This window comes from Sinomonas halotolerans (assembly GCF_039615075.1).
GTDB classification, from domain to species: Bacteria; Actinomycetota; Actinomycetes; order Actinomycetales; family Micrococcaceae; genus Sinomonas; species Sinomonas halotolerans.
In genome coordinates this window covers 1-56,754 of the sequence record NZ_JBDFRB010000004.1, presented here as the reverse complement: position 1 = coordinate 56,754, position 56,754 = coordinate 1, and the positions used below count along the sequence as shown (strand labels likewise).

The window sequence follows — 56,754 nt, the reverse complement described above, 5'->3', positions numbered from 1 at the left end:
GGGAAGTCCAGTTCCCGCACGGCGAACAGCGGCAGGTACACGTTCGTGGCCTGCATGCCGAGCCCCGAGAAGAAGGCGAAGCCGGCGAAGAGCCACACCGGGAAGGGGAGGCGGCCGCGGGAGGAGCGGGACGCCGTCGTGCGCGGGCGAGGCGCCTCAGCCGGGACCTGCGCGAGGGCGAACACGAGAAGGCCCGCCGCGACCACGGCCGCGAGCCCGAACGCTCCCTGCCACCCCAGCCACAGCGCCACAGCGGGGAAGAACAGGCCGGAGAACAGCTGGCTCGCCTGCACGCCCGACTGCTTGATCCCGATCCAGCCTCCCCGCCGGCGCTGCGGGACCGACGTCACGATCACGCGGTTGGTGGTCGGGTTGGAGATGGACTGCGCGGGGCCCGCGAGCAGCGCCGCCGCGAGCAGCACCCAGAAGCTGCCCGCCACCGCCGCCACGAGCAGGGCCACCACCGTGCCGCCGAAGATGATGAGGAGCTGCTGGCGGGTCGTGGCCCGGTCGCTGAGACGGCCGAGCGAGAGGCTGCTCACCGCGGCCGAGGCGAACACTGCGCCCGCGAGCAGGCCGAACTGCGACTGCGAGATGCCCAGGCCCTCGATGATGAGCGGGCTCACCGCGCTCAGGCCGTAGTTGAGGATGGGCCCCACGCCCATCGCGGCGACGAGGACGACGAGGAGCGCCGTCCGCGGAACCGGGGATGACGACGGGGCGGCGGGCCGGGAGCTCATGAGGCGCTGGCGAGGGCCTCGTCGTAGCGGGCCAGGGCGATCTCCGCGATCTCGGGCGCCGGGAGGATCGGGGCGGCGACGGCGTCGGCCCCCGCCGTGGCGAGCTGGTCGTGGAAGTACCCGGGTGCGAGCAGGTACGAGGCGACGACCACGCGCGCGTCCCGGCCGTCGTCGTCGGCCTCCTCCGCGCGCAGCTCGGCGACCGCCTCCGGCACGGACGGGCGCGCGCTCGCGCCGTACCCGGGGAGGATGCGGTTCGGGATGAGGTGGCGGAGCATGTCCGCGAGCCGCTCGACGTCCGCGGCCGCCTCGGGGTTGGAGGAGCCGGCGGCGGCGAGCACGACGGCGTCGTCCGCTCCCAGCCCCGCCTCGCCGAGGCGTGCGGCGAGCACGCGCGCGAGCCTCTCATCCGGGCCCAGGGGGCGGGCGGTGAGAGTCCCGGGCCGGGACTTCGCGGCCTTCGCGATGTCCACGCGCACGTGGTAGCCCACGCTCAGCAGGAGGGGCACGACGACGGCCCGCGCCCCCGCTGGAAGCCCTGCCACGACCTCCGGCAGCTCGGGGCCGTGGACGTCCACGTACGCGTCCACCACCGTGAGGCCGGGCCGGGCCGCGCGGATCTCCTCGACGACCTGGAGGATGGCGGCGCGGCCCTCGGGGCTGCGGGTGCCGTGGGCGCACGCGACGAGGATGTCTTCGGTCATGGTGCGAGCGTACTCCCGGGCCGTTCACGCGCCCGAAATGCGTCCCCTCTCCCGCGCGGACCGTGGCCCCGGCGCTGGACGCGGCGCGACTAGGATGAAGGGCATGAGCGAAATGTTCCTGGAGAAGTTCCGCGCGCTTGTCCCCCAGTACCTCGAGGATCCGTGGCAGCCGGGCGACGGCATCTCCGCAGAGGAGCTGGACGACGCCCTCGAGGAGCACGCCTTCACCATCCCGCTCGTGCTGCGCGAGTTCTATCTGGCCGTGGGCGGGTCCGAGCTCATGGAGGCGTATCACTTCTTCTGGGACCCCGAGGAACTCGAGGTGGACGACGAGGGCTTCCTCATGTTCCTCGAGGACGAGGATGAGCAGTTCACGTGGGGCTTCCGCGCCGGGGACCTCCGCGTCCCGGACCCGATCGTGTACCGGAAGAACAACGCCCGCGGCGAGTGGGTGTCCGAGGACGGGACCTTCTCTGAGTTCGTGTTCGACATGTTCGACTGGGTGTTCACGGAGGACGAGGACTGAGATTCAGCTCTTAGGAACATCATTTACGTCTGTCACTGGACTTTTTACAGATTCGTCATAGACTTATCCCGGGTTCACTTCCTAGCCTCCAGTGGACCCGGGTGCGAACGGAAAACGACCCCGGGAAGCGGCACAACCGCTCCCCGGGGTCATCCGTTTAAGCGACCAGTTGACGGGCCCCGAGCAGCACCTGCATCAGGTGCGGCGCGAAGTCCTGGGAGAGGCCGAGGACCACACGGCAGTGGGCGCCCGGCTGTTCCGGGTAGCCGAGGTAGCGGCCGCGGAGGTCGCAGAGCGTCTGGCCACGGCCGGGGCCGTCACCGGCATCCACCTCGACCGCCACGACCGGGGCGCAGGCGAGATCGATGGCGCCGAGCGCCACCGCGGCCGCCAGCGGATCATGCATGGCCGAGCACGGACGCCCGTACTGCCCCTCGTAGAAGCCGAAGTAGTGGCCCAGCATCTCTCCGAGGGCCCGCGGCAGCGGGGCGGGGGCGGCCAGGAGCTCCTGCCGGTGCCTCTCCTCGAGGACGTTCTCCATGGTCACGTCCAGGGGCACGAGCGTGATCCGCCAGGGCGCCGCGAACACCGCCCGGGCCGCCTCCGGGTCATTGCCGATGTTCGCCTCGGCCACCGGGCTGATATTCCCCGGGACGAGTGCCGCACCGCCCATGACCGTGACCTCCGCGACGAGGTCCGGCAGGCGCGGCTCGAGCCGCAGTGCCTCGGCGAGGTTGGTGAGGGGCCCGATGGCGAGCACCCTGAGGGAGCCGGCATGGGCGTGGGCGAGGCGGACGAGCAGCTCGGCCGCGCTTCCCTCGACGGCCGAAGCCCGGGCCGGCGGCAGGCTGACGCCGCCCACGCCGTTCTCGCCGTGGACGTGGGGAGCGCCCCCATGGAATGCCCCGGCGAGCGGGTGGTGGGAGCCGACGGCCACGGGGACGTCCGCGCGTCCGGCCATCTCGAGCAGGTCCAGGGTGTTGCGCGCCCCGACGGCGGCGCCGACGTTCCCGCTGACGGTGCCGATGCCCAGCAGCTCGGCGGAGGGCGAGGCCAGCAGGTACGCGAGGGCGAGGGCGTCGTCGATCCCGGTGTCGCAGTCGAGGTAGAGGGGGATGCGGTCATTCATGGGGCGTGTCGCTTTCGTCGGGGTGCGGGAGTTCGTCGGGATGCGGGAGTTCGTCGGGGCGCGGACAGCCGGGACGCGGTCAGCGGTCGTCCTGCTGCGGCGCGGGGACCAGCAGGCTGACGAGGAATGCCGCGGCCGTGATGGCCACGGAGATCCAGAGTGCCGTGGAGTAGCCGGCCTCGGTCCCCTGCCCCGCGAAGGGGGCGACGAGGACGACGCCGAGGCTGGCCCCGATGCCGAACGAGGCCCCGTTGATGCCGGGCAGCGCCCCGGGCGCCTCCCGCGGTGAGAGCAGGACCGAGAGTCCGTTGATCGCGGTCAGGAAGAAGCCGTTGTAGAAGACCCCGAGGGCGGCGACGCACACGAGGACCGCCCACTGGTGCTGGGCGAAGAGAGCCGCTCCGGCGGCGCATGCGAGGCTGAGGCCCGTTCCGAGGCGCAGCGCCATGACCCAGCCCCGGCGCCCGGCCAGCCAGCCGGCCAGCGGCGCGGCGAAGACGCCGATCAGGGCCGCAGGGGTGAGGAACAGCAGGGCCGAGAGGGACGCGCTGAGCCCGAACCCGGTGGCGGAGTCCTGGCTCAGCAGCACCACCGTGAAGTTCATGATCGCGAACAGGCCCGCGAGCGCGAGCACGGTGGTGGCGATGACGGGCCAGACCTGCCGCGAGCGCAGCTGGTGCACGGCGATGAGCGGGGAGCTGCGCCGCTTCTCGAGCGCCCAGAACGCGGCGAAGGAGGCGGCGGTCGCCCCGAGCAGCGCAAGGGAGCCGGGCGATCCCCAGCCCGAGGCGGACCCGGCGGAGACGAAGCTGCTGAGGCAGACGAAGAACACCGAGAGGGCCGCGGCGCCCCACCAGTCCATGCGCTCCCCCGCCCCTGTGGGCCTGCCTGCCGGGACCGTCTTGAGGATGCAGAGCACCGCCACGGCCGCGAGGAGGAGGACGACGACGAAGATCGACCGGAATCCGAGCGTCTCGGTCATGAGCCCCCCGGCATAGCCGTCCAGGCCGGCAACCCCGCCGTTCACGGCGGCGACGACGCCGACGGAGGTCCCGAAGGAGCGCGGATGGAGGTTCTCCTTCAGCACCATGTAGGACAGGGCGAACACCGCGCTCGAGGCGCCCTGGAGGAATCGCCCGGCGACCAGCACCGGCAGCGTCGGGGCGGCGAGGCACAGGAGGGTCCCGGCTGCCATGACGGCGAGCACGAGCAGCAGGGCGGTCCGGCGGCCGATGAAGTCGCTCCAGCGTCCGACCACAGGCCCGGCAATGGCGCCGGCCAGGAAGAACATGGACTGCACGTGGGCGACGTCGGCGGGGACTGCGCCGAAGTGCTCGCCGATGCGCGGCAGTGCCGGGGTGACCATGCTCGCGTTGAGCTGGAAGGACAGCACGCCCAGCAGAAGCGATGTGATGAGGATTCCGGCCGGGCGGCCGCTGAGGCCGGCGGCTGGCGGCTGGTCCGACTGGGTGTGCCCGGTTGTCGGGGGGGCAGGTGTAATCACAGCAGAAACTCCCTTGTTCGTTCGGAGCCCGCTCGGGCCCGGCTGGATGACGAGATGTTATACAAGCATGTATGACAAACAAGTACAACCTTCCTGCCCGGTCCGTCTACACTGGCGGTACCGACGCGAACTGAGGCCTTCATGAATGACGACACCGCCCGGGACTGGACCGGACCCATCACCCCGCAGCCGGGCCTGCCCCTCCGGGTGGCCGCCTACTCGCGGATCGCAGAGGCGATCCGCCGAGGCGCCCTCCCCGGCGGGTCCCTCCTCCCGACCGAGACCGAGCTCGGGACGCTGCTGAAGGTCAGCAGGACGGTGATCCGCGAAGCGCTCATGCTGCTGGAGGAGGACGGTCTCGTGCGCACTCGCCGGGGCGTGGGGCGCTTTGTCGCGGAGTCCCTGCCGCGGCTCGGCATCGAGCGCATCCAGCCGTTCGAGGAGGTCTTCGCGGCCCCGGGGGCCCAGCTGGCCCTCGAGCGGGTCCAGACCGTCCTGCAGCCGGCTTCGGAGTTCGTCGCCCCGGGAGTGGGCATTGCGCCGGACGCCGAGTGCCTGCTGTGGGAGACGGTGGTCTCCCGGGACGGCGAGGCGATCGCGCACCTGCAGGAGCACGTGGGAGCCGAGCCCGGGAGCCCCGGCGGGCACCCGGACGTCCTCGCGGCCCTCGACGCAGCGGGGCCGGCCAGCACGATGCTGGCCGCCCTCGCCGGCGTGCCGGGGGGCGCGCTCGGCCCCGGCACGTGCGAGATCAGCCTGAGCACGGTCGGGCCCAGCCGCGCCAAGCTGCTGGACCTCCGCGCCTCAGACCCGGTGTTGGTGCTCACCCAGCATGTCCGCCGCCAGGGCCGCCCGCTCTACCTGGCCAAGTGCCTCGTGGCGGCCCGCGCCGGCCATCTCTCCCTGCGGCAGTCCTGACTGCCCGCGCAACCCCGACGATCGGCGGCACCGAGGCCGCCGGAGCAAGGATTCCCATGAACGAGTCATCCCGCCGCGCCCTCACGGTGCTCGGCAGCATCAATATGGACCTCATCGCCACCGCGGATCGCCTTCCCGCCGCAGGGGAGACCGTCGGCGGGGGCGTGCTCAGCCGGCAGCCCGGCGGCAAGGGTGCGAACCAGGCGGTCGCCGCCGCACGGCTCGGGGGAAGCGTCCGGATGGTCGGCGCGGTCGGAGACGACGACGCCGGGAGGCAGCTGATCGCCGCCCTCGCCGAGGCCGGGGTGGACGTGGCCGGCGTGGCGGTGCGGGAGGAGCCGACGGGGACCGCCCTGATCGCCGTCGACCGCCGCGGGGAGAACCAGATCGTGGTGTGCCCCGGCGCCAACGCGGGCGTCACCATGGACGGGGTCAGCCTTGGCGAGGACGAGGCGCTTCTCTGCCAGCTCGAGATCGGCGTCGAGGCAGTCCTCGAGGCGGCGCGGCGCCACCCGGGCTACTTCGCCCTCAACGCGGCCCCGGCGGAGAGGCTCCCCGCCGAGCTCGTGCGCCGCTGCGATCTCGTGATCGTCAACGAGACCGAGTACGCCCTGCTCCCGGAGCTCTCCGAGGCACGCCTCGTGGCCGTCACCTACGGCGAGCAGGGCTCCGCCCTGTACGAGGACGGGAGGCTGGCCGCCCGGGCCGCCGCCCAGTCGGCCCGTGTGGTGAACACGATCGGCGCGGGCGACGCCTTCTGCGCCGCCCTGGTGCTGGCCCTGCGCGCGGGGCTGGCCCATGAGGAGGCTCTCGCTGCCGCCAACGCCGTCGGCGCCCACGCGGTCGGCGACCCTTCATCCCAGCCGAAGCTCTCCCCGCTCGAGCACTACCTCGAGCCCCGGTCCGCAGTCATCGGCTCCCGCGACGCGAGCGCGGACGGCGGGTCGTGAGCGGACTTCGGGTCGTGAGCGGACTCCGCGTCCGGGCGGCCGAGCCCCGGGACTACGCCCACGTCGCCCGCATCACGCAGGCGGCCTACATGGCGGCGGGCCACTTCCCGGAGGGCCACCCCTACCTCAGGGTGCTCGGCGACGTCGCCCACCGGGCGGAGCACGCCATCGTCTGGCTCGGGGAGTCGGCGGGCCGGCCCGTCGCCGCGGTCACGCTCGCCGAATCCGGCCAGCCCTACAGCGAAGTGGCCCGGGAGGGAGAGATCGAGTTCCGGATGCTTGCCGTCGACCCAGCAGCCCAAGGGGCCGGGGTGGGGCGGGCCATGGTGCACCGCATCCTCGAGGACGCCCGCTCCCGCCCGGGCATCGAGGCCGTGGTCCTCACCAGCGCCTCGCACATGGCCTCCGCCCACCGGCTCTACGGATCGCTCGGCTTCCGCCGGCTCCCGGACCGGGACTGGAGCTTCGAGGGCACAGGCGAGAAGAACCTCTGGGTGTTCCGGAAGGACCTGGATCCCGCTGGCTGAAGCCGCGGGACACGGATCCCGCGGTCTAGACCGTGCGGTCCACCACCGCGTCGGCGAACGCCGCGAGGGAGGCCTTCACAACGCCCTCGGGCAGCGGCGCGAGCGCGGCCTTCGCCGCATCGGCCCATGCGCGAGCCTCGGCCCAGGCCTCCTGGGTCGCCGGGTGCGCGGCAAGCGCCTCGACCGCGCGGGCGAGGGCGGCGTCGTCCGTCAGGTCACCGTCCACGAGGGCGATGACGCCCGCGGCGGAGGCATCGCCGTCGGCCGCGGCCTTGCGCGCGAGGAGCACGGGGAGCGTCGGCACGCCCTCGCGGAGGTCGGTGCCCGCCGACTTGCCCGAGGAGGCCTTGCCGCCGGTGACGTCGATGACGTCGTCGGCGAGCTGGAAGGCCACGCCCACCTTCTCGCCATACTCGACGAGCAGGTCCTCGTACTCGGCCGGGGCTCCCGAGAAGATCGCCCCGAGCTGGCCCGAGGCCGCGATGAGCGAGCCGGTCTTGTCGGCGAGCACGGACAGGTAGTGCTCCACGGGGTCCTCGCCCTCGCGCGGGCCGACGGTCTCGTGCAACTGGCCGAGGCACAGCCGCTCGAACGTGCGCGCCTGGATGGCCAGCGCCCGTCCGCCGAGCTCGGAGACGAGGATCGAGGCGCGGGCGAAGATGAGGTCGCCCGTGAGGATGGCGACCGTGTTGCCCCACACCTCGTGCGCCGTGGGGGCGCCGCGGCGGTACGGGGCGGAGTCCATGACGTCGTCGTGGTAGAGCGTCGCGAGGTGCGTGAGCTCCACGACGGCGGCCGCCTGCAGGACCTCAGGCCGCTGGGCATCGCCCAGGTGCGCGCAGAGGAGGGTGAGGAGCGGGCGGATCCGCTTGCCGCCGGCCTCCACGAGGTGCCGGCTCGTCGCGTCCGCGAGCGGATCCGAGTTCGCGATGGCCTCGCGCAGCCGCTTCTCCACCCGCGCCATGCTCGTGGTGATGGCGGGCCCCAGCACGGCGTCCCCGGCGATGGCCGCGAACCCGGCCGGCAGGCTCAGGCCGGCGGCGATCGAGGTCGTGGTGGGGGCCGGCTCGGAGACTGGGCTGCCATGCCCGGCCTGCGTCCAGCTGTGGTCTGGAGAAGTCGTCACGGGTCAAGCCTAGCTTTCGGGTGCCGTGCGGGCGCCGCGGCACGGGGTGGGGCGGTGTTCGACGTCGCGGGCACGAGCGCCTCGAGGATCCGGATGGCCGCATCCGGCACGCTCGTGCCGGGCCGGTCGGTGAGGTTCGCGAGGAGCCGCACCACGAGGCGCATGAGCGGCGGCACGGGCATCCCTGTCGCGAGCGCGGCGCGCATGACGGCGGGGTGCCCGATGAGCGCGGCGAACATGCGCCCGAGGGTGAAGTGGCTCCCCCACTCGCGGCGCACGTGGTCCGCATAGGCGGCAAGGCGACGGTCGACGTCGTCCTCCGCCGGCCGCGCACGGCCCGCCGCGCGCTGGGCTGCTGCAGCGTCCACGACGTACTGCGCCGCGTAGCGCCCGGATTCCATCGCGTACGAGATGCCCTCGCCGTTGAACGGGCTCACCATGCCGCCGGCGTCGCCGAGCAGCGCCATGCCGGGGACCACGTGCGGGGTCCGGTTGAAGCCCATCGGCAGCGCCGCGCCGCGCACGGGCCCCACCTGGTTCTCCTCGGTGAAGCCCCACTCGCCGGGCATGCCCGCGGTCCAGTCCCGCAGCACCTGCCGGTAGTCCAGCTTCCCGAACTCCTTGGAGGAGTTGAGGATGCCCAGGCCCACGTTGGACGTGCCGTCGCCCACGCCGAACACCCAGCCGTAGCCCGGGAGCGGCTTCCCATCCCGGCCGGGCAGCTCGAGCCAGCCCTCCATCCAGTCGTCCTCGTGGCGGGGGCTCGTGAAGTACGTGCGGTAGGCGACGCCGAGCGGGCGGTCGTCCCGCTTGGCCAGGCCCCGGGACACCGCGGCACGGGTCGAGTTGCCGTCGGCGGCGAGCACGAGGTCGGCCCGGAACTCGCGGGTCTCCCCCGTCTTCTTCCCCTCGCCGTCCATGAGGTGCGCCCGCGCGCCCACGACCCGGCCGGCGTCGTCCGTGACGACCTCGCTGACCGCGTGCCCCTCGAGGATGCGCGCACCCGCGGACCGGGCATGCTCGGCGAGCTCGGCGTCGAAGCCGAGGCGCGTGCGGATGAGGCCGTAGTCCGGGAAGCCCTCGAGCGCGGGCCACGGCAGCTCGAGCGTGCGGCCGCCGGCGATGAGCCGCAGGCCGCGGTTGCGCCGCCAGCCGTCCGCCTCGGCGTGCGGGAGCCCGAGGAGCTGGATCTCGCGGACAGCGCGCGGGGTCAGGCCGTCGCCGCAGACCTTCTCGCGGGGGAAGCGCGTCTTCTCGAGCACCGTGACGGGCACGCCGGAGCGGGCGAGATAGTGGGCAGCGGTCGAGCCGGCGGGGCCGGCCCCGATCACGAGGACTTCCACGGACACCCGGGCCTAGCGGCTGCGGCCGCGCGCGCGGCGGACCTTCGCGAGGGGGCCGGCCGCCGGGGCGGGCTCCGCCTCAGGCTTGAACGCGCGGTGCACGGCCACGATCCCGCCGGCGAGGTTGCGGTAGGCGACCTGGGCCCAGCCTGCCTCCGCGAGCCAGGCCGCGAGGTGGTCCTGGTCCGGCCAGGCGCGGATGGACTCGGCGAGGTACACGTACGCGTCCGGGTTCGAGGACGCGCGGCGGGCGATCTCCGGGAGCGCGCGCATGAGGTACTCGAGGTACATGGTGCGCCAGAGGTGGTTCACGGGCGAGGAGAACTCGGCGATGACCAGACGGCCGCCGGGCTTGGTCACGCGGTACATCTCGCGCAGGGCCTGCTGGGGGTCGTTGACGTTGCGCAGGCCGAAACTGATGGTCACGGCGTCGAAGGCGTGGTCCGTGAAGGGCAGGTTGGTCGCGTCCCCGGCGATGAAGTCGATGTCCGGGCGGCGGCGCTTGCCCACCTTGAGCATGCCGAGGGAGAAGTCGCAGGCGACGACGTCGATCCCCGCGTCCGCGTACGGCTCGGCGGAGGTGCCGGTCCCCGCGGCGAGGTCCAGGACGCGCTGGCCGGGGGTCGCGCCGACCGCGTCCACCACCACCTTGCGCCACCGGCGGGCCTGGCCGAGGGACAGGAGGTCGTTGACCACGTCGTACCGAGGGGCGACCTCGTCGAACATCGTCTGGACCTCGTCGGGACGCTTCTCGAGGGATGCCCTGCTGCCTGCGCTGCTCACCCGGTCCATTGTGCCAAACAAGTACTCTTGATCCATCATGACCACCCCGTTGCGCGCCCTCACCGTCGATCTGGGCACCGCAGGCCCCGGCGAGGGCCACTTCCTCCCCACTGACGACCTCGCCTCCTGCCTCACCGATCCGCGCGCCCAGTGCTGGATCCGCCGCGGCGAGGGGCACATCGGGTTCGGCGAGGCGGCGCGCTTCACCGTCACGGGCCCGGAACGCTTCATCGAGGCCGAGGCGTGGTGGAAGCACCTTGTGCTCGAGGCCGAGGTGGAGGACCCCCTCCGGCACCCGGGCACCGGGCCGCTCGCATTCGGCTCGTTCGCCTTCTCGAAGACGTCGCACCATCTCTCCCGGCTCGTGGTGCCCGAGCTCGTCCTCGGCATCCGCGACGGGCGGGCCTGGGCCACCCTCCTCAACGCCGACGGCACCCGGCCCTCCGAGCGCGCGGTGCGGGACGCCGTCGTGCGCGTCCTCTCCTCCCCCGCCCCCCGCCAGCCCGGCGGCGGGGCGGTGCGCACGACGGCGGGATCCCCGACAGGTGCCGTGGCGGACGGGCAGGTGCGGCTCGGCCCGGGTTCGCTCGGCGAGCAGCGGTGGATGGACGCCGTGGCGGCGGGGGTCTCGCGGATCGCCGCCGGGGAGCTCGAGAAGCTCGTGCTCGCGCGGGACGTCCTCGTGGAGCGGCCCGGCGGGATCGCGCGGGACGCAGTGCTGCGCCGGCTCGCGGACGCGTACCGGGACACGTGGGTGTACGGGGTGGACGGGCTCGTGGGCGCCACGCCGGAGATGCTCATCCAGGTCGAGGGGCGCACGGCGCAGGCGCGCGTGCTCGCCGGGACGCTGGACCGGAGGGACGCCGTGGGGCAAGGGCTCGACTACCCGGAGCGGGTGCTCGCGGGGTCCGCGAAGCAGCGGCACGAGCACGAGATAGCCATCCAGTCGCTCACGGTGGCGCTCGCGCCGTTCTCCGAGGCGATGAGCGCGCACGAGGAGCCGTTCATCCTCGAGCTGCCCAACGTGTTCCACCTGGCCTCTGACGTCAAGGCGGAGCTCGCCGAGATCGAGGGGCATGTGCCCACCTCGCTCGCGCTCGTCAACGCCCTGCACCCGACCGCTGCCGTGTGCGGGACGCCTACCACCGTGGCGGGGGCGCTCATCCGGGAGCTCGAGGAGCTGGACCGGGGGCCCTACGCGGGGCCGGTCGGCTGGCTCGACGCCGCGGGCAACGGCGAATGGGGCATTGCGCTGCGCGGCGGCGTGATCGAGTCGGAGACGGCGATCCGGCTCTACGCCGGCTGCGGGATCGTGGAGGCCTCGCAGCCGACCGCCGAGCTCGCCGAGACCTGGGCCAAGTTCCGCCCGATGCTCGAGGCGCTGGGCCTCGAGCGCTGACGCCCTCACGGGACTCAACAACGGGCGGGACAGGACCCCACAACGCGCGGGACGGGACCCCACAGCGCGCGGGAGGCGGCCACTCAACCGCTGGGGTCGAGTGGCCGCCTCCCATCGCTCGCGTGGCCATGTCCCGCGTGACGCGTGGCCACGTCTTGCCTAATGCGTGGCCGCCTCAGAGGACCTTGCTGAGGAAGGCCTGGGTGCGCTCGTGCTGCGGGTTGGCGATGATCTCGCGGGGATTGCCCGACTCGACCACCACGCCGCCGTCCATGAAGGTCAGCGTCTCCCCGACCTCGCGGGCGAACCCGATCTCATGCGTCACCACGACCATCGTCATGCCGGACGCTGCAAGGTCCTTCATGACCTGGAGGACATCCCCGACGAGCTCCGGGTCGAGAGCCGAGGTCGGCTCGTCGAAGAGCATGAGCTCGGGGTCCATTGCGAGCGCCCGGGCAATCGCCACGCGCTGCTGCTGTCCGCCGGAGAGCTGGGCCGGGTAGTGGTTGGCCCGGTCCGAGAGGCCCACGCGCTCGAGCAGCTCGAGTGCACGGCGCTTCGCCGCCGCCTTACCCTGGCCCTTGACCTGGACAGGCGCCTCCATCACGTTCTCCAGGGCCGTCTTGTGGCCGAAGAGGTTGAACCGCTGGAACACCATGCCGATGTTGCGGCGCTGGAGGGCAATCTCCTTGGCGGGGAGCTCGTGGAGCTTCCCGCCGCGCTCCCTGTAGCCGATGAGGTGGTCATCGACGAAGATGCGGCCGGCGCTGATCGACTCGAGGTGGTTCACGCAGCGCAGGAGCGTGGACTTGCCGGACCCGGAGGGCCCGATGAGGACGGCGACCTCGCCCTGCCGGACCGTCATGTCGATCCCGCGCAGCACGTGGTGCGACCCGTAGAACTTGTGGACGCCCTCGATGCGGACGAGCTCCTTCGCGTGTCCCTGCACCGTCGCGGTGTCCGTCTGCGGCTGAGTGCTCATCGTCCGCTCTCCTCGATGTCCTTGCCGGCCACGGTGGGTCCGCCGGGGATGCTGTCCCCTCCGGTTCCGAGGCCCGCGGCCGCGGCCTTCGCTGCGGCGGGGTTGACGGCCACGGGAGCCGCGCTGTCGATTCCCCTGCCGTAGTGCTTCTCGATGAAGTGCTGGCCCACCATGAGGATGCTCGTGATGACGAGGTACCACGTGGCAGCGACGATGAGCAGCGGGATGGGCAGGTACGTGCGGTTGGCGAGCGAGTTCGTGACGAACGTGAGGTCCAGCGTGAACGGCACGGCCAGCACCAGCGAGGTGGTCTTGAGCATGCCGATCGTCTCGTTGCCGGTCGGCGGGACGATGACGCGCATGGCCTGCGGCAGCACGATCCGCCACATGATCTTGCCCTTGCCCATGCCGAGGGCCTCGGCTGCCTCGGCCTGGCCCTTGTCCACGGACTTGAGGCCGGCCCGGAAGATCTCCGCGAGGTACGCGGACTCGTTGAGGCCGAGGCCGAGCACGGCGGGGATGAAGCCGCGCGTCGGGTCCTCGAGGACCCAGGTCACGAGTGCCGGCCCGAACGGGATCCCGAGGGACATGGTCGGGTACAGCACCGTCACGAGGCCCCAGAACAGGAGCTGGGTGTAGACGGGGGTGCCGCGGAAGAACCAGACCCAGGTCCAGCTCGACCACCGCAGCACGGGGTTGTCCGACTGCCGCATGACGGCGAGGAGGACGGCGAGGACGATCGCCAGGATCATGGACAGTGCGGTCAGGAGCAGCGTCCAGCCGACGCCGCGGACCACGTTGACGTCCAGGATGTAGAGCGCCACGGTGTCCCAGTGGAACTGGGGGTTGGTGGCGAGGCTCTGGATGCCCAGAGCCGCGAGGAGGAGGATGACGGCCGCAGCGGCCCACCGGCCGGGGTGGCGCACCGGAACCGCCTTGATCAGTTCCGGTGCACCGCCCTGGGTGGCCGTCTCGGCCTTGTGTGCAGTCATGGTCATCAGACTGCCGGGTTCAGCTCAGCCTTGGAGATCGCGCCGTCCTCGTTGCCCCAGGCCTTGAGGATCTGCTCGTAGGTGCCGTCCTCCATGAGGCTCGTGAGCGTCTTCTGGATGAGCTCGGCGAACTCGGTGTCCTTCTTCGCCACGGCGATGCCCTGGACGGCCGAGTCGTACGGCTCGCCGATCTTCTCGACGGCGCCGTTGGTCTGGGTGATCGCGTAGCCGATGATCGGAGAGTCGGCGAGCATCGCGTCCACCGAGCCGTTGACGAGGCGGGTGTTGATGTCCGTCTGGGTCTTGAGGCTCACGACCTCGATGGCCGGCTTGCCGGCGTCCTTGCACTCCTTGTTGCGCGCGGTGAGGTCTTCCTCCTCCTGGACCGTGCCGGTCTGGACGCCGACCTTCTTGCCGCACACGTCGTCCAGCGAGAAGCCCTTCGGGTTGCCCTTCTGGACGGCCCACGAGGTGCCGGCCTCGAAGTAGCTCACGAAGTTCACGGCCTTGAGGCGCTCGGGGTTGATCGTGAAGGAGGAGATGCCCAGGTCGTACTTCGGGCCGAGCGCGGGGAGGATGCCCGTGAACTCTGCGGTCTGCACCTCGGCCTCGAGGCCGAGCTTCGCGCCGATGGCCTTGGCGATGTCGACGTCGTAGCCCATCGGTGTCTGGCCGTCCGACCCGCCGAGGAACTCGGCCGGGGCGTAGGAGGTGTCCGAGCCGACGAGGATCTTGCCCTTGGACTTGATCGAGTCCGGGACCGCGGCCGCGAGCGTGTCGTCCTTCTTCACGGCGCTCGGGTCGAACGCAGCTGCGGACTCGGTCCCGCCGGGCTGGCCCGCCCCGCCCGTCTCGGAGGCGTTGGTGCAGGCCGTGAGCGCGAGTGCGCCGATCGCGAGGACGGCTGCGCTCTTGGCGGCGAGCTTCGCGGAGAAAGTCATATCTCTACCTTTACTTGGCTGTATATGTCGAAGGTGCTAATGCGACGGTCCATCCTACCCTGCTCCCCGGGCTGGTGAGATGTGCATCACATGCAACTTATGTTTCACCATTGGACAACATGGGCGGCCGCAGATCAAGTCCACCCCGCCATGGGACGTCCGGAATCGCGGACACAGCGCGACGTCCGGCGCCGGAGCGCGCGGTCCGACGTCCCACGGTAGCGGGCGGGACCCCACAACGGACGGGACAGGACCCCACAGCGGACGGGACAGGACCCCACAGCGGACGGGACGGGACCCCGCAACGTCAGTGTCCGGAGTGGCGCACTGCGGCGGCGACCGCCTCGCGCACGCGAGCATGCAGGGCCCGCAGGCCGGAGCGGTCGATCCGCGCCTCGATGAGCTCTCGGCCCTCCGGCTGCGGCGCCGCGAGCGACTCGGCGGCTTCGGCCGGCGTGCGCACCACGCGGTGCCGCACGCCGTAGGCGGCGGCGAGCGCGCGGAGGTCGGCGCGGTGCGGCGTGCCGAAGAGGCGCTCGACGGCGGAGGCCGCGCCCGGGCGGGCGGCGGGGTCTCCCCCGACCTCACCGTGCTCGAGGAGCCCGAAGATGGCCCCCCCGGAGTCGTTGAGCACCACGATCCGCAGCCGTGGCTCCGCCTCGCCGAACCCGAGGAGCAGGCCGCCTGCATCGTGCAGGAGCGTGAGGTCGCCGAGGAAGAGCGTGGTCTGGACGCGGTGGCCGAGCCACACGCCGGTCGCGGTGGCCACCGTCCCGTCGATCCCGGAGAGGCCGCGGTTCGCGAAGACGCGGGCGCCGGGCCCGGGGTGCGGGGCTGCAGCGAGGTCCACGTCCCGGATGCCGTTGGAGGAACCGAGCACGAGCTGCCCGCGCGTGTGCGCCCACACGAGCTGCGCGAGGCGCGGCCCGGAGAGCGGGGCGCCGGGGGCGGTGAGGGCCCGGTCCACGGCCTCCTGCGCGGCGGCGCCTGCGAGGAGCCACGCATCGAGCCAGCCCTCGGCCCCGCGCCCGGCGAAGTCCGAGAGCCCGTCCAGGTCCGCCACGAGGCGCTCGCGCCGCTTGCCCTCGGTGAACCACGCGGCGGGTCGCGGGTGGTAGAGCGCTGTCTGGACGCCTTCGCGCGCGAGGAGCGCGGTCACAGGCCGGGAGAGCGTGGGCCGGCCGAAGAGCACCACGCGCTCGATCCGGTCTCCGGGGTGGCCGTCCAGCAGGAGCCGGTAGGGCCCCACCGCGTGCGAGCCGTAGCGGGCGTTGGACGACGGCTCGGCCAGCAGCGGGAGTCCGTGGGCGGCCGCGAAGGCCTCCGCGAGCGGCCCCGCGCCGTGACCGGCCAGGACCACCGTGCGCCGCGGCGGCAGTCCCCCGAGGGCCGCGACCACGGGGCGGTCGGACCACGGTCGCGTCTCGCGCGCGGGCGCCGCGCCCGTGGGCGGCTCCCAGCCGGGCTCAGGCACGAGCGGGTCGCGGAAGCACAGGTTGAGCTGCACGGGCCCGGCGGGCACGCCGTCGAGGAAGCCAGAGGCGGCATTGAGGGCGGTGCTGACTGCCGACGCCGGGGAGTCGCCTGCCGCGACAGAGGCGGCGAAGCGCACGTGGTCACCGAAGAGGTCGAGCTGCTCGGTGGTCTGGTTGGCACCCGTCCCGTGGAGCTCCTCGGGACGGTCGGCCGTGAGGACGACGAGGGGGACCTCGGCGTGGTTGGCCTCCATGACGGCGGGAAGGAGGTTGCCCGTGGCTGTGCCGCTCGTGGTGAGCACCGCCGTCGGGCGTCCCGAGGACAGGGCCGCGCCGAGGGCCGTGTAGGCGCCGTCCCGCTCGTCGATGCGGACCGCGAGTTCGAGGAGGCCCCGGCCCTCCGCCTCGGCGAGCGCGTACGCGAGCGGGGCGCTGCGCGAACCGGGGCTGACGGCGACGAAACGGACGCCGCCCGCGAGGAGTCCGGAGACTGCCTCACGGGCGGCGTCGAGGGAACTGAGGGAGCTCACTCCCCCATCCTAGGCGGGGCTGCTGGCCCGCCCGGGCGGGCGGCCAGCAGCCCCGCGTGCACTGCTACTTGGCGTGCGCCGTCGGGAGCACCTGGACCACGGACGGGCGCGGGCCGGCGAACTGGCCGCGGCCGGCCGGCGTGCCGGCGGGGACGTAGTCCGGGAAGTAGGAGTTCGGCGCCGCGAAGGTGCCGTCCTCGCCCGGGTGCTGGACCGAGACGAACACGTGGCGCTCCTCGTCGCGGACGATCGGGCCGCAGGTCTCGGCGTCGCGCGGGACGGACAGGAACTGCTCGACCTTGCCGCGCTCGGCGCCCTCGAGGGTGACCTTGAAGAGGCCGTCGTTGTAGCCGATGCCGCTCGGGGCGCCGTCGGTCGAGATCCACAGGTTGCCCTGGGAGTCGAACGCGACGTTGTCCGGGCAGGAGATCGGCGAGACCTGCTCCTTCGGGAAGCCCGAGAAGTAGACCGCGTCGCCCTGCTTGTAGTCACCGCAGAGCATGAGGAGGTTCCACGTGAACGTGGTGGCGGTCTGGTCGCCGCCGTCCTCGGTGATCTCCACGATGTGGCCGTCGCGGTTGAGCGAGCGCGGGTTGACCTCGTCGGGGCCGGCGTAGCCGGTCTTGCCGCGGTTGGAGTTGTTGGTGCAGGCCACGTAGACCTTGCCCGTGATGGGGTTCGGCTCAACGTCCTCGCAGCGGTCCATCTTCGTGGCGCCCGCGATGTCCGCCGCGAGGCGCGTGTAGACGAGGACCTGCTCGGTGCTCATGCCGGCGATGGCGGACTTGCCGTCCACGACGAGCGGGAGCCACTGGCCCACGCCGTCGAACGCCCCGTCCGAGGGGACCTTGCCCGTACCGTCGATCTCGGCAGCGGAGTCGCCCTCGAACTTGGCGACGTAGAGGCTGCCCGCGGAGAGGAGCGTCTTGTTGTGCTCGCGGTCCGCGGTGGTGCCGCCGTCGCGGTAGGTGTCACGCGAGACGAACTTGTACAGGTAGTCGAAGCGCTCGTCGTCGCCCGTGTAGGCCACGACCTTGCCGTTGGCGGCTACGTGGACGTTGGCGCCCTCGTGCTTGAGGCGGCCGAGCATCGTGTGCTTCTTGGGCGTGGACGTCGGGTCGAGCGGGTCGATCTCGACGACGTAGCCGAAGCGGTTGGCCTCGTTCGAGTAGCCGGGGTTGCGGGTGTCGAAGCGCGGGTCGTCGAGCTCCCAGCCCTGGCGGGTGGCCTTGTCCGAGAGGCCGTAGCGCTTGTCCTCGGCCGAGGTGCCCGCCGAGCGGAAGAAGCCGTTGAAGTTCTCCTCGCCGGAGAGGATGGTGCCCCACGGGGTGGTGCCGCCGGAGCAGTTGCCGAGCGTGCCGAGGACGCGGCGGCCCGAGGGGTCCGCGACAGTCTTCAGGAGCGCCGAGCCCGCAGCGGGGCCGGTGAGCTCGTACGGGGTGTCAAGCAGGTAGCGGCGGTTGCGCGGGGCGCCCTTGACGTAGCTCCAGGCGTCCGTCTTCGTCGCGCGCTCGAGCTCGACCACGGTGAGGCCGTGGGCAGCACGGGCGATCGCACGGATGCGGGCAGGATCGGCCGCCATCTCCTCGGCGGAGAACATGAGCTCGTTGTTCGTGTACTCGTGGTTCGCGAACATGACCGCGCGGCGGCCCTTGCTGCCCTCGAGCTCGATGATGGACGAGTAGTCGTTGTTGTAGCCGAACTGGCGGGCCTGCGCCTCGGGCGTCTGCTTGGCGGCGTCGAACTCGGGGGCGTCGTTGAAGAGCGGGTCGCCCCAGCGGATGATCGGCTTCCACGTGTAGCCGGCGGGGACGTTGAGCTCGTCCACGAGGTAGTCCACCGGAGCGATGGGCGTGAAGTCGAGCTTCGAGGGCGCCATGGTCTTGACGGCCTGGGAGAGGGTGCCCGCCTCGGCCTTCTGGCCGCCCGTGAGCGCGATCGTCAGGGCGCCGGCCAGGCCGAGGCCCAGAGCGGAGCGGCGCGAGATCGCACCTTCGGCGATGTCGCGGAAGTAGTTGTTCTTCGAGGTGTTGCAGACCTCGCCCGCGCAGGCGTTGTCGCACTTGAGCGCGCACGTGACAGCGCTGCGCTTGCCGCGCACGTGGCCGAGCATGGGGAGAAGGGTGCGCTGGTTCTCAGCGGGCATGGGGTTCCTCCAGGGAGTTAGGCACGAACGGGCCTACACCACCAGCCGCAGGAGAACTCGCCGGTGCCGTGAGGTTAACCGGAGGAAAACTAGCTTTTCTGCAAGACGAATATGTGCTAATCCCTCAGTGGCATGCGTCACGCTGCCCTGTCTCGGCGGCGGCCAGGACGGCGTGGCACCGCCGCAGCCGCTCGAGCCACCACTCCCTCCGCTCCTCGGGCGCGGCCCACCGCTGGACGAGCTCCGGGTCCGCCATGGCGCGCTGCGCGAGCCTCTCCGCGGAGAGGGCGCCGCGCACCGGCACGAGGGGCTCCGCCACGACGTCGTGCGCGAGGAGCGCGCCCGTGCCGAGGCCGCACGCGTACGGAAGGGACGGGAGAGCCGCGGCGAGGGCGACGCCGGCGGCAAGCCCCACCGAGGTGTCCAAGGCCGAGCTCACGACGGCGGGCAGCCCGGCCTTGCGGACGATCCCCAGCGCGCGCCGCACTCCCCCGAGCGGCGCTGCCTTGACGACGATGAGGTCGGCGGCACGGGCCCGCGCGACCCGCAGCGGGTCCTCCGCCTTGCGCACGGCCTCGTCTGCCGCGATCCGCACGGGGGTGCCGCGGGCCGCGAGGAGGGCCCGCACCTCCGCGAGCCCGTTGATCCCGGGCACGGGCTGCTCCGCGTACTCGAGGCCGTACGGCTCGAGCTGGCCGAGCGCCTCGACCGCCTCGGGGACGGACCACCCCGCGTTCGCGTCCACCCGCAGCGCCGCCTCGGGGAGCACCTCGCGGACGGCGGCGACCCGGCCGATGTCGTCCGCGAGGGACTGCCCCGCCTCGGCCACCTTGACCTTGACCGCGCTCACCGGCCCGAAGGCGGCCAGCACGTCGCGGACGCGGTCCGGGGCGACCGCGGGAACGGTCGCGTTCACCGGCACGCTCGTGCGCACCGGGGTGGGGAAGCCCTCCCAGGCCGCCTCGAGGGCGCTCGCGAGCCACCGCGACGCCTCGCCGTCGTCGTACTCGGGGAACGGCGCGAACTCGCCCCAGCCCGCCGGCCCGCGCACCAGGAGCGCCTCGCGCTCGGTGACCCCGCGGAAGCGCACCGTGAGCGGGAGGCGCACGACGGCGGCACCCGCCTCGATCGCGGACAGCGGAGGGAGGGCGGGGACAGGGTGGGCAGGGACGGGCCCCATGTGCGGGTGCTGATCCGGGGAAGGCTGGGGAGGGGTCGGGGCCATGGGCCCACTGTAGGCGCGGCGGGCGGCGCGCGCTCGGGCCCAGGCTCCGGAACGGAGGCCGTCCAGCCGGGCAGCGCGTCCAACCGGTGGCTGGCTCCAAGCGGGCGCACAGCGGAGTGTGGGACGCTGGATGCCATGCCCACGCAGACACGGGACGAGGCCGGGGCGGGGCCGTTCCTCGTCGCATCCCTCACAGCCTTCACCGGGCTCCTGGGGACGTACCTGTTCTTCGTGCGCACCACCACGGGGCAGTTCATCGACGAATCCGCGCTCGTCGAGGCCGTGGCCCTCTACGGGGCGGCCGGCAAGGCAGCCCTCCGCTTCCTGGACCTCCTTCCAGCGCTCTCGGCCGCCGCCGCGACGATCGCCCTGGGCTATGCCGCCCTCGCGAGGGGCCGCTGGGCCGCAGCCCTCATCGCCCTGCTCGCAGCAGCCGGCGCCAACGCGACCACCCAGATCCTCAAAGCGGAGGTGCTCACCCGGCCGTTCCGGGGCATCGAGACGCTCACCGAGAACTCGCTCCCCTCAGGCCACACGACCCTCGCCGCCTCCGCTGCCGCCGCGGTCTTCCTCGTCGCCTCGCCGCGCTGGCGGCCGTTCCTGGCGTTCGTGGGAGGGACGTTCGCGGTCGTCTCGGGAGGCTCCACCCTCGTGAACCAGTGGCACCGGCCGGCGGACGTGGTCGCGGCGTTCCTCGTGGTCGCGGCCTTCACCGCCCCGGCCGGCTGGGCGGTCCTCCGCACGGGCAGCGCGTGGAACGCCTGGGAGGGATACGGGGGCCACTGGGCGTCCTCGCGGTGGTGGCTCGCGCTGCCGGTCCTCGCGGGGCTCGCGGCCGCGGCGGCAGCGGCGGTGGCGCTCATCCGGATCGCCGGGCCGGAGGTCAGCACCACGCACTACTTCTGGGCTGGGTGCTCGCTCATCGTGATCACGGGCTACCTCCTCGCCGTGGCCGGGGCATGGCTCTTCGGCCGCTCCGCCCGGAGCCCGCATGAGACTCCCCACGTCTCAATGACGCCTGCGTGACGCCTGCGCCGCCGTGGCCTTGCAACGCGCGACGCGCGGCCGCTACGGTATTAAAACCAGTCGGTGGATGAAACCGCGCCTGCGGTGGCCCTGACGACTCCTCGAGAGGGGATCGCGGGGAACCGACCGGCTGGGGCGCCGCGTCACGGCTGCGAATGGGGGGCAGCCGTGACGCCCTGTGCCCGCCCGCTCTCGCGGTACCCGGACACGATCGCAGCCGCGATCTCCCGGTAGGCCCTGCTGGTCGCGGGGCGCAGGGACTCGAGGGACACGAGGTCGCCGTCCGCCATCGAGCGGTCATGCGGGACCGTCACCAGCGCACGGCACATGCCCGCGAGCGTCTCCTCGATGGCATCCCGGTCAACCCTTTCCGTGACGCCGTCCTTGTCCGTCACCACCACGGTGGCGCTCTCTGCGAGGTGCGCATACCCGTGGCCGGAGAGCCATGCGAGAGTGTCCCTGGCCCGTTTCGCCCCCGTGACCGCGTAGCCGGCCACCACCACGATGCTGTCCGCGTCCTGGAGGATCCCCTGCATGGCCGGGTGGCTCACCCCGGTCCCGCAGTCCGTGAGCGTGATGCCGAAGTAGCGGGACACGAGCTCGTGGACCCTGCGGTACTCCTCCGCAGTCAGGGATTCGGAGAGTTCCGGGTCCTGCTCGCCCGCCAGGAGGTGGAGGCCGCCGGCCTCGTGCAGGTAGCGCGCGAGCTCCGAGCGGGAGCCGATCCGGTCCACATCCCGCAGCAGGGCGGTGATCGAGTGGACGCGCTCGGACTCGTAGGCGCCCTCCCCGAGCGCCCGCTCCACGAGGTCCCCCGCATCCGGGTTGGCATCGATCGCGCACGGCGGGTCGGAGCGGAGGGCGGCGAGCGCAAGGCCCACCCCCACGGTCGTCGAAGTCTTCCCGATCCCGCCCTTGAGCGAGAGGAACGCGGTGTTCCAGCTGCCCTCGAGCGGCTGGCGGATCTGCTCCTCGAGCTCCCGCTCGCGCAGCTCGTCCTCGCTGGGGCCGAGGTTCACGGCCCCGCCCGTGAGCCGGTACACGAGGCCGCGCCAGCCCTTCGGCGCCGGCGCCGGCGCCGCGCGCACGAACCCGCTCGGCTGGCTGGCCACGGGCCGCGGTTCGGGAACAGCCGGCGCCCCGGGCGCCGGAATCGCCTCGGGTACAGCGGCCGACATCTCGGGTACAGCGTCGCGAGTTTCGGGTACGGCGTCGCGAGTTTCGGGTACGGCGTCGCGAGTTTCGGGTACAGCGTCGCGAGTTTCGGGTACAGCGTCGCGAGTTTCGGGTACAGCGTTGCGTGTTTCGGGTACGACGGCGTGCCCCACCCCCGCCTCGGAATCCACCGGCGTCACGGGCAGTGCGCTCGTCTCAACCTCAGGGCTCGACGCAGACGCAGGGATCGGCCATGCCGAGGGCTCCCTCTCCCGCCGCAGCGCAGGCACAGGCTCCGGTGCAGAGAAAGCGGGAGGCGCCATCCCGGCGTCGTCCGCGCTGCTGCCTGCCACGGCGCCACTGGCCTCCGTACGGTCCGCACCCACACGGCGGCGCTCCGCGCCGCTGGCCGCCGCCTCCTCCACGGAGGCGGGCCGGTCGAGCGCAGCCAGCCGCGCAGCCTCCTCGGCCTCGCGCAGGCGGCGCGCCTCGCGCCGCGTCATCGGAACCGGCTGCCCTTGCTCATCCGCCATGCTCGCCCTTCCGTTCCAGCTCCCCGACCACTCCCGGCGGGCTGTGCCTCGCCTGCCGTGACGCCTCCTACCGGAGGGCGCTCCCCTTGAGCCGCTGGATGAACAGCCTCGACTGCTCAGGGCCGTACGGCAGGATCGGGATCGCCTTGGTCGCATCGTCCGGGGTCTCCCGCGTGGCCTGCCGTGCGGAGCGCACCGCAGTCGCCATGGTATCCGCCATGGTCCGCACGGTGGCGTCACTGCACAGGCCCCCGTGTCCGGGCACGAGGTGCTCGTAGCGGTGGCGCAGCGCCGAGATGTGCCGCAGCACGTCGGCCCATTCCTCCGGGTAGGAGTCCTCGAACGCCGGCGGCGCCCCCTCCTCGACCAGGTCACCGGAGAAGAGGGTCGAGGACGTGCCCACGAGCAGGTCCCCGTCCGTGTGCCCGCGGCCCAGGTAGAAGAGGGTGACGGAGACGCCGCCGAGGTCCACGAGCACGGGCTGGTCCCGCACGATCGCAGTCGGGACGACGATCTCGGTGTTCTCCCCCTCGCCGGCGGCCATCTCCGGCTCGGTGTCCGCGACCGCCTCGCGCTCGCCCCCGGCGGCGGTGCCCGCATCGCGCACCTGGGCGATCGTGGCCGCCGCATTCTCGTGCGCGTAGAACTCTGTGACCCCGGCGGCGGCGAAGGCCGCGTTGCCGAAATAGTGGTCGTAGTGGGCGTGGGTGTTGACGACGACGAGCGGCAGCTCCGTCTTCTCGCGCACCGCGGCGAGGACCTCTGCGGCCTGGCGCGGGCCTTCGCCCGTGTCGACGACGAGCGCGCGCTCGGTTCCCACCACGAGACCGATGTTCAGCCGCAGCGGCTCCGTGGCCAGCACCGAGGTCCCCCCGCCGAGTTCCCGCCAATTAGCCATGCGCTGCCGTCCTTCCGCGGGCCCGCCCTCGGGCCCTTCTCGAGTTTCCGGTTGCCCCGATTCTGCCACGCCTTGCCGCCGCGGGGCCTGAGCCGGAGGGCGGACGCGCGGACAGCGGGGCCCCCGGCCGCGTGGCGGCAGGAGCCCCGCCCCGGCGCGTTCCGCCGCCGATGGGTCGGGTCAGAGGTCCGCGAGGACGCTCCCCGGCTGCTCCACCGCGTCCGCGACGTAGCGCAGGAACCCGCCGGCGGTGCCGCCGTCGCACACCCGGTGGTCGAACGTGAGCGTGAGCTGCACGACCTTGCGGACGGCGAGCTCGCCGTCCACCGCCCACGGGCGGTCCACGATGCGCCCGACGCCGAGGATCGCCGCCTCAGGGTGGTTGATGATCGCCGCGCTGCCGTCCACGCCGAACACCCCGTAGTTGTTGAGCGTGAACGTGCCGCCCGTGAGGTCCGCCGGCGAGGCCTTGCCCTCGCGGGCGAGGCCGGTGAGGCGGCGCAGCTGCGCGTCGATCTCCCGTGCGCTGAGCGCCTGCGCGCCGCGGATGACGGGGACCACGAGCCCGCGGTCGGTCTGGGCGGCGAAGCCGAGGTTCACGCCGTCGAACGCCACGATCTCCTGGCCGTCGCCCTCACCCGCGCCGCGCGCGCCCGTCTCGTCGATGCGCGTGGCCAGTTCGGGGTACTTGGCGAGGCCGGCGAGGACGAACCGGGCGATGAACGCGAGCAGGCTGGGCGTGTGCGGGTCGCGGCGCTTGAGCTCTGCACGCATCTCGACGAGGGCGGTCGCGTCCGCGTCCACCCAGACCGTGGCCTCGGGGATCTCGGACCGCGAGCGCACCATGGCCTGGGCGATCGCCTTGCGCACGCCCTTGACCGCGGTGCGGGACACGATCGGGAGCCCGGTACGCGCGTCCCTCTCGCCCGCCGAAATGGGGGCCTGAGCCGCCGAAGTGGGGGCCTGAGCCGCCGAGATGGGGGCCTGAGCCGCCGAGATGGGGGGCTGGGCCGCCGAAATGGGGGGCTGAGCCGCCGAAATGGGGGAGCCCGTACCCGAAACCGAGGCCGCGGACTCGACGTCGCGGCGCAGGATCAGCCCGTCAGGCCCGGTGCCGGCAACGGCCGCGAGCGCAACGCCCAGCTCCCGCGCCCTCCGCCGCACGATCGGGGAGACGACGCGCACGGCCTGGCCCGTCGTCGTCGTGCGTGCGGGCTCCTCTGCGGACGGCGAGGCGGAGAGGGAAGGAGCGGACAGCGCGGACGGCGCGGACGACGCCGCTGCCCCCTTGCGCCTGCGGGTGCGGCCGCCTGCCGCGTGCCCGGGCGTGCCGTACCCGATGAGGACGTTGCCCGAGCCGGAGCCCTGCTCGGCAGGGCTGGCTGCAGTCCCAGAGGCGGGCGCGGCGGATCCGGCGCGCTCCTCGGTCCGGTACGCGTCGCCGGCCGAGTCCCCCTTCTCGGCGGCCAGGGCCCCCATCTCGCCGGCCGAGTCCCCCTCCTCGGCGGTCAGGGCCCCCATTTCGGCGGGCTGGGCGACGGTGATGAGCGGTGCGCCGACGTCGAGGGTCTCCCCCGGCTCGCCGTGCAGCACGGCGACCGTGCCGCCGAACGGCGAGGGCACCTCGACGACGGCCTTGGCCGTCTCGACCTCGGCGATGGGCTGGTCCACGGCGATCTCCTCGCCGACCGCTACCAGCCAGCGCACGAGCTCTGCCTCGGTCAGGCCCTCGCCGAGGTCCGGGAGCCGGAAGACGCGGCCTGTCTGGGTGTGAGTGCTCACGGTCATCAGTCCTCCCACTGCAGGTCGTCGAGGGCGTCGAGGATGCGGTCCACGCTGGGCAGGTGCCAGTGCTCGAGCTTGGGCGGCGGGAACGGGATGTCGAACCCGGTCACCCGGCGCACCGGCGCGGCCAGCGAGTGGAAGCAGCGCTCCTGCACCCGAGCGACGATCTCCGAGGCCACGGACGCGAAGCCCGCTGCCTCGGCCACCACCACGGCGCGGCCCGTCTTCCGGACCGACGCGGCGACGGTCTCGTCGTCGAACGGCACGATCGAGCGCACGTCCACGACCTCGACCGAGCGCCCCTCCGCGGCGGCGGCCTCGGCGGCCGCGAGGGCGGTGGGCACCGAGGGCCCGTAGGCGATGAGGGTCGCGTCGGTGCCGGGGCGGGCGACGACGGCGGCGCCGTCCACCGTGAGCCGCCGCCCGCCGTCGTGCGCACCCCGCGCGCCCGCAGGGGTGGCAGCCGGGCCGGCGAACTCGGCGCGGAGCGCGGCCAGGTCCACGAGGTCCTTGGACCAGTAGAGCTTCTTGGGCTCGAGGAACACGACCGGGTCGTCGCTCGCGATGGCCTCGCGGAGCATGCGGTAGGCGTCCGCGACCGTGGCGGGCGTGAGGACCTTGAGGCCCGGGGTGTGGGCGTAGTAGGCCTCGGAGGAGTCGCAGTGGTGCTCCACCCCGCCGATCCCGCCCGCGTACGGGACGCGGATGACCATGGGCAGGCGCACCGCGCCGCGCGTGCGGTTGTGCATCTTCGCGACGTGGCTCAGGATCTGCTCGAAGGCGGGATACGCGAACGCGTCGAACTGCATCTCGACGACGGGGCGCATGCCGTTCATGGCCATGCCCACTGCCATGCCCACGATCCCGGACTCCGCGAGCGGGGTGTCGAAGCAGCGGTCCTCGCCGAGCTCCTTCTGGAGCCCGTCGGTGATGCGGAAGACCCCGCCGAGCGTTCCGACGTCCTCGCCGAAGACGACCACGGAGGCGTCCGCCTTCATCGCGTCCGCCATGGCGGTGGTGAGGGCCTTCGCGAACGTCAGGGGCTGGGGCCCTTCGCCTGCGGCGGCGCGGCGGGCCGCGCGTTCGGTGGCGGCCTCGGCGACAGTGCTCATGTCAGTGCCCCTTTCCGGAGGTCTCGTCGCCCTGCTCGCGGGCCTGCTCGTCGGCCAGCTGCGCCGCCTGCTCGCGCAGCTGGGGGGTCGGCTCGGTGTAGACGAACCGGAAGAGGTCGGCCGGGTCCACGGCCGCGTCCTCGCCCAGGCCGTCGCGCAGCTGCCGCGCGACCTCCTCGGCGTCGGCCGCGAAGGAGGCCTCGGCGTCGTCCGTCAGCACGCCCTCGGCGCGCAGGTAGGCGCGCATGCGGTTCAGCGGGTCCTTCGCCGCCCAGGCCTGGACCTCGGCGTCCTCGCGGTAGCGCGTCGCGTCGTCGGCGTTGGTGTGCGCCTGCATGCGGTAGGTGTACGCCTCGACGAGGAGGGGGCCCGAGCCCGAGCGGGCCAGGCGCACGGCGCGGTCGAGGACGGCGAGGAGGGCGACGGCGTCGTTCCCGTCCACGCGCTCGCCGGCCATGCCGTAGCCGATCGCCTTGTGGGCGAGCGACGGCGCCACGGACTGGTGCGCGAGCGGCACCGAGATCGCGTACTGGTTGTTCTGGACGAAGAACACGACCGGGAGCTTGAAGACCGCGGCGAAGTTGAGCGCCTCGTGGAAGTCGCCCTCGCTCGTGGCGCCGTCGCCGCACATGGCCAGCACCACGGTGTCCTCACCGCGCAATGCGGCCGCACGGGCGACGCCGACGGCGTGGAGGAGCTGGGTGGTGAGTGGCGTGCACTGGATGCCCACCTTGTGCTCGATCGGGCTGTAGCCGCCGTGCCAGTCGCCGCGGAACAGGGTCATCGTCTCGACCGGGTCGACGCCGCGGGTCATGACGGCGACCGAGTCGCGGTAGGTGGGGAACATCCAGTCGCCCTCGCACAGGCACAGGGCGGCCGCCACCTGGCAGGCCTCCTGGCCGTGGCTCGAGGGGTAGACGGCCATGCGCCCCTGGCGCACGAGCGCGGAGTTCTGGTCGTTGACCCGGCGTCCGATCACGAGGCGGCGGTAGGCCTCCAGGAGCTCGTCCGCGGACGGGATGGGGTATTCGTGCCCGGGGGCGGACCCGCGCTGCTCGGGCGGCAGCAGGGTTCCGTCGGCATCGAGGATCTGGATCTGGGCCACCGGTCCGTGGACGGGGAGCATGTAGTCCTCGAGGCTGATCCCGAAGCTGCGGATGGCCTCCTGGGCCTCTGCGGGGATGGTCATGTCTCCTCCTCGTGCAGCGCTGAACGGGTTGGGCGGCCGGTTCACGGCCGCACATGTTGCCTCCAGTATCCCCTCATCGGAGGCATTCGTATCCCCGATCCGCCCAAACCGTGGAAGACTGGTGGCGAGACTCTTCGATCCGTAGACGGATTGCTCATATGACCGGCATCACAGGAGGTCCCCGTGGACGATCTGCACGCCCTGCCGGGCGAGCCGCGGCCGCTCGACGACGTCGACCGCGCGATCCTGGCCCAACTCACCGAGGATGCACGCCGCTCCGTCACGACCATCGCGGAGAACGTCCACATCTCCCGGGCGCACGCGTACAACCGGATCGCGAAGCTCCAGGCGGACGGCGTGATCACCAAGTACACGGCGCTGCTCGACCCCCTCCGCGCCGGCCTGCGCTCGAGCGCCTACGTGACCCTCAAGGTGCGCCAGCACTCATGGCGCGAGCTGCGCGAGAGGCTCCGCGCCATCCCGGAGGTGCACCACATCGCCCTCGTGGGCGGGGACTTCGACGTCATCATCCTCGTGCGCGCCGTGGACAACACGGACCTGCGCCGCGTGGTGTTCGACCAGCTCCAGTCCATGCCCGGCGTCCTGGACACCCAGACCTTCCTCGTCTTCGAGGACCTGGACACGCGCTGACCCCAGCCGCCGCCTCAGCCGTCCCCGTGCTCGTGGTCCGCGGTGAACGAGGCGAGGAGTCCGTCCGCGTCCGTGCCCTCGAGGCGGAAGGCGTGCCCGATGAACACGAGCAGGTCGTCCACCGCGGTCCGCAGGCCCGCAGCGCTCGGGGCGAGCCCGTTCTCCTGGGTGGCGTCGGCGGCCTCGGCCGCCGCCGCGATCTCCAGCGCGTACGGCAGGGACATCGGGAGGGACATGTCCGGGTCTTCCTCCCTGAAGTAATAGGTCTCAAGGTTCTGGGCCAGGTCCACCCGGATCTGGACGACGTTGCGGGCCAGGTCGTCGAGCATGCGGCAGGCGGCCGCGGGGAGGACCTCGTGGACCCGCTGCGCGTAGTCGGACCGGCGCAGGATGGCGAGGTGCAGGGCCAGCTCGCGGCGGCGGGACAGTGCCGGGTAGAGCTCGAGCACCCACGACACCGCCGCGGTGAGGAGCGCGAATCCCGCCACAGCCTGGACGGGGGCCACCGCCCGGATGAACCGGTCCTCCGGCACCACGTCCCCGAAGCCGAGCGTGGACAGGGTGACGAGGGAGAGGTAGACCGCCTCCCCGAAGTCCGAGTAGGCCGACTCGTCGAGGCCCGGGGCGTAGACCAGCCCCTCGGGGACGTGCGGGAGGTACACGAGGGCCCAGCCGAAGGCCTGCAGCAGGAACCACACGACCACGACCGTGACGACGACGAAGGGCCCCGCGAGCCGCTGGCCGGGGCGGGTCTTCTTGGCGAGCGCCCACACACCCGAGGCGAGGTACCGGCCGAGCCTCCCGCGCCCCATGGGATGCAGCAGTGTGTGGAACATGTCGTTGAACCCGAGGAGGATCAGGACGGCGCCTGCCGCCGCGAACAGCCATTCCACCGGCCTCTCCTCCCCCCGCGGGCTCCACGCCCGCCCTGCCCGGGCGGTCCGCGCCGCCTGCCACCTCCGAGCCTAGCCCGCGTGACCTCCCGGGCGGGGCATGGGAAGGTAGGGAGGACTCGACCTTCGCCCGAGGAGAACCATGAGCAGCGACGCCGGCCCCGGGGGCCTTCCCGAACGGGCGTCGCCTGCACGTCGACTGCACCGGTGGCCGGTCTGGATGTGGGCGCTGGGCGGGGTGTACCTCGTGGTCGGCATCGCACTCGTCGTGGCAGTTGCGGGCCTTCTGACCCCATCGGGGCCGGCGCGGATGGCCTCCCCCGAGCCGAGCCCGGCGTCGTCGTCCTCCCCCGCACCAGGCCCCACCCTCGACGCCTACGGGCTCGGCGACCCGCTCACGCTCGCCGCCACACCCTCCTGGCACGCCGAGCCGAGCGCGCGGTACCGGCTCACCGCGGCGCCGGACGAGCTGCGGTTCGTCTCCGACGCCGGCTGCAGGCTCTCCTTCCGCGTGGGCCCGCTCGCGCCGGAGCGCACGACGGCGAGCCCCGCCGCCCCGGCCGGCTCGCCATCGTCCCCACTCGCCTCACCCGGCTCCAGCCCGTCCCCGTCAGATGACCGGGCCTCGGCCGAGCAGTCCGCGACCGCGCGCGCGCTCGAGGCCGAGATCGGGCGCGTGCGCGGCTCCGCTGCGGAGGCGAGCGTGACGCACGAGGGCTTCACGGTCGTGACGACGCTCGGTGCCTACGACGGACCGCTCGTTGACCTGGCCGGCGCGGACCTCCGCGTGAGCGCCGACGACGGCTCTGACAGCTACGTCCGCCTCGGCGTGCGCGCAGTGCCGGCGTCCCAGGCCGCGGTGGCGATCGTCGTCGAGTGCCCCTCCGCCGAGGAGGCGGCCACGGCGATGAACCACGCGAGCGTGCGCGCCTACCTCGCGGCGGGCTGAGCGGGACGGGACCCCACAACAAGCGGGACGGGACCCCACAACGGTTGCGGGGTCCCGTCCCCACCGTTGCGGGGTCCCGTCCCCACTGTTGCGGGGTCCCTGGCGCGCTCAGCGGCCGGCGAAGACCGGCCTGCGCTTCTCCTGGAAGGCCTTGAAGCCCTCGGCGTAGTCCTGGGAGGCGCACAGGGCGGCCTGTGCCTTGTTCTCGGCCTCCATGGACTCCCACAGGCCGAGGCGGCGGTCGCGGATCTGCGCCACGAGCTCCTTGGACGCGACGAACGCGCCGGTGGCGCCCTCCGCCACGCGGGCCACGATCTCCCGCGTCCTCGGCAGGAGCTCCTCGGCACCGAAGGCGCGCGAGAACATGCCCGAGCGGACAGCGTCCGCGCCGCTCATGAGCTCGGCCGTGTAGACGAGGTCGAGCGCGCGGTGCATGCCGAGCCGCTCGGTGAAGTACCAGTGCCCCCCGGAGTCGAGGGTCGCACCGAGGTTGGCGAACGGCGAACCGATCTTTGCGCTGTCCGCCACATAGACAACGTCCGTCGCGAGGAGCAGCCCGAGCCCCACGCCGAGCGTGGCGCCCTGGGCGGCGGCGAACGTCGGCGCAGGGAACGCGGCCATCTTCTCGAGCAGCGGCTGGACGAGCCCGCCGAGGTACCCGAGCACGTCGTCGTCCGCCGGGGTGACACCGGAGATGTCGCGGCCCGCGCAGAAGGCCCGGCCCTCGCCGCGCAGGAGCAGCGCCCGCACCTCGCCGCGGGAGGCGGCGTCAGCGGCGTCGTCGTACGCCTTCGAGAGCTCCGCGAGCGCGGCCTCGTCGAGCGAGTTGAGCTTGGCGGGGGCGTCCAGCACGACCTCGGCGACGCCGTCCGCAATGGTCAGGGTGATCATGGGGGTTCTCCTCGGATCAGGGGCCGCTGGATCAGGCGTCGAAGTCCACGGACACGCACTCGGAGGTCGGGCGGGACTGGCACGTGAGGACGTACCCGCGCTCCACCTCGTCCGCCTCGAGGGCGTAGTTCTCGGCCATCTCGACCGTGCCGGAGACGACCTTCGCGCGGCACGTGCCGCACACGCCGCCGGCGCACGCGAACGGGACGTCCGGGCGCACACGCAGGGCCGCGTTGAGGACCGTCTCGTTGGCCGAGACCGGGGACTTCACGGTGCCCGAGAGCCCGTCAAGGCGGAACTCGATCTCGAAGTTCGCCCCGGAGGCGTCCTCGGCCACGGGCCGGCCGATGTTGCCCTCGAGGCTCGTGGGCGTGCCCGTCGTGAAGAGCTCGTAGCGGACCTTCTCGGCCTCGACCCCGCGCGCGGCGAGCGTGTCGCGCACGAGCTGGACGAGCTCGAACGGCCCGCACAGGAACCACTCGTCGACGTCATCGGCGTGGATCACCGTGCTGAGCAGCGTGGTGAGCTTCTCGGAGTCGACGCGCCCTGAGAGCAGCGGCGAGATGCGCTGCTCCCGCGAGAGCACGTGGTGCAGCGCGAACCGGGAAGGGTACTTGTCCTTGAGGTCCGCGAGCTCCTCGACGAACATGACGTCCATCGCTGCCCTGTTGGCGTAGACGAGGTCGAAGCGGACGTTCTCGTCCGCCGCGAGCACGGTCTTGGCGATCGCGAGGATGGGCGTGATCCCGGAGCCCGCCGCGACGGCGACGAAGGTGTGCTCGGCGTCGGTGTCGATGCTCGAGGGGTCGTTGAGGTCCGTCATGCGGTGCTTCGAGATGAACGCGCCGGCCGGGCTCATGACGTCGAGCGTGTCGCCTGCCGCGAGGCTCTCGTTGGCCCACGTGGAGAACAGGCCGCCGAGGTCCCGCTTGATCGCGACCCGGATCTCGCTGCTGCCGTCCTCGAAGCGCTGCGGTGCGGCGCAGATCGAGTAGGAGCGGCGCACCTCGCGCACCTCGCCGCCCTGGCTGGGGTCGGCGAGCTCCTTGCGCAGGGCCACGTACTGGCCGGGGATGTAGTCGTACTCGTCGGCGAGCTCGGCTGGGACGGCGAAGGTCACCTCGATCGCGTCATTGGTCAGGCGGCGCACCTCGCCCACGGTGAGAGGGTGGAAGGACGCACGACGGCGGGGGGCCGCCTCGGCGCCCGGGGCTGCGGCCGCCCCGGCCTGGGAGGGGTCGGCGGTGTCGGCAGCCGTCGTTTCGCTGATCTGGTCAGTCATCTAGAGCACCTTGAAGTAGTCGAAGGGTTCGTGGCAGTCCTGGCACACGTAGAGGGCCTTGCAGGAGGTGGACCCGAAGCGGGACATCTCGCGCGTGTTGAGCGAGTGGCACTGGGGGCACTTGACCGTGAGCCCGACCTTGACAGGACCGCCGGCGCGCGCTGCACCGTGACGGGCCGCGCCCGTCGGCGGGGCGATGCCGTACTCCTCGAGCTTGGCCTTGCCTTCCGCCGTCATCCAGTCCGTGGTCCAGGCGGGCGAGAGGACGAGGTCCACCTGGACCTTCTCGTGCCCTGCCCTCGCGAACACGGCGGTGAGGTCGTCCCGGATGGCGTCCATCGCGGGGCAGCCCGAGTAGGTCGGGGTGATCGTGAGGTGGACGGTGCCGTCCTCGTCGATCCGGCCGTCCCGGAGGATCCCGAGGTCCGCGATGCTGAGCACCGGGATCTCGGGGTCCGTGACGGTCGCTGCGAGGGCGAGGACGTCCGCGTCGGTCGTGATCACGGGTTCTCCTTGGCTACCAGGTGGCACCGGGGTGCTTGCGGGCCAGGACCTGCATCTCGGCGAGGATGTAGCCGAGGTGCTCGGTGTGCTCGCCGTGGCGGCCGCCGCCCGAGGCCCGCGGGACGTCGGGGACGGTCAGGGTGGCCTCCTCGAGCACCGAGGCGATCTGGCGCTCGAACTCGGCGCGCAGGCTCGAGGGGCGCACTGCGGCGTCGCCGAGCGCGTCGATGAGCGCGTCGTCGTCGAACATCTCGTCGACATAGGGCCAGACGAGCGTCAGCGCCGCCTGCATGCGTGCGTGCGACTCCTCGGTGCCGTCGCCGAGGCGGAGGGTCCACTGCACGGCGTGGTCGCGATGGTAGTCCACCTCCTTGATGGCCTTCTGGGCGATCGCCGCGAGGGTCGGGTCGCTCGAGGCGGTCAGGCCGCTGTAGAGGAGGTACTGGTAGACCGAGACGACGAGCTGGCGCGCGATCGTGGTGCCGAAGTCGCCGTTGGGCTGCTCGACGATCCAGAGCGAGCGGAACTCGTCCTCGTCGCGCCAATAGGCCAGGTCGTCCTCGGTCTTGCCCCACGCATGCCCGGCGTACGCCAGGAACGAGCGGGCATGTCCGAGCACGTCGAGGGCGATGTTGCCGAGGGCGATGTCCTCCTCGAGCTCGGGCGCGCGGGAGATCCAGTGGCTCAGCCGCTGCGCGAGGATGAGGGCATCGTCGCCCAGCCGCACGGCGTACTGCGCGACTTCCTCGGCCGGCACCTCCTTGGCGAGCGCGATGTCCTCGGGGCGCAGGGCGTTCCCGGGGGTGACCCGCGTGGCCGAGGCCGCGGCGTCGCCGAAGCTGTCGAGTGAGTGGTCGCCGTGCGGGGCTGCGGTGTGGGTCTCGTGGCTCACAGGTGCTTCACGCCCTCGCTCTTGGTGTAGTACGTCGCGTGGCGGTAGTCCTTGCCCTGCGGCGACTCGAAGTAGGCGCCCTTGGAGTCCGGGTCGGAGGAGGCGATGGCCTCGGACGGGACGACCCAGATGGACACGCCCTCGTTGCGGCGGGTGTAGAGGTCACGCGCATTGCGCAGCGCCATCGCCGCGTCCGGAGCGTGGAGGGAACCGGCGTGCACGTGGGAGAGGCCGCGGCTGGACCGCACGAAGACCTCCCACAGAGGCCAGATGTTGGTCTGCTCGCTCACTTATGCTGCTCCGATCTCGTTCTGCGCCGCCTTCGCGGCCTGCTTCTGGGCGTACGCCCGCGCTGCCTCGCGCACCCACGTGCCGTCTTCGTGCGCCTCGCGGCGCCGTGCCATCCGCTGGGCGTTGCACGGGCCGCGGCCCGCGATCACGTCCTTGAACTCCTGCCAGTCGAGCTCCATGTGGATCCACTGGCCGCTCTCCTCGTCGTAGCGGAGCTCGGGATCCGGGAGGGTGAGGCCCAGAACCTTGACCTGCTCGACGATCATGCCGACGAAGCGCTGGCGCAGCTCGTCATTGGAGAAGCGCTTGATGTTCCAGGCCATGGACTGCTTCGAGTTGGGCGAGTCGTCGTCCGGCGGACCGAACATCATGAGCGCGGGCGCGTAGAAGCGGTTGACGGCGTCCTGCGCCATCTGCTTCTGCTCGGGCGTGCCGTTGGAGAGCTCGAGGAGGATCTCGAACCCCTGCCGCTGGTGGAACGACTCCTCCTTGCAGATGCGGACCATCGCCCGGCCGTAGGGGCCGTAGCTGGCCCGGCAGAGCGGGACCTGGTTGGCGATCGCGGCCCCGTCCACGAGCCAGCCGATCGCGCCCATGTCCGCCCACGTGCGGGCGGGGTAGTTGAAGATCGAGGAGTACTTCGCCTTCCCGTCGAGCAGCTGCTGGTTGAGCACGTCGCGCGGGGTCCCGAGGGTCTCGGCGGCGGAGTAGAGGTAGAGGCCGTGTCCCGCCTCGTCCTGGACCTTCGCCATGAGGATCGCCTTGCGCTTGAGACTCGGGGCGCGCGTGATCCAGTTGGCCTCTGGCTGCATGCCGATGATCTCGGAATGGGCGTGCTGGGAGATCTGGCGGACCAGGGTCTTGCGGTATGCGGCGGGCATCCAGTCGCGCGGCTCGATCCGCGAGTCCTCGGCGATGATGCGCTCGAAATATGCCTGACCCGCCGCATCAGCAGCGGACAGGGCCTCGTCGTCCTGCCCGGGCTGGGGCTGGGGCACGGGCTGCAGGGTCGCAGCTGCCATGGCTCCTCCTCGAAATAATTACCGACCGTTCGTTCAGAATATGGGAGCGCGCGGACACGGTCAAGCGCAGCGGGGTGCACTCTCGGCTGCATGTGGCAGGATCGAGGCCTGCACGCAGCGCAGGCACGATCAGCACCGAATGACAGGAATCCCACCGAAGCACCCCCACCGGCACGAGCGAATGAGGCCAGCCATGGAAGACACTGTCAGCACCCCGTCCCGACTCGTCGTCCTCCGCGCACCCGGTGCCGTGCCGGATGCCACCAGAGGCCGGCACGCCCGCCCCGCCGAGGGCCGCGATGCCGGTCCCGGTGCAGGCCGGGAGGGCGCCCGCAACGCCGCCTCGGCTGTGGTCGAGGTCCAGGACGAGCCGACCCGGGCACAGCTGCGCGAGCTGCGGGAGGACCCGGGCGTCCTGGGATTCGCTGCCGCGATGCCGCTCAGGCTCATCGAGCCGCTGGCCGCCGAAGAGGCGGGGCCGCGGGCCACCACCTGGGGCGTCGACGCCGTCGGGGCTCCCGCCTCCCCCTTCACCGGGGACGGCGTGACCGTCGCGGTGCTGGACACGGGCATCGATGCCGGCCACCCTGCCTTTGCGGGCGTGGACCTCGTGCTGCGTGACTTCACGGGCTCCGGGAGCACCCAGGACGAGAACGGCCACGGCACCCACTGCGCGGGGACCGTGTTCGGCCGGGACCTGGACGGCGAGCGGATCGGGGTGGCCCCCGGCATCGGCCGCGCGCTCATCGGCAAGGTGCTGGGAGGACCCGCGGGCGGCGGGAGCGATGCACTCGCGAGCGCCGTCCTGTGGGCGGCCGAGGGCGGGGCGAACGTCATCTCGATGTCCCTCGGGATCGACTTCCCGGGCTGGGTCGCCGAGCTCGTGGAACAGCGGGGGCTCCCGGTCCAGGCGGCGACCTCGATCGCCCTCGAGGACTACCGGGCGAACATCCGCCTCTTCGAGCAGCTCGCGAACCTGCTCGAAGCGCGCGCGCCGTTCGCGCAGACGGCCCTCATCGTCGCGGCGGCGGGCAATGAGAGCGAGCGCGACGGCGATCCCGCCTACGAGATCAACGTCTCTCCCCCTGCTGCGGCGCACGGCGTGGTCTCAGTCGCCGCGCTCGGAGAGGGGCCCTCCGGCTTCACGGTGGCCCCGTTCTCGAACACGCTCGCGACCGTCGCCGGCCCCGGCGTCGGCGTCAGGAGCGCGTGGCCTGGGGGTGGGACCCGCACCATCAGCGGTACGTCGATGGCCACGCCCCACGTGGCGGGGGTGGCAGCCCTGTGGGCACAGAGGCTCCTCGCGCATGGCCCGCTCGCCCCCGTGGAACTCCGCTCGCGGCTCGTCGCGTCCGGAACGCATGCGCCCCTTGCCTCAGGCAGCGATCCCCTCGATGTCGGGGCAGGCCTCGTCCAGGCGCCCCGCGAGTAGAACCGCGGGTCTGAACCGGGAAAGGCCAGAGGCGCGGCCCGGGCATCGACAGCCCGGGCCGCGTCCCTGCCGGACGCGCTGCGCCTTATTGGTGCCCTACTCCTGCTCGGAGCCAGCGGAGCGGCGCCTCCGGTAGCTGTCCCGGACCCTGGCGGGCAGCCACATGGCGTCCTCGTCGTCGAGCTGACCGGCAGTCTCCGCGGGGACCGGCGCGGGGTGCGACCAGTGATTGCCGCTGCTCCGCTCCTCGGGAGTGCTCAGCTCCTCGTCCGCGGCGCGGATCTCGTCCGCCGAGGGATCATGGGGCGCGAAGCGCGGCTGGCGCTCCTCAGCGGAGAGCGCCGCATAGTTGAACGGCTCGTCCGCCGTGCTCGGGCGCCGGCCATGGTCTGCGGGGCGATCAGCGAAGGCCGGCTGGTCCCTGAAGCCAGGCTCGTCCTGGTAGCCCTGCTCCCGGCGGAAATCCGGCTGGCCCTGGAAGCCCGGCTCGTCGTGGAAGCCCGGCTCGCCCCGGAAGCCGTGCCCATCGTCGAACGCCGGCCGGTCCTCGAAGCCGGGCGCCCCGGAGAAGGATGAGTGCTCCTCGAACCGGGGCTGGTCCTCGAATGCCGACTCGTCCTGCCAGTAGCCGTCCGCATGAGGGTCGCGGGAGGGCGCAGCTGCGGGCTCCGGTGCAGCGGTGGCCGCCGGAACAGCGGCCGTCGCGGCAGCCGCTTCGCGCTCGGCGGACTTGCGCGGGCGCTTGCGGTCAGGCTTGCGGCTGCCCTCAGGATCCTCCCCGTAGGTGCCGTAGTACCCGTAGGTGTAGGACTCGGGGCCCTTCGTCGGCACGCAGTTGAGCACCACGCCGAGGATGCGGCCGCGGACGCGCTCGAGGTTGCCGAGCGCCCGGGCGAGGCTGTCCGTCGTCGTCTGCCCCGCGCGCGCGACCACGAGGGTGCCGTGCACGGCACGGGAGAGGACCGCTGCGTCGGTGACCGGAAGGAGCGGAGGGGCATCGACGAGGACGAAGGCCTCTTCCGAGAGCCTGTCGAGCAGTGCGCCCATCGCACGGGAGCCGAGCAGTTCGGAGGGGTTCGGCGGGATGCGGCCGGCGCCGAGGATCTGGAGGTTGTCCGAGCCCTCCCAGCTCTGGAGCACGTCCTCGATGTGGGCGCGCCCTGCAAGGACGTCGCTCACGCCCACGCCGGGGACCACGTCGAAAATCGAATGGACCGTGGGGCGGCGGAGGTCGCAGTCGACCACCACCACGCGCTCCCCCGCCGCGACCATGGTCGCCGCGAGGTTCGCCACGACTGCCGACTTCCCCTCGGAGGCCACCGAACTCGTCACGAGCAGGATGCGCGGGGGGTTGTCCACGTCGATGAACTGGAGGTTGGTCCGCAGCTCGCGGAACGCCTCGTTGATGGCACGGCTCCCGGTCTGTCCGTCCAGGACGCGCGCGTTCGCGTCGAGGCTGTGGTCCACCGGCAGCGTGCCCACGACGGGCACGCCGAAGGCCTGCTCGATCTCGTCTGCGTTGCGGATCCGGCGGTCCACGTGGTGGCGGACCATCGCGTAGGCCAGGCCCAGGAGCAGGCCGCCGCCCACGCCGACGCCAAGCGTCAGGCGCACGTTGGGCGAGACGGGCTCCTCGGGAAGCACGGCCCGGCCGAGCTGCACCACACGCACGGGCGGCAGGTCGGTCTCCCCCGCCGACTGCTCGATCTCCCGCACCTGGTCGGCGAGGGCGGTGATCCAGGCGTCAGCCATGCGCTGGGCGAGTGCCGGGTCCATGGACTTCGCCGTCACCCGGACCTCGGTGGTGTCCTGCGGGACCGTCACGGCCACGGAGTCCACGAGCTGCTGTGCCGTGGTCGTGAGGCCGAGCTCCCGGGCCACGCGGTCCGCAACGAGCGCGGACTCCGCCACCGACTTGTAGTTCTTGGCGCGGGACTTGGCCAGGTTGTCTCCAGCGAGCGAGAGGCTCAGGTTGTCCGCGCCGACGGTGATCACGACCCCGCTCGACTCGGCCGCGTAGATGCGCGGCTGCATGAGGTACCACGTGAAGGCCAGAGCCGTTGTCAACGCCGTGATGGCCACAATGCCCCGCCAGAACCGACGGGCTACCCGCAGGTAGTCAGCCAGTGTCAGTTCCTGTGCGCCACGGCGCTCGTTCTCATACTCCACGTACGGTGTCCTCCCCTAAAGCCGCCGGCACGCGTCTTGCGCGAGTCTACCCGAGCCGAGGGACCCGGCCATCACGCGAGAGCGGTGAGGCGCGCTCCGATGACCTCGAGTGCCGGCACCATCTGCTCCTCCATGAGCCGGTAGTCGGCGGGGCCGCCGCCGTAGGGGTCGTGGACATCGTCGCCCGGCACGGACCCGCGGCGGCCCGCGGCAAGCCCGGCAGCCACCTCGCGCCATGCCTCGCGCAGCCCCCTGCCTACCCCTTCTTGTGCCGGCGCCCCGGCCGAGCCGGCCGGCGGCGCGGCCTGGAGGAGCCGGGCGAGCTCCCGCAGGAGGAACGTCCGCTTGAGGGCGGCGGGAGCGAGGTCCAGGACCTGGGCGCGGTGCTCGGCGGTCATCGTCAGGACCAGGTCCGCGTCCCGGAGCATGGCCGGATCGACCTGGCGGGCACTGAAGGCCCGGAAGTCCAGCCGCGCGCTCGTGCCGAGGCCCGTGACGCCAGGGTGGGCGGGGCGGCCCACGAGGGCGCGTGTGCCTGCGCTCGCCACGACCGCGTGGCCGGGCGGCAGGGCGGCGAGGGCGTTGCGGAGCCAGCGCTCGGCGAACGGGGACCGGCAGATGTTGCCCGTGCAGACCACGAGCAGCGAGAGAGGGGCTGCAGACACGGGCTCACCCTAGCAGCGCGGGCTGCCCGCCCCATCCCGGCGGCGCACGGAAACAGCCCCTGGCCGCCCAGTCCCAAAGCGGGCAGCAGCGCAACACGGCAGCCGAGCCCGGCTTCCGCAGACCACAGCTTGGAAAAACGCAGAGCGGGGCGCGTGCGTGTGCACGCGCCCCGCTCTCGTCGCGGTCCGCGAGGACCGCTGCAGCGTCGAGTCGGCTCAGGCCTGGTCCACCGCGCCCGTACGGCGACGGGCGACGACGACGGCAGCCGCACCGGCGGCAACCGCACCGGCGCCGACGAGCGACCAGCCGAGGAGGGCCGGGTCGAGACCGGTGTCGGCCAGACCGCCACCGGTAGCGCCAGTGCCCGTCACGGTGCCGGCAGCGCCGACCACCGTGACGGTGGCGGAGACGGACCGGCCCGAGGTCTGGCCGGTGCCGGTGATGACGTAGGTGCCCGGCTGGTCGAGCGTGATCGTGACCGAGAACTCGCCCTGGGCGTTGGCCGTGGTCGTCATGGTCTGGAGCGCGGCCGGAACGATGATGGCGGCAGGAACGCTGAGGGCAGCGCCGCCCGTGCCGGCACCCGCGGCGGCCGGCCCGCCCGCGGCGTCGACCGTCACGACGATGGTCTCACCGGGAAGGAAGCCCTCGCCGGAGAAGACGAACGGCTCACCGGGTGCGACGGTGGCGTCAGAGACGGTGGCGGAAGGCGAAGGGGCCGGGTACTGGGCGGCCACGGCCGGAACGGCCCCGGCCAGCGCAATGGAACCGGCCAGAGCAAGTGCTGCGCAGATCTTCTTCATGGTCAAGTCCCCCTAAGACTTTTGTTTCGAAACGCTCTTGGTCTGGAGTGGTCGGCGGCGAATCGGCACATGCACCCGATGGATCCCGCGGTGACACCCGAGGCCCGAATGGCACGATTGGGAGGCTAGCACGCGCCCGGATAATTCGGAAAGCTTCTTGAAGAAACCCGTAATGAATTAAACATCTGCTCAAATAATTCGCGTTCTGCGGGGCGGCCCGGGAATGTCACCGGCCCTCCGTGCAGAGCGCCCCCGTGGTCAGCCCGACCGCCTCGGAACGCGGCTGCACGCCGGGCGTCAGGTCCAGGCGCAGCGCGCCCGGGGGGAGCTGGCTGAAGGCGACCTCCACGGCCACAGTCTGGCCGGGCGCCACCCGCACCGCCGTCGTGGCGAGCGGCCGTCCCGCGTGGACGTCCGCGCTCAGGCCAGAGGAACGGCCGTTGACTCGCACCGACTCGACGCCGGCCCCTCGTGGCCCGTAGGCCACCACGTTGGTCTGGACGGTGCCGGGCGGGACCCCGAAGACTCCGCGTCCCGTCACGTAGTCCGGGAGCGTTCTCCCCGCATCCGCGGGCGCGGCATTCTTTAACGTGACATGCATCACAATTTGCGATCCGTCGGGCGTGCACTTCTGTTCGAGCCGCGCGGTGCGCCGCATGTAATAGTCCATTTTCGCGCCCGTGCCGTCATTGAAATACGCACCGAACCGCACCTCGCTCCCCGCCGTCCGAGAGACCGACCCTCCCGCGTCCCATCCTGCGATGACCGCCTGCTCCTCCTCGTGGGCGGAGAAGACGAGGAGGCGCCCTTCCTCGACCATCCCGCCGAGGGCGCGGACGAGGGCCTCGGGCTGGGCGGTCGCGGAGGACGACGAGCTCGAGAACGCGCCGAAGATCTGCCGTGCCACCGCGGCGAAGTACAGGTCCTGGACGCGTGTGTCCTCCACGCGGTAGACGTCCGAGAGCAGGGCCTTGACCGCGTTCTGGGCCGTCAGGGTGGTGGGCAGGCCCGCAGCGCGGAACGGGGCGAACTCCTCCCCGTCCAGTTCCACGGGCCCCATGACGGCCAGCAGCCTGGCGAGGCCGACCGGGTCCACGGAGACCACGCCGTCCACGCGCCGGCCGCCGGACCGTTCCCACATCGCTGCTGCAGTGCGCGCGGAGGTCGGGAAGTCCGGAGTGAGGTTGACGTCCTGCATGTACCTCCCGAGCCGCGTGCTGTAGATGCGCTGCTGGGTCGGGTCCACCTCGATGCGCGGCATGAACGAGCCGAGTCCGCTCGCTGACCCCTGCCGGCCGAGGCTCAGCGCGCCGTCCTCCACAGTCATCTCGACGAGGGCGCCGGGGATGCCGCCGGTGGCGCGGGACTCCGCGTTGTTCTGCACGAGGACGAGGTATGTGCGCGCTCCGTCTGCCCCGAGCAGCCCGGGGGCGATCCGCACTGCGTCCTCGCCGACGTCGAGGGCCTCGCGGAGCCGGACCACCTCCGCCCGGGCGGAGACAAGGGGCTCGCGGAGCTGGGGAAGGAGCGCGTCCGTGTCCACGGCCGCGAGCCGCTCCTCGGCTCCGCGCGCCGCCGCGGCGGCACGGGCCACGAGCGGCTCGGCGGCCTTGAGCGGTGCGAGGTCCTTCGCCTTCTGGCCGGGCATGATCTTCGCCGGGTCCACTGTCGCGGCGACCTCGAGCAGGGACGGAAGGGCCTCCTGGGCGAGGGAGTCCACCGCGAGCGCGGCGGCAGACGCCGCGCGCAGGCTGGGCCCGACCACCGGCAGCGCAGACGCCGCGTCCCAGAGCGGTCCGGACGCTGCAGCGCGCGCGCTGCCCGCGCGTTCCTGGAGCCGGGCCAGCGTGGACTCGGCCTCGGGGATGCTCTGCTCCGCCACCTGGTCCTGGAGGCGGGGGGCGAGGGCGGCGGCCTCCTGGAGGTCCGAGCGCACGCTGAGCGCCTGGGCCGCGAGGACGCCGCAGGCCGCCAGGAGGAGGGCGACTGCGGCGAGTGACCAGAGCAGCATCCGGCGCCCGCGCCGCCGTCGTCCGCCTGGTCCGGCTCCCCTCTGCGCCCGCCGGGCACGGCGCGCCCCAGCCATCGGTTCCGCCATCGAGGCACTCCTCTCCGCCAGAAGGTGCCGCTGGCGCCCCCCTTGCCGTGTCTGTCGCCGATGCTAGCGGGAGCCGCTCGCCGTCCCCAAAGGAACGGGTGTGCTCCGCGCGCCGCGGCTAGGGTGGGCCCATGACAGATTCGACTCCCCTGCCCGCCACCGCGCCCGTCGCGCGGACGGTCCCCCATCGGCGCGTGCACCATGGGGATGCCTTCGAGGACGGCTACGAGTGGATGCGGGACAAGGAGAGCCCCGAGGTCCTCGCGCACCTGGAGGCGGAGAACGCCTACACGGACGCCGTGACGGGCCACCAGCAGCCCCTGCGCGAGGCCATCTTCGATGAGATCCGGCGTCGCACCCAGGAGACGGACCTCTCCGTTCCCAGCCGCAAGGACGACTGGTGGTACTACGCGCGCACGATCGAGGGGCAGCAGTACCCGGTCTACTGCCGGGTGGCGGCAGCGGGCACCGGTGGCCCCGGGGAGGGGAGCACCGTGGCGGACTGGACGCCGCCAGCCGTGGAGGCCGGTGTCCCGGTGCCGGGCGAGCAAGTGCTCCTGGACGGCAACGCCGAGGCCGAGGGACACCCGTTCTTCAGCGTGGGCGGCGCCGCCGTGACCCGTGACGGGCGCCTGTATGCCTACGCCGTGGACACCTCCGGGGACGAGACGTTCACGCTGCGCATCAAGGACCTCTCCACCGGCGAGCTGCTCCCCGAGGTGATCGAGGGCGTGTTCTACGGGCTCGAGTTCTCCCCGGACGGCAGCCGGCTCTTCTACATGGTGGCCGACGAGTCCTGGCGCCCCTACCAGGTGCGCGTGCACGTGCTGGGCACCGGCGTGGAGCAGGACACGGTCGTGTACCAGGAGGACGACGTCGCCCAGTGGACCGGGATCGACCTCTCCTCCGACCGTCGCTGGCTTCTCGTGGGGATCGGCAATTCGGAGTACTCCGAGACCCGCTACCTGGACCTCGAGGACCGGGAGGCGCTCGGGGCGCCCGCAGACAGCCTCCGCGTGCTGATCGGCCGCGGTGAGCGCGTGCTGTACAGCCCGGAGTTCTTCGAGCACGACGGCGCCACGCACGTCCTGCTCACGCACAACCTCCCCGGCGGGCCGGCCGCCGCGGCGGATGCGGACGGGCGGCGCGCTACCGCCCCCAACAACGCCGTCTCCCTCGCGCCGCTCGCGGAGTTCGCGAAGCCGCTGCCCGAGCAGCGCTGGGCCACCGTGGTGCCGCACAGCGAGACCGTGAAGGTCGAGGGGATCTCCGTCACGGCGAGCCACGCGATCCTGTCCCTGCGGCGGGACACGATCGAGACCGTCCGGTTCGCCGAACTCGCACCGCTCGTCGAGGCGGCGCTCGCACCCGGGGGCGCCAGCACGGCGTCGTTCGCGGAGCCGGCGTTCGACGACGAGCTCTACACGGCCGGCGCGGGCGCGACGGACTACGACTCCCCCGTCGCGCGCCTGAGCTACACGTCCTACTTCACCCCGCCCCGCGTGTACGACTACGTCCTCGCGACCGGCGAGCTCATCCTGCGGAAGGAGACCCCGGTCCTGGGCGGCTACGATCCCGCGGACTACGTGGCAGAGCGTGCCTGGGCGACGGCCGACGACGGCACCCGGGTCCCGCTCTCCGTCCTGCGGCGCGCGTCGGTGCGGCCGGACGGCACGAACCCCGCCCTCGTGTACGGCTACGGCTCGTACGAGGTGAGCATGGACCCGGCGTTCGCGATCCCGCGGCTGAGCCTCCTGGACCGGGGGATCGTGTTCGTCATAGCGCACGTGCGCGGCGGCGGGGAGCTGGGCCGGCGCTGGTACGAGGCCGGGAAGAAGCTCGCGAAGAAGAACACCTTCACCGACTTCATCGCCGCCACCGACTGGCTGGCGTCCTCGGGCTGGGCGGACCCCAAGCGGATCGCGTGCATGGGCGGTTCCGCGGGGGGCCTCCTCATCGGGGCCGTGCTGAACCTCGCCCCCGAGAAGTATGCGGCCGCGGTGGCGCAGGTGCCGTTCGTGGACGCCCTGACCACGATCCTCGACCCGGAGCTGCCGCTCTCGGCGCTCGAGTGGGAGGAATGGGGCAACCCGATCGAGGATCCGGAGGTGTACGCGTACATGAAGTCGTACACGCCGTACGAGAACGTGCACGAGGCGCCCTACCCGACCGTGGCGGCGGTGACGAGCTTCAACGACACGCGTGTGCTGTACGTGGAGCCCGCCAAGTGGGTGCAGTCGCTGCGCGCCGCCACGACGAGCGGGAAGCCCGTGGTGCTCAAGACCGAGATGGACGCCGGGCACGGTGGGGCGTCCGGCCGGTACGAGGCGTGGCGCGACCGGGCGTGGGACTACGCGTTCGTCGCAGACGCCCTCGGGGCCACCGAGCTCCTGGCGTAGGCGGTTCTGCACGCAGGGGAACGGAACCGGCCCCTGGCAGCGAGGGCGGTGCTGGGCACCGGTCTCGCGGCCAGGGGCCGGTCTCGCGCACAGGGCGGGCCGCCGTCGCGCTGGGGCGGGCCTGCTAGGCCTTGGCGTCCTCGAGCTCCTGCCCGGCCTCCTGTGCGGACGCAGCCGCGCGCTTGGCCTCGGCGCGCTTGACCAGGAGCCACCCGAGCCAGAGGAGCACGGCGAGGACCGGGATGCTGGCCACGGTGTAGAGGCCGATCGGGAAGACCTCGCCGGTGGCCTTGTCCGTCAGCGTGTCGAAGGCGATGAGCACCGTGATCGCGGCGAGCGCCGCGAGGCCGAGCCACCCGGTCCAGGGCGAACCGGGCATGGGGAGGGACGAGGCGCCGGCCCCGGTCCGCTTCCGCAGGACGAGCTGGCACGCGAAGATCGAGCCCCACGTGAAGATCACGCCGATCGAGGCCGTGTTGAGCGCGAGGTCGAACGCGTGCGTCCCACCCGCCCAGATGTTCACGATGATGCCGACGAGGTAGACGGCGCCGATGGCCAGCACTGCCGCGTAGGGGACGTGGCGGGAGGACATCCGCGTGAGCCAGTGCGGGGCGTGGCCGTTGTCGGCCATGGTGCGGAAGATACGGCCGATCGAGTACAGGCCGGTGTTGCACGAGCTGAGGGCAGCGGTGATCACCACGAAGTTCATGGCCGAGCCGATCCAGGCCAGGCCGAGCTGGTCGAAGACGGTGACGAACGGGCTCACGCCCGCCTGGTACTGGTCCGAGGGCAGGAGCATGGCGAGCAGCAGGACAGAACCGACATAGAACACCACGATGCGGAACACCACGGCGCGGATGGCGCGCGGCACCTCACGCTCGGGGTCCTCCATCTCGCCGGCGGTGATGCCCACGAGCTCGATCGCGTTGTAGGCGAAGATCACCGCGTTGAGCACGAGGACCATCACGAAGAAGCCGTGGGGGAACATGCCGCCCTCGGCCGCGAAGAGGTTCGCGGGGGACGCGTGCGTCGCGCCGATCTGGGCGTTGAGCGCCACCATGACCGTGCCGGCCACGAGGAACAGGACGATCGCGCCGACCTTGAGCACCGAGGCCCAGAACTCGAACTCGCCGAACGCCTTGACGCTCAGGAGGTTGACGGCCACGAGCACCGCGAGCGCGCAGACGGCCGCGACCTCGACCGGCACGCCGGGGAAGAAGTACTGGAAGTAGAGGCCGATCGCGATGAGCTCGGCGATACCGGTCATGGCCCAGTTGACGAAGTACATCCAGCCCGAGAGGTAGGCGCCCTTGGGGCCGAACATCTCGCCCGCGTAGCTCACGAAGGAACCGGAGGTCTGGCGGTGCATGACGAGCTCGCCGAGCGCCCGCATGAGCAGGTAGGCGATCCCGCCGGCGATCGCGTAGGAGAACACGAGGGCAGGGCCGGTCGAGGCGAGGCGGCCGCCTGCGCCCATGAACAGGCCGACGCCGATGGCGCCGCCCATGGCGATCATCTGCACGTGGCGCCGGGTCAGGGTCTTCTTGTAGCCCTCAGCGGAGACGGCGGCGTCCCGGGTGGAGGCATGGTGTTGCGTCACAGGGGGTCCTTCGGGGGAGGTTCGCCCGCGCCGATGGGCGCGGGCCGCCGTCAACTTTAGACCCGCAGGCTTCACGGGGCGTCATCCTGTGGCGCACCTCTCATGTGGGATTCGCCTCCCTTGCCTGCATCGAGTGCGCTGTGCCGCGATCTGTCAAGGCTCCGACGACCACTGCCCTCTGAGCCCCTCGAGCGGCACTCATGCCCCTCGGCGCTCATTGACCGGCCGGGCCGGCAGGCAGACGATCGAGGTGTCCCAGCACAACGGATGGAGTTTGCCATGACCACTTCACTTCAAGGCATGGGGGCGGACGCCGGTGGACGGACCGGCGCGCAGCAGCTCGTCGAGGAGCAGCTCGCAGCCTTCAACACCCACGACCCGGCGCGGTTCGCCGCGTACTACGCCGATGAGGCGGTTGTCGTCGATCCCCAGTACCCCGAGCCCCTCCGCGGACGCTCGGCGGTCGAGGAGGACGCCGCCGCGTTCATCCGTGCCATGCCCGACCTGACGGCAACGGTCACCCATATCGTGGCGCAGGGGGATTCGGTCGCCGTCGAGATCAGGATGACAGGAACCCAGACGGGTCCGCTGGCGCTGCCTGACGGCGAGGTCCCCCCGACCGGTCGCCGGATCGAACAGCGCTTTGCGGCCTTCAGCCGACTGGATGCCAGCGGCCGGATTGCCGAAGAGCACCGCTACTACGATCTGGCGGGCTTTGCCGCCCAGCTCGGGCAGGGCCAGGAGGCCTGAGCAGCCCGCGCCGCCACACGGCCCCGCCGCCTACCCCGCGTTCCGTACGACGGCGGCGGTGGCCTCCGCGATCGCCCGTTCCTCGTCGGTGGGGACCACGAGGACGGGGATCGCCGATCCGCGCGCCGAGACCACGCGCGGCTCCTTCGAGCGCTCGGCGTTGAGGCCGGCGTCGAGCTCGATGCCGAGCGCCCCGAGCCGGGCGGCCACGAGCGCGCGGAACTGGTGCGAGTTCTCCCCGATGCCCGCGGTGAAGACGATCGCCTTCGCCCCGCCGACCGCCACGTGGTAGGCGCCCACGTACTTCGCGAGCCGGTAGGCCGTGACGTCCAGGGCGAGGGCCGCGCGGCGGTCGCCGGATGCGGCGGCCTCGACCACCGAGCGCATGTCGTTCGAGCCCGCGAGCGCGAGCAGCCCTGACTCGCGGTTGAGCAGGGTGTCGATCTCGTCCGGGCTGTGCCCCTGACGGGCGAGGAACACGAGGATCGACGGGTCGAGGTCGCCCGAGCGGGTGCCCATGACGAGGCCCTCGAGCGGGGTGAACCCCATCGACGTGTCGATGCTGCGCCCGCCCGCGACCGCCGTGGCCGAGGCGCCGTTGCCGAGGTGGAGGACGACGCCGTCGAACGCCTCCGGGGCGACGTCCAGGAGCGCCGCGGCCCGGTGGGCGACGTACTCGTGCGAGGTGCCGTGGAAGCCGTATCGGCGGATCCCGTGGCGCGTGTAGAGCCAGTCGGGGACCGCGTAGCGCCACGCGTGCTCGGGGATGGAGCGGTGGAAGGCCGTGTCGAACACGGCGGCCTGGGGCATGTCCGGCCACTTCTCGGCGATGGCGCGCAGGCCCAGCACGTTGGCGGGGTTGTGCAGGGGCGCGAGGGGGTTGAGCCGTTCGATCGCGCGGATGATCTCGTTGTCCACGAGCACCGGCTCCGCGAAGCGCTCGCCGCCGTGCACCACGCGGTGCCCCACGGCATCCACGGCACGGTCGCCGAGGACGCGGTGCAGCTCTGCGTCCACCTGCTCGAGGGCCTCGGCGTGGTCCCGCGGACCCATGGGCTCCCCGTCGCCGAGCCCCCCGTTGCCCATGCCGATCCGCTCGATGAGCCCCTCGGCGAGCACCGTCCCGGCGTCCACGTCCCGCACCTGGTACTTGAGCGAGGACGAGCCGGAGTTGATGACGAGGACGAGCATGGCGCTCCTTCAGCTGGGGTCGGTGTTCTGGGCCTGGACGCTCTGGGCCTGGACGGCCGTGATGGCGACGGTGTTGACGATGTCCTCGACTGTGCACCCGCGCGAGAGGTCGTTGACGGGCTTGTTGAGCCCCTGCAGGACGGGCCCGACGGCGACCGCCCCCGAGGACTGCTGGACCGCCTTGTACGTGTTGTTGCCGGTGTTGAGGTCCGGGAAGATGAACACGGTCGCCTGCCCCGCGACGTCCGACTCGGGCAGCTTGGACGCGGCGATCGAGGCGTCCACGGCGGCGTCGTACTGGATGGGGCCCTCGACGGCGAGCTCGGGCCTCCGCTCCCGCACGATCTCGGTGGCGCGGCGCACCTCGTCCACGGCCCCGCCGGTGCCCGAGCCGCCCGTGGAGTAGGAGAGCATCGCGACGCGCGGCTCGACGCCGAACTGCGCGGCCGTCTCCGCGGAGGCGAGGGCAATGTCCGCGAGCTGCTCGTCATCGGGGTCCGGGTTGACCGCGCAGTCGCCGTAGACGAGGACGCGGTCCGGCATGAGCATGAGGAACACGGACGAGACGATCCTGACGCCCGGCTTCGTCTTGACGAACTCGAGCGCGGGCCTGATGGTGTGGGCCGTGGTGTGCGCGGCGCCGGAGACCATCCCGTCCACGATCCCGAGCTGGACCATCATGGTCCCGAAGTAGCTCACGTCCAGCATGGCCTCGAGGGCCCTCGCGAGGTCCACCCCGCGGTGGGCGCGCAGCCGCGCGTACTCCTGCGCGAAGCGCTCCCGCAGGGGGGACGTGGCCGGGTCCACGATCGCGATGCCCTCAAGGCTCAGGCCGTTCGCGGCCGCGAGCTCGCGCACCTGCGCGTCGTTGCCCAGCAGTGTGAGGTCGCAGACGTCGCGGCGGTGCAGGATGTCCGCCGCCCGCAGGATGCGCACGTCCGTCCCCTCGGGGAGCACGATGTGCCTGCGCTGGGCCCGGGCCCGCACGATCAGTCCGTGGAGGAAGCGCAGGGGCGTGGTCGTCTGCGCCCGCGGGAGCTCGAGCCGCTCCAAGAGCTCGGCCTCGTCCACGTGCCGGGCCCACGCCCCGAGGGCAGAGGCGACCTTGCGGTGGTGGCCCGTCCAGATCTCGCTGCGCACCTCGGCGACGGAGCGCGCCGCGTGGTACGTGTCGTCGTCGTACGAGAACACGGGGAACGGGGCCTGGGCGAGGAGCGGGAGGATGTTCGCCTCGGGAGGGAGGCCGCCCGTGAGCACCATGCCGGCGGGGACGGGGAACTCCGGGGAGAACGTCGAGGCGAGGGCGCCCACCATGACGTCGGCGCGGTCGCCGGGCACGATCACGAGGTCGCCGTCCTCGAGCGCGCCGAGGAAGTTGGCCACGTTCATCGCCGCGACCTTGACCCCGCGGACCTCGCGCTCCATGTCCGCGCTGCCGGCCAGCTGGCGCACGCGCAGCGCGCTCGAGACCTCGCCCGTGGTGGGGCGGGAGATCTCCTCGAGCTCGGGGAGGACGTAGACGGGGCGGCCCATGCGCCCCGGGCGGATCGCACCGGCGACCGCCTCGAGCTCGGCGGGGTCGGCGCGGTTGACCATGACGGCGAGGAGGCTGCAGTGCGCGGCGGCCAGCTCGCGCCGTGCGAGGTCGACGGCGTCGGCCACCTCCGCGGGCGTGCGGCCCCTGCCGCTCACGACGGCGACGAGCGGGCACCCCAGATCGTTGGCCAGGCGCGCGTTGAGGGCGAACTCCACCGCCGAGTCCTGGCCCGTGAGGTCGGTCCCCTCCACCACGACCACATCGCACTGGGCGGAGACCTCGGCGTAGATCTCCACGCACCGGGCGTCGATCTCCTCCCGCTGCCCGTCCGCGAGGAGCCGGCGGACCTCGGCCACCGTGAGCCCGCCCCGGCACACCGCGGGATCGAAGCCGAAGCGGGAGCGCATGAGGGCCACCATGGGATCGCCCTCCGGATGGTCGCCGAGCACCACCGGGCGGAAGAACCCCACGCGGCCGGTGCGGCCGTGGAGCGCCTCGACGAGGCCGAGCGCAATGAGGGACTTGCCCGACCCGGGGGCCGTGGCGCTGACGTAGATGCCTCTGGTCATGCTCGCTCCTCGCCTGGACGGACGCCTCGGTGCTCCCCCCATCCTTGCAGGTCTCGGCGCCCGCGCGGGGGCTGTGCTCCTTGACACATGGGGCGGCGATGGGATTACCTAATGAACATTCGGTAAAGAATTGCGAGGTCACCCATGAGCGAAGCTGCTCCCGCCCACACTCTGGCGCACCCGATCCTGACGGACGACTACGCGACGCAGTGGATGGGGCTCCGCGTCCTCTCCCTCGGCGAGGGCACCGCGACCGTGGCCGCAACGCTGCGGCGCGAGATGCTCAACGGATTCGGGATCGCCCACGGCGGCATGGTCTTCGCAATCGCCGACTCGGCCTTCGCCCTCGCGTGCAACCCGCACAGCCCCGACGAGGACCAGGCTCAGACCATCACCGTCGCCGCCGGCGTGGACGTGAACTTCCTCGCCCCCGCCCACGAGGGCGAGCGCATCACCGCGATCGCCTCCCGCCGCGCCCACGCAGGCCGCAGCGGGCTCTACGACGTCCGCGTCTACGCCGGAACCGAGGACGCCGACCATGACCCCGAGGCCCCCGGCCGGCTCATCGCGGAGTTCCGCGGCCGCTCGCGCACCATCCCGAAGCGCTAGGCGACCCGCCGCGCGCAGGCCGGGACCCGGCGTCGCGCGCTCCTCACAGCACCGCCCCGCCCCCACCACCGCCGCCCCCGCAGAGAACGAAGTGAGCACCGAAGTGACCCAGACCGCATCCACAGCGACCCCGCAGAACGCAGGTTTCGGCCCGGCCGTCCTCGACGCCGAGGAGACGATGAGCCGGGACGAGATCGAGGCCCTCCAGCTGGCCCGTCTCCAGGAGACGGTGTCCTACGCCTACAGCCGGGTCCCGCTCTACCAGCGCAAGTTCGACGAGGCCGGGGTCCGCCCTGAGGACCTCAAGGAGCTCGACGACCTCGCCAAGTTCCCGTACACGACCAAGGAGGACCTCCGCCAGGAGTACCCCTTCGGCATGTTCGCGGTGCCCATGGACCAGGTCGCGCGCATCCACGCCTCGTCCGGCACCACCGGCCGTCCCACGGTGGTCGGCTACACGAAGCAGGACCTGGACACGTGGGCCACGATCGTGGCCCGCTGCTTCCGGGCCTCGGGCGTCCGCCCCGGCATGAAGGTCCACAACGCCTACGGCTACGGGCTCTTCACCGGAGGCCTCGGCGCGCACGCCGGCATCGAGAAGCTCGGCGCCACCGTCATCCCCATGTCCGGCGGGCAGACCGAGAAGCAGATCCAGCTCATCCAGGACTTCGCCCCGGACGCGATCTGCTGCACGCCGACGTACCTGCTCACCATCGGCGACGCGATGATGCACAAGGGGCTCGACCCGCGCGAGACCTCGCTCAAGTACGCGGTGCTCGGCGCGGAGCCGTGGACCAACGAGATGCGTGCAGAGCTCGAGGAGATGTTCGGGCTCAAGGCCTCGGACATCTACGGCCTCTCCGAGGTCATGGGCCCGGGCGTCGCCGGCGAGTCCGTCGAGACGCAGGACGGCTCGCACATCTGGGAGGACCACTTCCGCCCGGAGATCGTGGACCCGTTCGACCTGACCAGGACCATGGCGGACGGCGAGCAGGGCGAGCTCGTCTTCACCTCCCTGACCAAGCAGGCCCTGCCGATCATCCGCTACCGCACCAAGGACCTCTCGACCCTGCTCCCGGGCACGGCCCGGCCCGGCCACCGCCGCATGGCCCGCATCTCGGGGCGCACGGACGACATGATCATCCTGCGCGGCGTGAACCTGTTCCCGTCCCAGATCGAGGAGATCGCGCTGCGGATCCCGGAACTGAGCCCGCACTTCCAGCTCATCCTCACCCGGCCCGAGGGCAAGCGCATGGACGACCTCACGGTGAGGATCGAGCCGCGCGAGGGCCTCACCCCTGAGCAGCGCGCCGCCGCGGGAACCACGCTCAAACAGCAGATCAAGATCCACATCGGCTCGTCCTGCACGATCGACGTCGTGGAGCCCGGCTCCCTCGAGCGGTCCAACGGCAAGCTGCGCCGGATCTACGACCTGCGCGGACAGGCCTAGGCTGGTTCCCATGCCTTCCGCTTCTCCCGCGCCGTCCGCCGGTCCCGCCGCCGGGCGGCGCGGCCGTCCCGGATACGACCAGCAGTCCGTGCTCAATATCGCCGTCGAGGTCTTCAACCGCCACGGCTACGATGCGACGAGCATGGGGATCCTGGCCGAGAACCTCGGGATCTCCAAGTCCGCGATCTACCACCACGTGCCCTCCAAGGAGGACCTCCTCGCCCTCGCACTCGACCACGCCCTCGGCGGCCTCGAGTCCGTGTGGGAGGCCCCCGAGGCGCAGGCCGGCACCGCCGAGGAGCGGCTCGAGTTCGTGGTCCGCTCCACCGTGCGGGTGCTCACCGAGCGGCTGCCGTTCGTGACGCTCCTGCTGCGCCTGCGCGGCAACACCGAGACCGAGCGGGCCGCCCTCGAGCGGCGCCGCAGCTTCGACCGGCAGGTGGCGAGCCTCATCGAGGACGCGCGCGCGGAGGGCACGATCCGCAAGGACATCGACCCGCGCACGGTCTCCCGCCTGCTGTTCGGAACGATCAACTCGATCGTCGAGTGGTACCGCCCGGGCGGCCCGCTCTCCCCCGAGAAGCTCGCCGAGGACGTCGTGGCCGTGCTCTTCGACGGGCTCCACACGCGCAGCTGACGCCCTTGCCGTACCCCCGCGGCAGGCGCATGCTGGGGCCATGGCCGTCGAGTTGTCCCGGGAGCTGCGGCGCCTCTCCTCGCAGCTCCGCTTCGAGCGCCACGCCAAGCGCCTGCGCGCGGAGCTCGGCGACGCGCCCGTGCTCGACTCGCGCCGCGCCGTCGTGCTCTGGGAACCCCAGCGGCACCTGCCCGTCCACGCCGCCCCGGAGGACGACGTCGTCGCCCGCCTCGAGGCGTTCACCCCGCCCGGGCCCGACGACGCGGAGAGCCCGCCTGACCGCACCGGCCCGCCCAGCTCGCCCCTGCCGTTCTCGCCCCACACGGCCGACGGCGAGCGGCTCACCGTAGCCGCGGGCGCCCACCGCGCACCCGATGCCGCGTTCCGCCTCGCGGACCCGGACCTGGCCGGCTACATCGCCTTCGACACGGACTCCTTCACGTGGCGCGAGGAGGACGAGCCCGTCATCGGGCACCCGCGGGACCCCCTGAGCCGGATCGACATCCGGGCGAGCTCGGCGCACGTGCGGGTGCTGCTCGACGGCGTGGTGCTCGCCGACTCCCACCGCACGGCCAGGCTCTTCGAGAGCCGGCTCCCGCCCCGGACCTACTTCCCCCGCGAGGACATCCGGTGGGAGGCGCTCGAGCCGGACCCGCTGCGCACCGTCTGCCCCTACAAGGGGACCGCACGCTACTGGAGCGCGCCCGGGCTCGGCGACGGCCGGCCCGTGGCGTGGAGCTACGGGAGCGAGATGCCCGAGATGGTGCAGATCCATGAGCGCGTCGCCTTCTTCGACGAGCGCACCGACGTGGAGCTCGATGGCGTCCCCCAGCCGCATGTGCGGACCGCATGGAGCTGACCGCCACGGGCAGGCAGCCCGCATCTGGCGGCGGCGGGCCCGGCGTGCCCTCTCGGCAACGATTCGGCAACGAGTCCGGCAGCCGATGGAGTCCCCGGGCCGCCACGCCTAGACTCGGGTGACGTGACCTGCATCTCAATGGCGCGATGCAGGTTCCCTCTTCTTCCGCGCTGACAGCCCTCCTGCCCAGCGCCGACCTCCACCAGCCCCTCCCGAAGCGGATGCCGCCATGCGTGACCCAGGCCGCCGGGCCGTCCTCGCCGCAGCCGGCGCGGCCGCCCTCGCGGCGTGCACGCCGGCCCCGCCCTCGCCCTCCCGGGCGACCACGGCGCCAGAGGGCACGACGGCGCCTCCCGGGCCCGCGCCGTCGTCCGCGCCGTCTGCATCCGGCGGCACAGGCGGGATGCGCCGCACGGCCGGGACGGGCACCCCGCGGGTCGTCGCGACGGTCGCGGAGGGCCTCGACACCCCGTGGTCGATCGCGTTCCTCCCCGGCGGGCCCGTGCTCGTAACCGAGCGGGGGACCGGGCGCATCCTGGCCCTCTCCCCCAGCGGCGCCGTGCGCGAGGCCGGCCGGATCACGGTGCGCGCCGGCGCGGGAGAGGGCGGACTCCTCGGCCTCGAACCCGCGCCTTCCTTCGCTCGGGACGGGACGGTGTTCGCCTACGCCACGGCCGAGCAGTCCAATCGCGTCATGGCCCTGCGCTGGGACGGCTCGGCGCTGGGCGGGGAGCGGGTGCTGGTGGACGGGATCCCCGCCGCGGCCGTGCACAACGGCGGCCGGCTCAAGGTGGGCCCGGACGGAATGCTCTACATCGGCGCGGGCGACGCGGGCCAGCGCCAGCTCGCCCAGGACAGGGCCAGCCTCGCGGGCAAGATCCTGCGCGTCGCGCCGGACGGCTCGCCGGCACCGGGGAACCCCTTCGGCAACCGGACCTTCACGTACGGGCACCGCAATGTGCAGGGCCTCGCGTGGGACTCGCGGGGGCGGATGTGGGCCAGCGAGTTCGGCCCGGACCGGGACGACGAGCTCAACCTCATCACCGCTGGCTCCCAGTACGGCTGGCCCGGCGTGACAGGGGCGGCGGTCCAGGGCGGGAGCGTGCCGGCGGCGCACGTGTGGCCGAGCACGGCCGACGCCTCGCCGAGCGCGCTCGCGATCCTCGACGACGTCGCGTACGTCGCGTGCCTGCGCGGCCAGCGGCTGTGGCGGGTCCCGCTGCCGGGCGCGGGGTTCGCGCCCGACGGCGGGGGCTCGCTTCCGGGCGCGACCGAGCACTTCCGCGGCGAGTACGGACGGCTCCGCGACGTGGTGGTGGTCCCGGCGGAGTTCCGCGGGACAGGCGCGCCGGGCGCTTGGCCGGATGCCGACCTGTGGCTCGCGACGAACGAGGGCGACGGCTCGAGGATCCTCGCCGTCGCCCTCTGAGTCCGCCCCCGTTGCGGGGTCCCCCAGCCCCATTGCGGGGTCAGATCCCTGTGGCCATGGTGAGGACAAAGACCCCACAACCGGCGGGACGGGACCCCACAATGAACTGCTCCCGGGAAGTTGGACCGTGAAATTCCGTTCCGTCTTCTGGGGAGCAGTGCATGCGTGTGGAGAGTTCGTTGTCCGTGGGGCAGCGGTCGGCGGCTGTAGCTTTGTTCGAGCAGGGTCTCGCTGATCGTGCCGCGGCGACGCGGCTGGGGGTGTCCCGGTGGCCGGTGCAGCGGCTGTATCGGCGTTGGGTGATCCGTGGCAGAGGAGCGCTGGTGGCCAAGACGACGAAGCGGTCGTACTCGTTCGAGCTGAAGCTGGCGGTGGTGAAGGGCTACCTCGCGGGCGCGGGCTCTGCTGCGGCCTTGGCCAGGGAGCATGGCCTGTCCTCCGGGAAGCTGGTCGAGGCGTGGGCACGCGCGTTCCGGGACGGCGGTGAGGACGCGCTGCGGCCCCGGCCCAGGGGCCGTCCGGCCCGGGCCGGCGGCGCCGCCGCGGGCGAGCTGACCGAGCTGGAGCGGCTGCGGGCGGAGAACGAGCGGCTGCAGGCTGAGAACGCCTACCTGAAAAAATTGCGGGCCTTGAGGGCGCACGGACGGCAGTGAAGGCCCACGCTGTCGCCTCCCTCAAGGCCGAGCACCGCCTGCCGGTGCTGCTCGAGGTGGCCGGGCTTGCCCGGTCGACGTTCTTCTACCATCAGGCCAGGCTCGACCGGGCGGACCCCCGGGCCGGCCTCAAGGACGCGGTCCGGGCGGCGTTCGAGGCCGCGCGCGGACGCTACGGGCACCGCAGGGTGCACCGGGAGCTCGTCAAGGCCGGCTGGCAGGTGGCCAAGAAGACGGTGCTGGAGCTCATGCGCCAGCTCGGCCTGGCCTGCCACGTCCGCCGGAAACGCCGCTACGCCTCCTACCGGGGCGAGGCCGGCCCGGTCGCAGAGAACATCATGGACCGCCAGTTCAGCGCCGAGTCCCCGAACCAGAAGTGGGTCACCGACGTGACCGAGTTCCGGGTCGGCAACGACAAGCTCTACCTGTCCCCGGTCATGGACCTGTTCAACCGCGAGATCATCGCCTACTCCACCGGCCGATCACCGAACCTGCAGCTGGCCACCTCGTCACTGCGCCAGGCACTCACCGCCCTAGGGCCCGGGGAACATCCGGTCGTGCACTCCGACCAGGGGTTCCAGTACCAGCACCGCACCTGGCGGAAGCTGCTCGCCGACGCCGGCGCCACACAGTCGATGTCCCGCAAGGGCAACTGCTTCGACAACGCCGTGATCGAGAACTTCTTCGGCCACCTCAAGGAAGAGTGCTTCCACCACGTCCGCTACCTCAGCATCGAGGCACTCGAGCACGCCCTGCACGACTACATCCGCTGGTACAACAACGAACGCACCTCGCAACGGCTCCAGGGCCTGAGCCCGGTCGAATACCGCGCACAGGCCCTGCCCGCCTAGGATCTCAATAAACCAGTCCAACTATCGGGGACCAGTTCA

Annotated in this window: 50 protein-coding genes (1 of these 50 only partly in view); 18 read left to right on the top strand and 32 right to left on the bottom strand. The window is 72.2% G+C overall.

Going from position 1 to position 56,754, the window contains the following annotated elements; genetic code table 11:
• Together ABCQ75_RS05940 and ABCQ75_RS05935 are read right to left on the bottom strand one after the other, a co-directional pair.
• Positions 1–740 carry the 5' portion of an MFS transporter gene (locus ABCQ75_RS05940; protein WP_345883866.1) on the bottom strand. It extends 484 nt beyond the left edge of the window, so only the first 740 of its 1,224 coding nucleotides appear in the window; it begins with the start codon at positions 738–740; the stop codon falls past the left edge of the window.
• Positions 737–1,444, bottom strand: coding sequence for a sirohydrochlorin chelatase (locus ABCQ75_RS05935; RefSeq protein ID WP_345883864.1), 708 nt, complete (start codon positions 1,442–1,444; stop codon positions 737–739). The genes ABCQ75_RS05940 and ABCQ75_RS05935 overlap by 4 nt, the downstream gene beginning before the upstream one ends.
• A gap of 103 nt (positions 1,445–1,547) precedes the next feature.
• Here ABCQ75_RS05935 and ABCQ75_RS05930 point away from each other — a divergent pair, with 103 nt between their 5' ends.
• A complete protein-coding gene (locus ABCQ75_RS05930; RefSeq protein ID WP_345883862.1) occupies positions 1,548–1,970 on the top strand; it encodes a hypothetical protein in 423 nt (140 codons plus the stop codon).
• A 157-nt stretch (positions 1,971–2,127) separates the two neighbouring features.
• Here ABCQ75_RS05930 and ABCQ75_RS05925 read toward each other — a convergent pair whose 3' ends face one another.
• The gene (locus tag ABCQ75_RS05925; RefSeq protein WP_345883860.1) at positions 2,128–3,099 is read right to left on the bottom strand and encodes a nucleoside hydrolase; all 972 of its coding nucleotides are present in this window, start codon (positions 3,097–3,099) and stop codon (positions 2,128–2,130) included.
• Between the two features lie 79 nt (positions 3,100–3,178).
• The gene (locus ABCQ75_RS05920) at positions 3,179–4,603 is read right to left on the bottom strand and encodes an MFS transporter (protein ID WP_427916053.1); all 1,425 of its coding nucleotides are present in this window, start codon (positions 4,601–4,603) and stop codon (positions 3,179–3,181) included.
• A 141-nt stretch (positions 4,604–4,744) separates the two neighbouring features.
• Between ABCQ75_RS05920 and ABCQ75_RS05915 the strand changes: the two genes are divergently transcribed.
• The 3 genes from ABCQ75_RS05915 to ABCQ75_RS05905 are packed head-to-tail and all read left to right on the top strand — an operon-like array spanning position 4,745 to position 6,998.
• Entirely contained in the window at positions 4,745–5,521 is a 777-nt protein-coding gene (locus tag ABCQ75_RS05915) for a GntR family transcriptional regulator (RefSeq protein WP_345883858.1), read from the top strand.
• A gap of 56 nt (positions 5,522–5,577) precedes the next feature.
• Complete coding sequence (locus ABCQ75_RS05910; protein WP_345883857.1) at positions 5,578–6,471, top strand: ribokinase; 894 nt, start codon at positions 5,578–5,580, stop codon at positions 6,469–6,471.
• A 14-nt stretch (positions 6,472–6,485) separates the two neighbouring features.
• Positions 6,486–6,998: a GNAT family N-acetyltransferase gene (locus ABCQ75_RS05905; RefSeq protein WP_345883855.1), complete on the top strand. Its 513-nt coding sequence runs from the start codon at positions 6,486–6,488 to the stop codon at positions 6,996–6,998.
• Between the two features lie 25 nt (positions 6,999–7,023).
• On the opposite strand, the gene ABCQ75_RS05900 is transcribed toward ABCQ75_RS05905, so the two are convergent.
• Genes ABCQ75_RS05900 through ABCQ75_RS05890 form a run of 3 tightly spaced genes read right to left on the bottom strand, consistent with a single transcriptional unit; the run spans position 7,024 to position 10,250 of the window.
• A complete protein-coding gene (locus tag ABCQ75_RS05900; protein WP_345883854.1) occupies positions 7,024–8,124 on the bottom strand; it encodes a polyprenyl synthetase family protein in 1,101 nt (366 codons plus the stop codon).
• Positions 8,121–9,467 carry a geranylgeranyl reductase family protein gene (locus ABCQ75_RS05895; RefSeq protein WP_345884234.1) on the bottom strand — a complete coding sequence of 449 codons (1,347 nt, stop codon included), beginning with the start codon at positions 9,465–9,467 and terminating at the stop codon, positions 8,121–8,123. Before ABCQ75_RS05895 ends, ABCQ75_RS05900 begins: the two co-directional genes overlap by 4 nt.
• A 12-nt stretch (positions 9,468–9,479) precedes the next feature.
• Positions 9,480–10,250 carry a demethylmenaquinone methyltransferase gene (locus ABCQ75_RS05890; RefSeq protein ID WP_345883853.1) on the bottom strand — a complete coding sequence of 257 codons (771 nt, stop codon included), beginning with the start codon at positions 10,248–10,250 and terminating at the stop codon, positions 9,480–9,482.
• A gap of 37 nt (positions 10,251–10,287) precedes the next feature.
• Here ABCQ75_RS05890 and ABCQ75_RS05885 point away from each other — a divergent pair, with 37 nt between their 5' ends.
• On the top strand, positions 10,288–11,649 hold the full coding sequence (locus ABCQ75_RS05885) for an isochorismate synthase (protein WP_345883851.1): 1,362 nt from the start codon (positions 10,288–10,290) through the stop codon (positions 11,647–11,649).
• A 175-nt stretch (positions 11,650–11,824) separates the two neighbouring features.
• Here the strand turns inward: ABCQ75_RS05885 and ABCQ75_RS05880 are convergent, their stop codons facing one another.
• The 6 genes from ABCQ75_RS05880 to ABCQ75_RS05855 form a co-directional block, all read right to left on the bottom strand.
• On the bottom strand, positions 11,825–12,631 hold the full coding sequence (locus tag ABCQ75_RS05880) for an amino acid ABC transporter ATP-binding protein (protein ID WP_345883848.1): 807 nt from the start codon (positions 12,629–12,631) through the stop codon (positions 11,825–11,827).
• Positions 12,628–13,629, bottom strand: coding sequence for an amino acid ABC transporter permease (locus tag ABCQ75_RS05875; protein ID WP_345883846.1), 1,002 nt, complete (start codon positions 13,627–13,629; stop codon positions 12,628–12,630). The genes ABCQ75_RS05880 and ABCQ75_RS05875 overlap by 4 nt, the downstream gene beginning before the upstream one ends.
• Positions 13,629–14,564: an ABC transporter substrate-binding protein gene (locus ABCQ75_RS05870; protein ID WP_345883844.1), complete on the bottom strand. Its 936-nt coding sequence runs from the start codon at positions 14,562–14,564 to the stop codon at positions 13,629–13,631. Before ABCQ75_RS05870 ends, ABCQ75_RS05875 begins: the two co-directional genes overlap by 1 nt.
• 307 nt (positions 14,565–14,871) lie before the next feature.
• Positions 14,872–16,569: a 2-succinyl-5-enolpyruvyl-6-hydroxy-3-cyclohexene-1-carboxylic-acid synthase gene (gene menD / locus ABCQ75_RS05865; protein ID WP_345883842.1), complete on the bottom strand. Its 1,698-nt coding sequence runs from the start codon at positions 16,567–16,569 to the stop codon at positions 14,872–14,874.
• A 64-nt stretch (positions 16,570–16,633) separates the two neighbouring features.
• Positions 16,634–18,715, bottom strand: coding sequence for a PhoX family protein (locus ABCQ75_RS05860; RefSeq protein WP_345883839.1), 2,082 nt, complete (start codon positions 18,713–18,715; stop codon positions 16,634–16,636).
• A 124-nt stretch (positions 18,716–18,839) separates the two neighbouring features.
• Positions 18,840–19,895: an o-succinylbenzoate synthase gene (locus ABCQ75_RS05855; protein ID WP_345884233.1), complete on the bottom strand. Its 1,056-nt coding sequence runs from the start codon at positions 19,893–19,895 to the stop codon at positions 18,840–18,842.
• A 180-nt stretch (positions 19,896–20,075) separates the two neighbouring features.
• On the opposite strand from ABCQ75_RS05855, the gene ABCQ75_RS05850 reads away from it, so the two are divergent.
• The gene (locus ABCQ75_RS05850) at positions 20,076–20,966 is read left to right on the top strand and encodes a phosphatase PAP2 family protein (protein WP_345883836.1); all 891 of its coding nucleotides are present in this window, start codon (positions 20,076–20,078) and stop codon (positions 20,964–20,966) included.
• A gap of 143 nt (positions 20,967–21,109) precedes the next feature.
• On the opposite strand, the gene ABCQ75_RS05845 is transcribed toward ABCQ75_RS05850, so the two are convergent.
• The 5 genes from ABCQ75_RS05845 to pdhA all read right to left on the bottom strand — a co-directional run bounded on the left by ABCQ75_RS05845 (position 21,110) and on the right by pdhA (position 27,638).
• Positions 21,110–22,078, bottom strand: a complete 969-nt coding sequence (locus ABCQ75_RS05845; protein WP_345883835.1) for a MinD/ParA family ATP-binding protein — start codon at positions 22,076–22,078, stop codon at positions 21,110–21,112.
• A gap of 643 nt (positions 22,079–22,721) precedes the next feature.
• Positions 22,722–23,552, bottom strand: a complete 831-nt coding sequence (locus ABCQ75_RS05840; protein WP_345883833.1) for an MBL fold metallo-hydrolase — start codon at positions 23,550–23,552, stop codon at positions 22,722–22,724.
• 180 nt (positions 23,553–23,732) lie between these two features.
• A complete protein-coding gene (locus ABCQ75_RS05835; protein ID WP_345883831.1) occupies positions 23,733–25,340 on the bottom strand; it encodes a dihydrolipoamide acetyltransferase family protein in 1,608 nt (535 codons plus the stop codon).
• Positions 25,340–26,449 (bottom strand): alpha-ketoacid dehydrogenase subunit beta, encoded by a 1,110-nt coding sequence (locus tag ABCQ75_RS05830; RefSeq protein ID WP_345883829.1) that lies wholly within the window; start codon positions 26,447–26,449, stop codon positions 25,340–25,342. The genes ABCQ75_RS05835 and ABCQ75_RS05830 overlap by 1 nt, the downstream gene beginning before the upstream one ends.
• 1 nt (position 26,450) lies before the next feature.
• On the bottom strand, positions 26,451–27,638 hold the full coding sequence (gene pdhA / locus ABCQ75_RS05825) for a pyruvate dehydrogenase (acetyl-transferring) E1 component subunit alpha (RefSeq protein ID WP_345883827.1): 1,188 nt from the start codon (positions 27,636–27,638) through the stop codon (positions 26,451–26,453).
• Positions 27,639–27,821: 183 nt separating this feature from the next.
• Here pdhA and ABCQ75_RS05820 point away from each other — a divergent pair, with 183 nt between their 5' ends.
• Entirely contained in the window at positions 27,822–28,289 is a 468-nt protein-coding gene (locus ABCQ75_RS05820; protein ID WP_345883825.1) for an Lrp/AsnC family transcriptional regulator, read from the top strand.
• Positions 28,290–28,303: 14 nt separating this feature from the next.
• On the opposite strand, the gene ABCQ75_RS05815 is transcribed toward ABCQ75_RS05820, so the two are convergent.
• Positions 28,304–29,182: a potassium channel family protein gene (locus tag ABCQ75_RS05815; RefSeq protein WP_345883823.1), complete on the bottom strand. Its 879-nt coding sequence runs from the start codon at positions 29,180–29,182 to the stop codon at positions 28,304–28,306.
• 142 nt (positions 29,183–29,324) lie between these two features.
• Here ABCQ75_RS05815 and ABCQ75_RS05810 point away from each other — a divergent pair, with 142 nt between their 5' ends.
• On the top strand, positions 29,325–30,131 hold the full coding sequence (locus tag ABCQ75_RS05810) for a hypothetical protein (RefSeq protein WP_345883822.1): 807 nt from the start codon (positions 29,325–29,327) through the stop codon (positions 30,129–30,131).
• Positions 30,132–30,239: 108 nt separating this feature from the next.
• On the opposite strand, the gene ABCQ75_RS05805 is transcribed toward ABCQ75_RS05810, so the two are convergent.
• The 6 genes from ABCQ75_RS05805 to paaA are packed head-to-tail and all read right to left on the bottom strand — an operon-like array spanning position 30,240 to position 35,013.
• Positions 30,240–31,022, bottom strand: a complete 783-nt coding sequence (locus tag ABCQ75_RS05805) for an enoyl-CoA hydratase/isomerase family protein (protein WP_345883820.1) — start codon at positions 31,020–31,022, stop codon at positions 30,240–30,242.
• Positions 31,023–31,053: 31 nt separating this feature from the next.
• Positions 31,054–32,292 carry a 1,2-phenylacetyl-CoA epoxidase subunit PaaE gene (gene paaE / locus ABCQ75_RS05800; protein ID WP_427916059.1) on the bottom strand — a complete coding sequence of 413 codons (1,239 nt, stop codon included), beginning with the start codon at positions 32,290–32,292 and terminating at the stop codon, positions 31,054–31,056.
• Positions 32,293–32,304: 12 nt separating this feature from the next.
• On the bottom strand, positions 32,305–32,808 hold the full coding sequence (gene paaD / locus ABCQ75_RS05795) for a 1,2-phenylacetyl-CoA epoxidase subunit PaaD (RefSeq protein WP_345883818.1): 504 nt from the start codon (positions 32,806–32,808) through the stop codon (positions 32,305–32,307).
• Between the two features lie 13 nt (positions 32,809–32,821).
• Positions 32,822–33,700 carry a 1,2-phenylacetyl-CoA epoxidase subunit PaaC gene (gene paaC / locus ABCQ75_RS05790; RefSeq protein ID WP_345883817.1) on the bottom strand — a complete coding sequence of 293 codons (879 nt, stop codon included), beginning with the start codon at positions 33,698–33,700 and terminating at the stop codon, positions 32,822–32,824.
• On the bottom strand, positions 33,697–33,990 hold the full coding sequence (gene paaB, locus ABCQ75_RS05785; protein ID WP_345883816.1) for a 1,2-phenylacetyl-CoA epoxidase subunit PaaB: 294 nt from the start codon (positions 33,988–33,990) through the stop codon (positions 33,697–33,699). Before paaB ends, paaC begins: the two co-directional genes overlap by 4 nt.
• Positions 33,991–35,013 (bottom strand): 1,2-phenylacetyl-CoA epoxidase subunit PaaA, encoded by a 1,023-nt coding sequence (gene paaA / locus ABCQ75_RS05780; RefSeq protein ID WP_345883814.1) that lies wholly within the window; start codon positions 35,011–35,013, stop codon positions 33,991–33,993. It abuts the gene before it with no gap.
• A 193-nt stretch (positions 35,014–35,206) separates the two neighbouring features.
• On the opposite strand from paaA, the gene ABCQ75_RS05775 reads away from it, so the two are divergent.
• Entirely contained in the window at positions 35,207–36,445 is a 1,239-nt protein-coding gene (locus tag ABCQ75_RS05775; protein WP_345883812.1) for a S8 family peptidase, read from the top strand.
• Positions 36,446–36,541: 96 nt separating this feature from the next.
• Here the strand turns inward: ABCQ75_RS05775 and ABCQ75_RS05770 are convergent, their stop codons facing one another.
• The 4 genes from ABCQ75_RS05770 to ABCQ75_RS05755 form a co-directional block, all read right to left on the bottom strand.
• Entirely contained in the window at positions 36,542–38,614 is a 2,073-nt protein-coding gene (locus ABCQ75_RS05770; protein ID WP_345883810.1) for a tyrosine-protein kinase domain-containing protein, read from the bottom strand.
• Positions 38,615–38,685: 71 nt separating this feature from the next.
• Entirely contained in the window at positions 38,686–39,279 is a 594-nt protein-coding gene (locus tag ABCQ75_RS05765; RefSeq protein WP_345883808.1) for an arsenate reductase/protein-tyrosine-phosphatase family protein, read from the bottom strand.
• A gap of 216 nt (positions 39,280–39,495) precedes the next feature.
• Entirely contained in the window at positions 39,496–40,083 is a 588-nt protein-coding gene (locus tag ABCQ75_RS05760; RefSeq protein WP_345883805.1) for a peptidase, read from the bottom strand.
• Between the two features lie 226 nt (positions 40,084–40,309).
• Positions 40,310–42,094, bottom strand: a complete 1,785-nt coding sequence (locus tag ABCQ75_RS05755) for a DUF4012 domain-containing protein (protein WP_345883803.1) — start codon at positions 42,092–42,094, stop codon at positions 40,310–40,312.
• A 218-nt stretch (positions 42,095–42,312) separates the two neighbouring features.
• Here ABCQ75_RS05755 and ABCQ75_RS05750 point away from each other — a divergent pair, with 218 nt between their 5' ends.
• Complete coding sequence (locus ABCQ75_RS05750) at positions 42,313–44,580, top strand: S9 family peptidase (protein ID WP_345883801.1); 2,268 nt, start codon at positions 42,313–42,315, stop codon at positions 44,578–44,580.
• A gap of 124 nt (positions 44,581–44,704) precedes the next feature.
• On the opposite strand, the gene ABCQ75_RS05745 is transcribed toward ABCQ75_RS05750, so the two are convergent.
• The gene (locus ABCQ75_RS05745; RefSeq protein ID WP_345883799.1) at positions 44,705–46,180 is read right to left on the bottom strand and encodes an amino acid permease; all 1,476 of its coding nucleotides are present in this window, start codon (positions 46,178–46,180) and stop codon (positions 44,705–44,707) included.
• 279 nt (positions 46,181–46,459) lie between these two features.
• On the opposite strand from ABCQ75_RS05745, the gene ABCQ75_RS05740 reads away from it, so the two are divergent.
• Entirely contained in the window at positions 46,460–46,930 is a 471-nt protein-coding gene (locus tag ABCQ75_RS05740) for an ester cyclase (RefSeq protein ID WP_345883797.1), read from the top strand.
• Positions 46,931–46,960: 30 nt separating this feature from the next.
• Here the strand turns inward: ABCQ75_RS05740 and ABCQ75_RS05735 are convergent, their stop codons facing one another.
• Positions 46,961–48,121 carry an acetate/propionate family kinase gene (locus ABCQ75_RS05735; RefSeq protein ID WP_345883795.1) on the bottom strand — a complete coding sequence of 387 codons (1,161 nt, stop codon included), beginning with the start codon at positions 48,119–48,121 and terminating at the stop codon, positions 46,961–46,963.
• Between the two features lie 9 nt (positions 48,122–48,130).
• Positions 48,131–50,227, bottom strand: coding sequence for a phosphate acetyltransferase (pta, locus tag ABCQ75_RS05730; protein ID WP_345883793.1), 2,097 nt, complete (start codon positions 50,225–50,227; stop codon positions 48,131–48,133).
• A gap of 144 nt (positions 50,228–50,371) precedes the next feature.
• Between pta and ABCQ75_RS05725 the strand changes: the two genes are divergently transcribed.
• From ABCQ75_RS05725 to ABCQ75_RS05695, 7 genes are all read left to right on the top strand, one after another.
• A complete protein-coding gene (locus ABCQ75_RS05725; RefSeq protein WP_345883789.1) occupies positions 50,372–50,836 on the top strand; it encodes a hotdog fold thioesterase in 465 nt (154 codons plus the stop codon).
• A 178-nt stretch (positions 50,837–51,014) separates the two neighbouring features.
• Complete coding sequence (gene paaK / locus ABCQ75_RS05720; protein ID WP_345884232.1) at positions 51,015–52,286, top strand: phenylacetate--CoA ligase PaaK; 1,272 nt, start codon at positions 51,015–51,017, stop codon at positions 52,284–52,286.
• 10 nt (positions 52,287–52,296) lie between these two features.
• Complete coding sequence (locus ABCQ75_RS05715) at positions 52,297–52,923, top strand: TetR/AcrR family transcriptional regulator (RefSeq protein ID WP_345883787.1); 627 nt, start codon at positions 52,297–52,299, stop codon at positions 52,921–52,923.
• A 40-nt stretch (positions 52,924–52,963) separates the two neighbouring features.
• The gene (locus ABCQ75_RS05710) at positions 52,964–53,782 is read left to right on the top strand and encodes a DUF427 domain-containing protein (protein ID WP_345883785.1); all 819 of its coding nucleotides are present in this window, start codon (positions 52,964–52,966) and stop codon (positions 53,780–53,782) included.
• A gap of 229 nt (positions 53,783–54,011) precedes the next feature.
• Complete coding sequence (locus ABCQ75_RS05705; RefSeq protein WP_345883783.1) at positions 54,012–55,211, top strand: PQQ-dependent sugar dehydrogenase; 1,200 nt, start codon at positions 54,012–54,014, stop codon at positions 55,209–55,211.
• A gap of 323 nt (positions 55,212–55,534) precedes the next feature.
• Positions 55,535–55,864, top strand: coding sequence for a helix-turn-helix domain-containing protein (locus ABCQ75_RS05700; RefSeq protein ID WP_345883781.1), 330 nt, complete (start codon positions 55,535–55,537; stop codon positions 55,862–55,864).
• Complete coding sequence (locus tag ABCQ75_RS05695; protein WP_345883780.1) at positions 55,861–56,715, top strand: IS3 family transposase; 855 nt, start codon at positions 55,861–55,863, stop codon at positions 56,713–56,715. Before ABCQ75_RS05700 ends, ABCQ75_RS05695 begins: the two co-directional genes overlap by 4 nt.
• Positions 56,716–56,754 lie beyond the last annotated feature (39 nt).

Excerpts from the sequence above, each read along its gene's own strand:
- ABCQ75_RS05715 (WP_345883787.1), top strand. The coding sequence starts at position 52,297 with ATGCCTTCCGCTTCTCCCGCGCCGTCCGCCGGTCCCGCCGCCGGGCGG.
- ABCQ75_RS05910 (WP_345883857.1), top strand. The coding sequence starts at position 5,578 with ATGAACGAGTCATCCCGCCGCGCCCTCACGGTGCTCGGCAGCATCAAT.
- ABCQ75_RS05860 (WP_345883839.1), bottom strand. The coding sequence starts at position 18,715 with ATGCCCGCTGAGAACCAGCGCACCCTTCTCCCCATGCTCGGCCACGTG.
- ABCQ75_RS05775 (WP_345883812.1), top strand. The coding sequence starts at position 35,207 with ATGGAAGACACTGTCAGCACCCCGTCCCGACTCGTCGTCCTCCGCGCA.
- ABCQ75_RS05850 (WP_345883836.1), top strand. The coding sequence starts at position 20,076 with ATGCCCACGCAGACACGGGACGAGGCCGGGGCGGGGCCGTTCCTCGTC.
- ABCQ75_RS05830 (WP_345883829.1), bottom strand. The coding sequence starts at position 26,449 with ATGAGCACTGTCGCCGAGGCCGCCACCGAACGCGCGGCCCGCCGCGCC.
- ABCQ75_RS05810 (WP_345883822.1), top strand. The coding sequence starts at position 29,325 with ATGAGCAGCGACGCCGGCCCCGGGGGCCTTCCCGAACGGGCGTCGCCT.
- pdhA (WP_345883827.1), bottom strand. The coding sequence starts at position 27,638 with ATGACCATCCCCGCAGAGGCCCAGGAGGCCATCCGCAGCTTCGGGATC.
- paaA (WP_345883814.1), bottom strand. The coding sequence starts at position 35,013 with ATGGCAGCTGCGACCCTGCAGCCCGTGCCCCAGCCCCAGCCCGGGCAG.
- ABCQ75_RS05710 (WP_345883785.1), top strand. The coding sequence starts at position 52,964 with ATGGCCGTCGAGTTGTCCCGGGAGCTGCGGCGCCTCTCCTCGCAGCTC.
- ABCQ75_RS05925 (WP_345883860.1), bottom strand. The coding sequence starts at position 3,099 with ATGAATGACCGCATCCCCCTCTACCTCGACTGCGACACCGGGATCGAC.
- ABCQ75_RS05930 (WP_345883862.1), top strand. The coding sequence starts at position 1,548 with ATGAGCGAAATGTTCCTGGAGAAGTTCCGCGCGCTTGTCCCCCAGTAC.
- ABCQ75_RS05755 (WP_345883803.1), bottom strand. The coding sequence starts at position 42,094 with ATGCTGCTCTGGTCACTCGCCGCAGTCGCCCTCCTCCTGGCGGCCTGC.
- ABCQ75_RS05885 (WP_345883851.1), top strand. The coding sequence starts at position 10,288 with ATGACCACCCCGTTGCGCGCCCTCACCGTCGATCTGGGCACCGCAGGC.
- ABCQ75_RS05870 (WP_345883844.1), bottom strand. The coding sequence starts at position 14,564 with ATGACTTTCTCCGCGAAGCTCGCCGCCAAGAGCGCAGCCGTCCTCGCG.
- ABCQ75_RS05750 (WP_345883801.1), top strand. The coding sequence starts at position 42,313 with ATGACAGATTCGACTCCCCTGCCCGCCACCGCGCCCGTCGCGCGGACG.
- ABCQ75_RS05875 (WP_345883846.1), bottom strand. The coding sequence starts at position 13,629 with ATGACCATGACTGCACACAAGGCCGAGACGGCCACCCAGGGCGGTGCA.
- ABCQ75_RS05935 (WP_345883864.1), bottom strand. The coding sequence starts at position 1,444 with ATGACCGAAGACATCCTCGTCGCGTGCGCCCACGGCACCCGCAGCCCC.
- paaK (WP_345884232.1), top strand. The coding sequence starts at position 51,015 with ATGAGCCGGGACGAGATCGAGGCCCTCCAGCTGGCCCGTCTCCAGGAG.
- ABCQ75_RS05880 (WP_345883848.1), bottom strand. The coding sequence starts at position 12,631 with ATGAGCACTCAGCCGCAGACGGACACCGCGACGGTGCAGGGACACGCG.
- ABCQ75_RS05835 (WP_345883831.1), bottom strand. The coding sequence starts at position 25,340 with ATGACCGTGAGCACTCACACCCAGACAGGCCGCGTCTTCCGGCTCCCG.
- ABCQ75_RS05855 (WP_345884233.1), bottom strand. The coding sequence starts at position 19,895 with ATGGGGCCCGTCCCTGCCCACCCTGTCCCCGCCCTCCCTCCGCTGTCC.
- ABCQ75_RS05915 (WP_345883858.1), top strand. The coding sequence starts at position 4,745 with ATGAATGACGACACCGCCCGGGACTGGACCGGACCCATCACCCCGCAG.
- ABCQ75_RS05705 (WP_345883783.1), top strand. The coding sequence starts at position 54,012 with ATGCGTGACCCAGGCCGCCGGGCCGTCCTCGCCGCAGCCGGCGCGGCC.
- ABCQ75_RS05760 (WP_345883805.1), bottom strand. The coding sequence starts at position 40,083 with ATGAAGAAGATCTGCGCAGCACTTGCTCTGGCCGGTTCCATTGCGCTG.
- ABCQ75_RS05725 (WP_345883789.1), top strand. The coding sequence starts at position 50,372 with ATGAGCGAAGCTGCTCCCGCCCACACTCTGGCGCACCCGATCCTGACG.
- ABCQ75_RS05840 (WP_345883833.1), bottom strand. The coding sequence starts at position 23,552 with ATGGCTAATTGGCGGGAACTCGGCGGGGGGACCTCGGTGCTGGCCACG.
- ABCQ75_RS05740 (WP_345883797.1), top strand. The coding sequence starts at position 46,460 with ATGACCACTTCACTTCAAGGCATGGGGGCGGACGCCGGTGGACGGACC.
- ABCQ75_RS05805 (WP_345883820.1), bottom strand. The coding sequence starts at position 31,022 with ATGATCACCCTGACCATTGCGGACGGCGTCGCCGAGGTCGTGCTGGAC.
- pta (WP_345883793.1), bottom strand. The coding sequence starts at position 50,227 with ATGACCAGAGGCATCTACGTCAGCGCCACGGCCCCCGGGTCGGGCAAG.
- ABCQ75_RS05735 (WP_345883795.1), bottom strand. The coding sequence starts at position 48,121 with ATGCTCGTCCTCGTCATCAACTCCGGCTCGTCCTCGCTCAAGTACCAG.